This window comes from Glutamicibacter sp., from assembly GCF_035257265.1.
GTDB lineage: Bacteria > Actinomycetota > Actinomycetes > Actinomycetales > Micrococcaceae > Glutamicibacter.
On record NZ_DATEXC010000027.1, the window covers coordinates 1 to 57,671 of the forward strand.

Sequence of the window (57,671 nt, forward strand, 5' to 3'; positions counted from 1 at the left end):
AAACACTCGGAACAACACACGGGGGTGCATCATTCCAAGCAAATGTTATATATCCACCAAATTAAAAATAATTCGGTATCAACAAACTTGGCACACTATTGAGTTCTCAAACAACAAACACTCTCGACACCACAACCACCAAAACTCGGTGACTACTTCGCTCCGGAGCAACTTTACAAGCTTACCACCTTGTTGACTGTTGTCAACTCGATGTTTCCGACTTGTTCACGTCCCTTGAATTCGCATCCCTTGCGGGCAATCCGTTCAAGCGGCGCGAGAAGTAACTCTACACGTCTTGCGGGTGAACGCAAAATCGTCCATTACGCCAGTTATTCATCGCGAATTTCCCGTACTTCCGGGAAACTCTTGCGCATTACACCTTTGAGATTGCCTCAATCGGCAAAAAACAACCTTATGAACCAGCTCACGCTTAAAGTAGTTGGGCTGGTTTCTCCGCCAAATGACGGGGAAACCAGCCCAACGGTAATTTATGTGCCTACTTGCTTTCGGCGTTACGCAAACGAGAAACCTCGTAGAGCGAGATGCCCACAGCCATCGAAGCGTTCAATGACTCCATCGCAGAGTCGATAGGAATCGAAACGATCGCATCGCAGTTTTCGCGAACCAAACGGGACAGGCCCTTACCTTCGGAACCGACAACGATGCAAAGTGGACCGGTGGCTAGTTCCAGATTTGGCAGATCCATATTGCCGCCGGCGTCCAGGCCAATCACGAAGATTCCGGCAGACTTGATTTCTTTCAAGGCATTGGTCAGGTTGCTGCACTTAGCAACTGGTACTCGTACCGCTGCACCAGCACTGGTCTTCCAAGCAGAAGCAGTCATCCCGACACTGCGACGTTCTGGGATGATCACGCCATCAGCGCCGAAGGCCGAGGCGGAACGAATGATGGCGCCAAGGTTGCGTGGATCGGTAATTCCGTCCAGAGCAATGAACAGTGGCTGGGTGCGCTTGTAGCCGCGGGCATAATCCTTCACGGATTTCTGTGCCAGCTGTACAGCGTCCTTGTATTCATACGGCGGGATCTGCAGGGCGAGGCCCTGGTGGATTGCACCGTCGGTCATCCGCTCAAGTTCTACCTTGTTGGCTTCCATCAATGGGATACCAAGCTCGTTAGCAAGCTTCAATGACTCACGTACGCGGTCATCAACCTCGATACGAATTGCAACGTGCAGCGCCTTCGCCGGAATTCCAGCGCGCAGAGCTTCAACAACCGAGTTACGGCCGGTCACCATTTCCGCATTAACCTTGATGCGGTCGTTGCGCTTAGCTGCGGTGCGCTTGTTTGCAGCGCGTTCGGCCAGCTCCTTGGTGCGGTAAGCCTTGTGGTAAGGACGATCCTCGGCTTTCGGGGTGGGGCCCTTGCCCTCTAGGGAGCGGCGGCCTTTGCCGCCACTGCCCTTAGTTGGGCCCTTTTTGCCCTTGCGAACCGCTCCCGCGCGTTCTTGAGGAGTACTCATTTGATCTGTCCTTTGTTATGAATTCTTATTTTGGCCGCGGGTGCGGTTATTTGGTCAGGGTCCAGCGGGCACCGTCGGCTGAATCAGCCACGGTAATACCTGCGGAAGCTAGGGCGTCGCGGATAGCATCCGAACGCGCCCAGTCTTTCGCTGCACGCGCTTGGGTTCGCTCCGCTAGTTGCGCTTGAATCAAAGTGTCTAGTGCTTCCGCTTCCGCGCTGTGCTCAGCGTTTGAGCTGCTTCGTGCATCGTCGAGTCCTAGAACTTCAGTCATGGCCAGCACCTGGCCGAGGGATTCGAACACGATTGCGTCATCGTCCGCATCCAGCCCGGCATTTCCGCGACGGACCGCTTCATGCAATGCGGCCAGCGCCATCGGCACGTTGAGGTCATCATCCATGGCGGCACCGAAAGCTTCAGGCACCGTGGTTGCTTGCACCGCGCTACCGCTGTTTGCGGCCCGGTAGTTAGCGTTGGAAATGAACGTATCGATACGTTCTACCGCGGCGGCGGCCTCGGTCAGCGAATCTGGGCGGTAATCCAACTGTGAACGGTACTGAGCCTGGCCCAGGAAGTATCGAACGACTCGGGCTTCAGCCAACTGCAACATTTCTTCCGGAGAAATCGTGTTGCCAATGGACTTGCTCATCTTTTCTCCGGCATAGGTGACCATGCCGTTGTGCATCCAGTAGTTGGCAAACCCTTGGCCGGCGGCAGTTGACTGCGCCAACTCATTTTCGTGATGCGGGAAGCGTAGGTCTAGTCCCCCACCATGAATGTCGAAGTGCGTACCAAGATATTTAGCCGCCATGGCCGAGCATTCCAAGTGCCATCCGGGACGTCCTCGTCCCCATGGACTGGTCCATGATGCGGTGATGGGGTCGCTTTCCTTATGCCCCTTCCATAGGGCGAAGTCACGCGGGTCCCGCTTGCCACGCGGATCTGCGTCGGCGGCAGCCTGCATGTCATCGATCTTCTGTCGGGTCAATGAACCGTAGGCTTCGAAGGAACGCACGTCGAAGTACACATCTCCGGAGAGATCGGTCGCCGGGTAAGCATGCCCCCGGGAGATCAACGTTTCGATCAGCTCATGCATTTCCGTGATATGCCCGGTCGCACGTGGCTCGTAAGTTGGCCTGCGTACCCCAAGTGCCGCATAAGCGTTAGCAAATTCTTGTTCAAAGCGGTAGGCCAGCGCGTACCAAGCTTCGCTTGGCTGGTAATACTGGTCAGCGGTGAAACCTTCGGCAAAGGAGTTTGCCGATTTCTCCAGAATCTTGTCATCGATATCCGTCACGTTACGCACCGTGGTGACCTTATATCCACGGTATTCGAGCCAACGCACCAAGATGTCATAGGCAATAGCGCTACGCACGTGACCTACGTGCGGCATTCCCTGCACGGTTGCGCCACAGTAGTACAGCTTCACTTCGCCGTCGGTTAACGGCTTAAAGTCTCGTACGGACGCAGTCTTGGTGTCATAAAATCGCAGGCTCACATCTTTAAGGTTATCCGAAGAAACTCATGGTTGTGCAGGGATGCGATAAGGAACGCACCGACGTGTTGACTACTCGCCCTCTGAGAGCACCGGATAGACCAGTGCGGTGGCATATGCGGTGACCCCGATTCCTTCGCCTTCGTAACCCAATCCGTCGCTGGTTGTTGCCGTGACACTCACCGGAGCACCGAGCACGTCGGAAAGCAATTGGTTTGCTTCTTCGCGGCGGGCAGCGAAGCGTGGACGTCGGGCCACAAACTGTACTGCGACGTTCCCGATTTCGAATCCGGCCTCGCGAACTAGCCGGGCCGCTTCTGCAAGCAGGCTCACACCGCTGGCACCAGCAAATTCTGGTCGATCCACCCCGAAGTGAGTGCCTAGATCACCTATACCGCTGGCGGAGAACAAGGCGTCGCAGGCTGCGTGAGCTACCGCATCCCCATCGGAATGCCCGGATAACCCAATGTCATCAGGGAAGAAAAGCCCCGCAAGCCACATTTGTCGTGTCGGATCGCTGCTGACCGCGTGAACATCGATGCCATTGCCGATACGTGGGATGACCATATTTTGCTCCAGTTGATTCCGCGGTGCTGTCTCAAACAGCCGGTTGACCGCATCGAGATCCTCAGGGTGGGTGACCTTGAGTGAGCGGGCGTCGCCGGGAACGATATGTACTGCGATGTCACAATCCCGAACAATCGACGCATCGTCTGTGACTCGCTCTAAATCTTTAAGACTGTAGTGATCTAACCGTGAGTGAGCTTCCAGCAGCGTTCGCGCAGCGAACCCTTGCGGAGTTTGTACTGCACGCAGAGTACTGCGGTCCGGGGTCTGAACCAGGATCTGGCTGTCGGTCTCTGGGTCGCTGGCCACCACACTGATGGTGTCTGTCACCGCCAATGCAGGGATGACCGCTTGCACACCGGGCTTATCCAGTTCAGCAAGGATTGAGTCATATTGGGCCACGGGTGCGAAGGCCCGGGCTGCGTCATGCACCAGAATGTAGCTGACATCCGTGCTCACCTCGGCAAGCCCCTTACGCACCGACGCAGCACGACTGCTTCCACCGGTGACCGTGCGCACCACCTGCGGATAACCCGACAGCTTCTCGGTTAGCCGGGAATCGTCCGGGGGTACCACGACGATAATTTCTTTGATCCGTGGAACACGGAGCATGGTGTCCAAGGCGTGCTCGGCTAAAGATTTTCCGCGCACCTGGACTAACGCTTTAGGCATCCCGGCTCCTAGCCGGGTTCCCGTCCCTGCGGCCACGAGGATTACTGCTACGGGTTGTTCTTGTTGCTCGCTCACGAGGCTCAGCCTATCGCGCAACGCGGAACTGATTAAATGACTAAACCGTGGGTCGCTTTACGGCGTCCCACGGTTACTTGTCTTTTAGCTTCTGCTGCTACTGACTCCACAAAATTTAGGCGGAAGCCAAAACTTCGTCCAGTAGAACTTCTGCCTTGGTCTCATCCAGGTCCTTGGCCAGAGCCAATTCACTGATCAATACCTGACGGGCTTTGGAGAGCATACGCTTTTCGCCTGCGGACAGGCCACGGTCATTCTCTCGACGCCAAAGATCGCGAACGACCTCTGCCACCTTGATGACATCACCGGAGGCAAGCTTTTCCAAGTTTGCCTTGTAGCGGCGCGACCAGTTGGTCGGCTCTTCAGTAAATTCAGCACGAAGGACATCGAACACATGGTCCAAGCCTTCCTGACCTACCACGTCACGCACGCCAACCAGATCAACGTTCTCAGCTGGAACCTCAATGGTCAGGTCGCCCTGAGCCACCTTGAGCTTGAGATACATTTTCTCTTCGCCCTTGATCTTGCGCATTTTGATCTCTTCGATCATTGCCGCGCCGTGGTGCGGGTAGACAACAGTCTCGCCAACCTCAAAAACCATGTGAATAAACCCCTTTCCCACCTCCCAGTCTACCACGGGCAGGCTTGCGAAAATCTTCACTATGGCCCAAATAACCGCGAAAAGACGCGGAAGAACCTCTTCCACTTGCGGGAGAAACGTGGTATGAAGTTAACAGGTTGAGCGGACCACCCCTTTCCCACAAACCGCAACAACCTACTACAACTTGTCGAAATCAATGTGTTGCACGTCGCTAAATCACGTTCTAGAGCGAATTACGGTTAGGCTTAGTACCAGTCGTGGTCTTCGTGTTCCCCTGCGCCTTGGGCGCGGAACACCGAAAACGGCCGCGAATCCGCAACTCATTATTCTCACCGAGGAGTTAGTGCCGTGATCACCGCACGCATGACCGCTGGACGTCGTATTGCTACGTCCCTAGCCGTGGCTGCCCTGGCATTCGGTGTCACCAGCTGTGGCGCCATCAACCAGCAGTCGACTACTGACCAGTACAACGCATCCGACGGCATCCATGTTGATGTTGCCAATGCCGAGGTTCGCAACCTGATGTTCGTCGCAAACGCCGACGATTCCAAGGCCCGCCTCATCGGATCGGTAGTCAACGATTCAGATAGCGCAGTCAGCGTGCAGATCAAGGCCGGTTCGGCCGCCGCCGTGAGCATCGACGTTCCTGCCAAGCAGGTCGTCAAGCTGGAAGATGACAAGAACGAGAAGGTCATCTCCGCACTGGGCGTCAAACCAGGTGAGCACGCAGAGACTACCTTCACCGCAGCCGGCAAAAACGTTAACTTCAGCGTTCCAGTTGTCGATGGAACCCTCGCCGAATACCGCGACTTCGTTCCCGGCGGTTACGATTCAGCAACGACCGAGCACCTGAAGCCGGTCGAGCACGAGTCAACCTCGGGCCACTAAGCAACTCAAGCAATAAATAAAGGCTTCGGCCTTCGACGATTCCCTCCTGAGAGTGAATCGGTCGAGGACCGAAGCCTTTGCTGTTTCCCGGTGTTGCTCTAGCTGTTTAGGCTACGAACTTATAGCCGAGCCCACGCACGGTAACCAGGTGTTCCGGGATTGCCGGATCCGCCTCAATCTTCGAACGCAGTCGCTTCACATGCACGTCAAGAGTTTTAGTGTCTCCCACATAATCGCTGCCCCACACACGGTCGATGAGCTGACCACGGGTCAGCACCCGGCCGGCATTGCGCAGCAGCATTTCTAGCAGCTCAAACTCTTTCAAAGGCATAGCTACCTCGGTATTGCTCACCGAGACCACATGGCGTTCAACATCCATGCGTACCGGGCCGGCGGTGACCACATTGGTGATCAATTCTTCGGCCTCGCCTTGCCGGCGAAGCACCGCACGGATGCGAGCCAGAAGTTCACGTGAGGAGTACGGCTTGGTGACGTAGTCATCCGCGCCGAGCTCAAGTCCCACCACCTTGTCGATTTCCGAATCCTTAGCGGTGAGCATGATGACAGGGACCTGGCTGGTGGCGCGGATCTGCCGAATCACCTCGGTGCCCGGTTGTCCGGGAAGCATCAAGTCAAGCAGCACCAAATCGGCGCCGTGGCGCTCAAAATCGGTGACAGCCACAATACCGTCGTCGGCGATGCGCACCTCAAAACCTTCACGTTCCAACAGGTAGGAAAGTGGGTCCGAGAGCGACTCTTCGTCCTCGACGATCAAAATGCGGGTCATCGGCGTTCTCCTTCACGATCCGCCACACTCGTGGCGCTCGCTTTATCATTCGTCGTATCGGTGGCCAATTCCGAGGGCTCGGCCCCTTCTTCATCCACTATGGGAAGTCTGAGTGTGAACGTGGATCCCTGTCCGGGCTGCGACCACAACGACACTTCGCCGCCATGGTTTGCCAGGACGTGCTTGACGATGCTCAACCCTAGGCCGGTGCCGCCGGTTTGCCTCGAACGCGCACCATCCACCCGGTAGAAACGTTCAAAAACGCGTTCCTGCTCCTCGGCGGAGATCCCAGGGCCCTGGTCGGTAACCGAAATCTGTGCATATCCATCGCGCTGACGCAGCCCAACCCCGACGGTAGTATTTGGCGGCGAGTAACGGATCGCGTTATCGATCAGGTTACGCAGGGCAGTCATCAGCAGATCGCCGTCGCCGTGGATTGCCACGTCGAGCTTCCCGCCCACGGTAATGCTGATACCCTTTTCCTCGGCCAGTAGCTTATTGCGGTCAACTGCCTCGCTGATCACCGATTCGATCGCTACGTCTTCACCGTGCAGGATCGAATCACTGGACTGCAGCCGGGACAATTCGATAATGTCCTGGACCAAAGCTGCCAAGCGTTTTGATTCCTTTTGCATACGGGTAGAGAAACGGCGTACCGCAACCGGGTCATCCGCGCCGTCATTGATCGCCTCGGCCAGCAACGACATCGCACCGACCGGGGTTTTCAGCTCGTGGGATACGTTCGCTACAAAGTCGTTACGCATCGCCTCGGTGCGGGTGATATCGGTGCGGTCATCGGCCAGCAGCAGGATGTATTCCTCGCCTAGCGGGGCCACGCGTACATGCACGATTAGCTGTCCGGCGCCCAAGGTGGCACGTTGCAACTCATATTGACTTTCGGCAATGACCCCATCGGCGCGTACCTGACGCACTAACGTGGAAAGTTCCTCATGGACCAGTGTGTGCCCGCGTACCAGCCCATAAGCATAGGAAGCGGGGTTGGCACGAACCACGCCGTCCACGTCATCCAGGATCACAAACGCGCGGCCAATGACCGAGAGTACCGAGGCGGCACCTTCGGGCAGTATCGGTTCGTCAACATCGGGAAGTCCGGAGGCACGCCGCTGCGAAAAGCGGTAGGCGGCCAGCCCAACTAGTCCCAAGGCTAAACCGATCAGGCCGGCGAGCAGGGTCGAAATCACTTCGTTCACATTATTAGACTAGCTTCCATGACACGTGGTGAAGGTTCCAAATGACGCTAATTAGCGCTTTTCTGTAGGCTGTTCACCAAACGTTCACTTTCCGTGGGATATTCGTTAATAACCCGCTGGCAAGGTGGAAGCAGACCCTCCGCCATGCCCAAAAACAGGGGCATAGGATTCCGTAACTCGAAAGGACCTTCAATGCGTAAGGTATTTCAGGCAGATCTGCAGCAAATCGGCGAAGAGCTGATCGAAATGTCCCGGTTGGTGGCCATCGCCATGGACCGCGCTTGGGATTCACTGGCCAATGCCGACGTTGATCTGGCACAGGAAGTCATCGCAGCAGACGCGAAAATCGACTTCCTGCAGAATCAGCTCGACGAGCGCGCCATCGACACCCTCGCTTTGCAGGGGCCGGTGGCCTCGGACCTGCGCATGATTGTTGGCTCGTTGCGCATGAGCGCTTCACTGGAGCGCATGGGCGACCTCGCACGGCACTTAGCTCAGCTAACCCGACTGCGCTTCCCTAATCACGCAATCCCGGAGCGGATTTCTGAGACCTTCGCACAGATGGCGGAGGTAGATATTCAGATTGCCAAGGAAGTCGGGCGTCTGCTTGATACCCGCGATCTGGCGATCGCAAGGGAAATCATTGAATTGAACCACAAGCTGGACGGGTTGCACGCCAGCGTGTTCACCGTGATCGCTGACGAATCCTGGGATGCCACGGCGCCAACCACGGTAGATGTCTCGCTGACCAGCCGCTACCTTGAACGGTTCGGTGATCACGGGGTATCTGTAGCCCGCAAGGTGACCTACCTAGTAACCGGCGAATGGGATCCAGCCGAGTTTTAAACTCAATTCATTTGGTCCATAAAATTCAACGGCGGTGCATGCTTTCGGTTCATTCCGATAACCTGCACCGCCGTTTGTTTTGTCCGTTGCGCGCCGTAGGGAAAGTAGATTGCAAAAGATGACCATGGCTATCTTCAAGATATGCGCCCTTAAGGTCGTGTAGGTCCATTTCCCAGCCCGGCGCCCTATTAGCCACTCCGTTGCCCGCGCAGGGTCTACGCGTCGATGGCACGGCATTGAGTGCTGGAATGGTCAACGCCTAAGGCTGCGTCTTCTCAGCTGGCCGATTCAGCGGCTTAAAACATTAGGGGGTGGTGCACAGTAGATGCACCACCCCCTAACTGCTGCTGGGCCACAAGGAGTGGACCAGCATCAAGATTGGGTATTACCCTTCGCACTCAACGCAGAAACCTACGTTGCCCTCTTCACGAACTAGCTGTGAGCGGTGACGAATCAAGAAGCACGAGCCACAGATGAACTCGTCTTCCTTCTGCGGAACAACCGTAACGGTTAGTTCCTCGTTGGACAGGTCTGCACCTGGCAGGTCCATACCGTCGGTGTGATCGGCCTCGTCGAGCTCGCTCACGACGCTCTTGGCGTCTGGTGCGTTTGCGGACTTAACCGCGTCTAGAGAAGCCTTACGCGCCTCGGCAACGTCCGGGCGGACTTCATCGTAATCAGTTGCCACGAATTGCATTCCTAACGTGAGCCATTGAGCCTATTCGAAATAGGAGATTACAGCATACTAATACCAGAAACACAATCGTGTGGCGTTGTTTCGCTCACAGCCTGTCATTCATTTGGATTTTAGGCTTAAGAAACAACGAGGCGGACCGGCGCATTCAAGAAATATGAGAGCACCAGTCCGCCTCGGAAAAATTCACTAAGGACTACTTACGGCCCTGATTCGCTACGGCCTTGATCGCATCGGCAGCAGCATCTGGGTCCAGATAAGTTCCACCAGCGGTGATTGGCTGGAAGTTTTCATCCAATTCATAAACCAGTGGGATACCGGTAGGAATATTCACACCGGCGATGGCCTCGTCGCTGATTCCGTCCAGGTGCTTAACTAACGCGCGCAACGAGTTGCCGTGCGCCGTGACTAAGACGGTTTTCCCTGCGGACAGGTCAGACTTGATCTCGTTTTCCCAGTACGGAAGCATCCGCTCAAGTACGTCCTTGAGGCATTCGGTGCGTGGAGCGTTCTCGCCTAGTTCGGCGTAGCGCTCATCGTTTGCCTGGCTGAATTCCGAGGCATCGTCCAAGGCCGGTGGCGGAGTGTCGTAGCTACGACGCCACTGCATGAACTGCTCTTCGCCGAACTCGGCCAAAGTCTGCGCCTTATCCTTGCCCTGCAATGCACCGTAGTGACGTTCGTTCAGACGCCAGTCACGGTGTACTGGGATCCACCCGCGTCCGGCAGCCTCAAGCGCGAGGTTGGCGGTGGTGATCGCACGGGTCAGCAGCGAGGTATGCAGTACCTCAGGCTTGTAACCGGCCTCGGCCAGCAGTTCGCCGCCACGTGCGGCTTCGGCGCGACCCTTGGCAGTTAGGTTCACGTCGTACCATCCGGTGAACAGGTTCTTTTCGTTCCATTCGCTCTGCCCGTGGCGAAGCAAGATCAAAGTATGGGTCATAGTCTCCATCCTAGCCAATCGCACACTACTACCGCGCGAAAGTTAAGCCGTCGCGCAAAAAACAACACCCCGAACTTCATCTGGCGAAGTCCGGGGTGCTAAAAGTGTCATCTGCGCGGCTTAGCTTAGTTGTACCAGTTACCGCTCTGGCCACTCACCGCGGGCTTGACGTCAGCAAGGTACACGCAGGCGACACAGGCGGAGATCAGTTGAAGGAACCCCCCACTGCTAGCCGGGCCGGAGATCACGGTAAGTACCGAAATGATCGTGGCACCACCGGTCAATGCCATCCACCAGCCTTTGGTGCGCTTACCTTCTTGGGTGTAGCGCGCCGCCTGGTGACGTACACAATCAGCTAATGCCCAGATGGCGATTATGCCAACAACAATGCTGAGCGCATACATCATGTACGCCTCAATTAATAATGCTAAGCCCATATCTACACTCTACCTTTTGTGCAGGTAGACACGGCAACCACTATTGCGCGAGTCTTCAGATCAGTTCCAAGGCTTGGTGCAGATCCAGCCACAAGTCTTCGACCGCCTCGATGCCTACCGAGAGGCGAATCAAATTGTCAGGAACGCTGTCAGGCTCATTGGCATGGCGGGCTCTGCGCTCGGCAAGAGTTTCTACTCCGCCCAGTGAGGTAGCTCCGGTAATTAACGCAAGGGCATTGATGAGCTTGTCCGCATCTGCGGACGTTGTGCCTACAGTAAAGGAAATCACCGATCCGTAACCACTCATCTGCTCGGTAGCACGCTGATGTCCGGGGTCCGTGGGCAGCCCCGGATACCGCACGGAGGTCACCTTTGAATGCTCTGCGAGGCGCTCGGCCAAGATCTGGCTGTTTGCCTGAGACCGTTCGATTCGCACCGAGAGCGTGCGCACACCACGCAAGGCCAAGAAGACATCCATCGGCGAGGCAATAGCGCCGTGCAGGGTGCGGTGCCCATGGAGTTTGCTGCGCAATTGTTCATCGCAGGTGACCACCGCGCCGAGGATCAAATCCGAATGCCCCGAAAGATACTTAGTCACCGAATGGACTACTAGATCCGCGCCCAGGGTCAACGGCTGTTGCAGCAGGGGTGTAGCGAAGGTGTTATCCACAATGCTCAACACTCCTGCGGCCCTCGCTGCAGCCAACAGGGCAGGAAGATCCGCAACTTCCAGCATCGGGTTGGTGGGAGATTCCAACCAGAGCACGTCGGCACCGCTGATCGCGCGGAGCACCTCATCGGTATCAGCGACATCAACCGGACGGACGGTGAAACGGCCTGCGGCTTGCAGTTCGGCACTCAAGCCCAGTGATCCGTTATACGAATGTTTTGGTAATACAAGCACGCCGCCCTCGGGGACCAGGGTCAGCGCCGCGGAGATGGCCGCCATCCCAGAGGAAAAGACTAACGCCGGATAGTCTGCCTGCTCTAGCTGGCCTAATACTTCCTCGAAAGGATCCCAGCTGGGGTTCGAAAATCTTGCATAGACACGATCTCCCGCACCAGCCAAACCATGCGAGTGATAGGTCGAGGTGAAGGTAATCGGATGATTGACCGGACCATCGTTTGTGTGCGCAGGGCGTCCCCCGGCGACGATCAGTGTCTTGGGGTCCCATGATGGCGTTGGTGTGGAAAGATCTTGCTGTTGACTCATGAGCACCAGATTACGCCCGTCACCCACGGCATCGCACAAGCGTTAACGCGCGAAGCACAGGTTATGACTCGGCTTGTTCGTCACTCTTAGCTCGGTGGCCCCGCTAAAGTACCTTTTTACTCGGCCATGTTAGCTAGGGTAGAGGGGTGAGTATCGATTCGACTGCATCCCAGCGTGGCCTGTTCATCGTCTTTGAAGGCGGCGACGGTGCCGGCAAATCCACTCAAGTGGACATGACCCGCCAGTGGTTGGAAAATCGTGGCTCCCGCGTAGCCACCACCAGGGAGCCAGGTGGCACCCAAATCGGTGAGAAGTTACGTTCTTTAGTGCTTGAGCATGGTCACGGCGAGATTGATTCGCGGACCGAAGCACTGATGTATGCCGCTGCGCGCGCGGCCCACGTACAACAGCTCATAGAGCCAAAGCTAGAATCCGGGACTCACGTCATCTGTGATCGCTTTGTCGATTCCTCATTGGCTTATCAGGGAATGGGACGAGCGCTCGGCTTTGATGCCGTCGCCTCCATCAATGATTTTGCTACCTCAGGGCTGAAACCAGATGTCACGATTATCCTGGATATTTCCGCTGCTGATGGCCGAGCTCGGCGAATCGCAGCTACCGACGGAGTGGAGCAGGCCGATCGGCTGGAAGCCGAGCCGGATGAATTTCATGAGCGTATCCGCAACGCGTTCTTGGAACTGGCAGCGAAGGACTCGCAGCGCTACTTGATTATTGATGCCACCGGCGGAATTGCGCAGCTCCAAGAGCAAATAACTACGCACCTTGCAGGCTTGCTGTGAGCCGGCCGGTCTTTGCCGAGCTCGCCGGCCAACAGCGAGTGGCCGACTCACTGATAGCCGAAGTAGATCAGGGAAACCCGACTCATGCGTGGCTGGTGACCGGCCCGCCGGGTTCCGGACGAACCACCGCGGCGCGAGCGTTTGCTGCGGCGCTGCAGTGCACCCAGACTCCAGCTGGCTGCGGTCAGTGCGAAGCCTGCAAGCAGGTCATGGCCGGCAATCACCCTGACGTGTCCTTTGTGTCGACGAATAAGGTCGCCTACCAGATCGAAGATGTCCGTCATTTGATTACCCGTGCCCAAGAACGCGCGGGAAAAGGTAAGTGGCGCATCATCATCATTGAAGATGCTGACCGGATGACTGAGCGAACGACGAATGTTCTGCTGAAGGCGATTGAAGAGCCGCCAGCAATGATGATCTGGATTCTCTGCGCCCCCTCACCTGCTGACGTTCTGGTCACCATTCGTTCTCGCTGTCGAGCCGTTAATCTGTCGGTGCCCTCAGCCGCTGACGTAGCAGACCTCTTAGTTCGACGTGATGGTCTAGACCCGCAGATGGCACAGTTTGCGGCACGTGTTTCACAATCGCATATCGGCGTAGCGCGTCTGCTGGCTCGTGACGAAAATGCTCGTGAGCGCCGCGAAAAGGTTGTCACACTGCCACTGCGGCTTTCTACTCTTCCTCAAGCAATGGCTGCCGCCTCAGATATCTCGGCTCTGTCCAGTGAACAAGCCGAGGCAATGACCGGTTCCCAACTCAACGCTCAAATGGCAGAATTACGCCATGCAAATGGGTTGGGTGAAGACGAAAATATTCCGCCTGGATTACGTAGCCAGTTTAAATCTTTAGAAGAAAACGCCAAACGCTTCGCCAGGCGTGCCACTTTTGATGCGCTTGACCGGACGCTGATAGATTTGACCACTTTTTTCCGAGATGTACTCAGCTTGCAACTACATTCGGGGATTGAGTTAATCAACGAACATCTGCGAGACAAGCTAGAGCCTTATGCTGCTTCCCAACGCAGCGAAAAGACCCTGGCCCAGCTGGACGCCATTAACGAAACCCGACAACGACTGGCTGCCAACGTCAATCAACTTATTGCGCTAGAAGCCCTGATGGCCCGGTTGCTCCCTAAACCGGGACGCCGCTAGGCCTTCCACCACTCATTTCTCACATTCCTTCTACTCAGGAGACGCAACAGTGCCTGCACGCTCTTCATTGCTCCGCTCAGCGTCCGCCGGCGCAGTCCTGTCCCTCGCTTTGGTTTCCTGTGCCGGAGGCGAGCCGACTAACAGCACGTCCGAAACTTCTGTGTCTCAAAATCAACCTAGCGCTTCTCCACAAGACCAAGGCGCCTTAGCCACGTACTACGAGCAGGACATCCACTGGGAGCCCTGCGAAAACGGGGTCGAGTGCGCAACGATTCAGGTCCCTTTGGACTACGCCAACCCTGAGGATCAGAACATTGATCTGGCGCTCAACCGTCGCGTATCCGAGGGCGCAAAGCGAAATCTTCTGATCAACCCGGGTGGCCCAGGCATATCTGGAATGGAAATGCTCACCGAAACAGCACCCTACATTTTTAGCGATAAGGTTAAGCGCGAATTTAACACCGTCGGGTTCGACCCTCGTGGAGTGGGCGAAAGCTCCCCTGTTCAGTGCGAAACGAATGAGGAGAAAGACCAGAGCCGGCAAGAGAATTTGCGAGCGTGGGTCCCCGAAGACCGCGAAGAGCTAGTTGCGCAGAGTAAAGATTATGCCAAGGACTGCGCACAAGGTACTGGCGATCTCCTTGGACATGTTGATACCGTCTCCGCAGCCAAGGATTTAGATATCATTCGCGCAGTGCTGGGGAACGAAAAACTAGATTATCTCGGCTTTTCTTATGGCACATTCCTTGGTGCTACCTACGCAGATCTCTTTCCGCAACGTGTGGGTAGTTTAGTTCTAGACGGCGCGATGGATCCAACGATTACTACGGCAGAGCTAGATAAAGAACAAGCAATCGGCTTTGAAGGAGAAATCGATGCTTGGCTTCAAAGTTGTTTGGACGGCGAGCAGTGCCCCTTCGACGGAACGCTTGAAGAAGCCAAGATGCAGTTGCAGCTTTTCTTTACCCAGATTGAAAATGAGCCGCTAGTATCCAGCGATGGACGAACTGTTCCCATCATCGACTTCGTCAATGGGTTCATCATTCCGCTCTACGACAACTCCAGCTGGCCAACGCTGAGCACCGCCATGACCGAAGCTATGTCCGGCAATGTTGACCCGATCCTGTCTTTTTCAGATCTTTCCAGCAGCCGAGACCAAGATGGTGTGTACACCTCAAACGCTGATGAAGCCTTTGTTGCGATCAATTGCCTTGACCGGCCTATGGATTCGAATCCCGAGACCATGCAGGCACAGGCCACTGAACTTATGCGCGTCGCCCCAACACTTGGCAAATACTTTTCCTACTACGCCCTAAATTGCAAAGAATGGGAATACCCAGCAACTGGTAACCCTAAGAAGCTAGAGGCAAAGGGCTCAGATAAAATCCTTGTCGTCGGTACCACCGAGGATCCTGCCACCCCTTACAAGTGGTCAGAATCGCTGTCGAACCAGCTATCTAACGCCGCTTTGCTAACTTATGAAGGGCACGGACATACTGCCTACGGTCGCTCTAACGACTGTATCGATCAGGCAGTGGAGGACTATCTCGTCGAGGGCGAAGCCCCCAAGGACGGAACTCGATGCTGAGCATCAAAGCTTCACAGCCGTGACTCGTTTTGACGATCTCTGACGTACTCAGATAAAGTTACATGGTGCCTGTTTACAGGTATCGGCCTCCTTAGCTCAGGGGTAGAGCAGCTCCCTCGTAAAGAGCAGGTCGGCGGTTCAAATCCGCCAGGGGGCTCGGCTGATGAAAAACCCCGGAACCGTGTTAAACATGTGGTTCCGGGGTTTTTCGTTTTCCTCTTCGCTTAGCGGCTTCGCGCATGCACCAAATGGATCATCATTGCGATGACTTTATGCATTACAACGATTCCAAAAATGAAGGAAACTAAAAAACAACCGTACCCGGCGACTTCGAAGCCAGAAAGCGCCATAATATTGCTGCCGCCGTCTTGGTACGACCGCTGCATGCCAATGGCTTGCAATAGGAATCCGATCACGCTGAGCGCTATCATTAGCCAGAAAAAGATCAAAGTATCGTTGCCTGGTTTTTTATTTATCAACTTATATCTTTCGACTAAGTAGGTTTGGTTAGCTCAATCATAATCGATCTCTGTGCTATATTCTTTGAAATAGGTAGCGATCCAACATGAATGATGCGCAGTCTCTCTAAACTGATCCGTTACCCAGGTCGGGCGATGACTGCTCACTTGTTAATGTCGCCAGGTTGAATGCACCCCGGGTTAGATCTTGGAAGCGTCCGCGTCACCGTTAAACGAAAAAGCCAAGGCCTGAACTTCTGATCGAAGTTCAGGCCTTGGCTTAAGGTAGTACAGACTAGGAATTACTCGAAATCGGAGACCGCAGGGTCCGCAGCGATACGTCCCTCTGCACCGCGATCTAAACCATTGATCGCTGCAAGGTCTTCGTCATCAAGTTTCAGCTCAATCGCTTCGAAGTTCTCGATGATCCGTGAATCGGTGACCGACTTAGGAATCACTACGTTACCCACGGCGAGGTGCCAGGCGATTACTACCTGCGCTGCGCTGGCCTGATGCTTCTGGGCGATATCAACGATGACTGGGTCCGTTAGCAATTCCCCGCCGTGGCCGAGCGGAGACCATGACTCGTGCGCGATGCCATGTTTAGCTTCATATACACGAAGTTCGGTTTGCGGGAAGTACGGGTGGGTTTCCACCTGGTTTATCACCGGACGCACACCGGTCTGCTCGTAGAGTTCTTCTAACGCCTCAACGGTGAAGTTGCAGACACCGATGGAGGTAGCTTTTTCATCCTTCTGAAGCTGGATCAGAGCCTTCCAGGTATCCACGTAGGTGCCACGCTGTGGCTGTAACCAGTGAATCAGGTACAGATCAACATAATCCAGCCCCAACCGCTCTAGAGAAGCCTCGGCTGCGGCGATCGTTTTGTCGTAGCCCTGATCAGAGTTCCAGACTTTGGTAGTTACGAAGATTTCACTACGCGGGATGCCACTGCTGGCAACAGCCCGTCCGACGCCCTCTTCGTTTCCGTAGATACGTGCGGTGTCAATGTGTCGGTAACCGGCTTTTAGTGCCTTGCCTACGGCAACTTCAGCTTCAGCGTCTGCGACCTTCCAGACACCATAGCCGATCTGGTCGATGCAGTTACCATCATGGAAATTAGTTTGTGGAACAGTTTGGATCATGCAACTAATTTAGTGCATGAATCTGGATGGACGGGTGACCGGCACCACGATTCCCTCTTTTACTTGACGTCAGCAAGCAATTTAGCCGCCTGCGAAACATCATCTTTAACGATTTGGGCTCTGTGCTCAACAGGCTTCAAATTAGTTTCTTCGCCATCTTTAGTTTGCATGCGCATCATCGCAATCACCTGAGCCGTGGTTGCCAAGTCATTGGCTGACTTTGTCAGTGCCCGGTGTACTTGAGATGTCGTCTGCGGGATGTGCTCATCCTCGCTGGGAGTCAGCTTCTGCGCATCGATGCACAGCTGGCGCACCTGCGGGAGCAAGTCCGCTAGTTCGTTAGCGCGCACGACAACTTCGTTGTACAGGTTGTTGTCGTCGATTCCTTCTAGAACCTGAAAAACACGGTCCAAGGAGCGCACAAACCTGTCGTGGGCACGCCGCCAGACGCCTTGCCCAAGATCACGGCTGATTGCACGTTGATCGCGTAAACGCGAGAAAAAACCCATCACACTCTTTTTGCTAGGTTGCTACCAAATAAACTAGTACCAGACTACCGGCCACCGCCTAATCTTCCCGGTCGATGGCATGGAGTAACGCTGAAGGAGCCTTGGAATTCGAATTATTTCGAGTTCCAAGGCTCCTTCACTAAGGTGGCTTACCGGTTAGCAGCAACGCCCTTGCGGGTTGTGCTCCTGCCAGTTGGTGTAGTCAATCCAGAACTCACGTTCCGACATCGGCTCCGCGTCCGGATGGGTTTTGGCGAGATGCTCAAGATACTGCCGGTATTTGTCAGCACCCAGCACACCTTCCATAAAGCGCCCCATCTGGTCCAGCCTTACGCGAAGTCCGAGCATGCTAGTGCCCATCACGATTTACGTTCGGCTCTGGAGCAACATTTTTCCACTGTGCTTCAAGAGCTTTTTCAGCTTGCGAGGAAATGATTCCTTGTGGTGCGAAGATCTTTGAATCTACATATGGATCCTCGGTATTCACGCCACCGCCTCGTTGTTTGGCCTTAATGGTTTCAACAACGGCAGCGGCGATCACAATCACCGTGAGCACCAGGAAGATGACCGAAAGCCAGCCTTGGACGCCGGTGTTATACACGACGGCTTCCATGGCTTCGATGTTCTTAGCCGAGCCGAAAGAGGTCTCGCCATTAGCCAGGGCGTCCTTGAATGCGTTGTGGTTCGCGAAGTAGCCCACCTTGGTATCGGGGGAGAAAATCTTTTGCCACGAGGCAACAAAAGTAACCACGACGGTGAACACCAGTGGCAGCACAATGACCCAGAGGTGCTTGAAATTGCCACGCTTGGCAACGATCGTCATCACCACGGCCAAGGCGATTGCAGCGAGCAATTGGTTAGCGATACCGAACAGTGGGAAGAACGTATTGATGCCTCCCAGCGGGTCAGTCACTCCGAGGATGAGAATATATCCCCACCCGGCCACCATGATTAACGTACATAACCAGGCTCCGGGACGCCACGACGTGTCCTTGAACTTAGGAATGAAGTTACCAATAGTGTCTTGCAGCATGAAGCGAGCTACACGTGTGCCCGCATCTACAGCGGTCAAAATGAATAGCGCTTCAAACATGATGGCGAAGTGGTACCAGAAGCCCATCATGGCCACTCCACCGAACCACTGATTCATGATCACGGCAATGCCCACGGCGAGCGTTGGCGCGCCACCGGTGCGCGAAACCACCGATGGTTCACCCACATTTGCTGCGAGTTCGGTCAGCTGGCTTGGAATCAAGTCGACACCGGCCAGACCTAAGGAGTTCACGAACGCAACAGCGGTCTCTACGGTGCCACCAGTAGCAGCAGCCGAGGAATTCATGGCGAAGTAAATTCCGCGGTCAATTGAGATCGCGGCGACCAGCGCCATGATGGCCACCATAGATTCCATGAGCATTCCGCCGTAACCGAGGAAGCGCGTCTGACGCTCTTTTTCGACCAGCTTCGGGGTGGTTCCCGAAGCGATCAACGCGTGGAATCCGGAGAGCGCACCACAGGCAATAGTGACAAACAAGAACGGGAACAAGGAACCCGAGACGACCGGTCCATCCGAACGAGAAGCGTACTCGGAGAATGCTGGAACGCTGATCTCTGGGCGGACCACAATGATCGCCGCGGCCAACAGACCGATCACGCCGATCTTCATGAAGGTGGACAGGTAGTCGCGCGGTGCGAGCAACAGCCAGACTGGAAGAACCGCTGCGATGACACCGTAAATGATGATCGCCCAAGCGATGGTGGTTCGTTCGAGGTGGAAGAATTCAGCTCCCCATGCCGATTCGGCGATCCAACGGCCAGAGATGATGGCAAACATCAGCAAGGCAAAACCGATAAGCGAAATCTCTAGGATCTTGCCTGGCCGGATAAATCGTAGGTAGATGCCCATGAACAGTGCGATCGGGATAGTTAGACCCACCGAGTAGACACCCCAAGCTGATTCGCCCAATGCGTTCACCACCACCAGCGCCAAAATTGCCACGATGATGATCATGATCGCCAGCGTCGCAATGAGTGCAGCGGTACCACCGATCAGCCCCAGCTCTTCACGGGCCATCTGACCCAGCGAACGCCCGCCGCGACGCATGGAGAAGAACAAGACTAGGTAGTCCTGCACGGCGCCGGCAAGAATAACGCCCAAGATAATCCAGATGGTTCCTGGCAGGTAGCCCATCTGAGCAGCAAGGATCGGGCCGACCAAGGGCCCAGCTCCGGCGATCGCTGCGAAGTGGTGTCCAAAGAGCACTCGGCGGTCGGTCGGGACAAAGTCACGACCATTGTTCACATATTCGCCTGGTGTGGCTCGGAAGTCATCTGGCTTGGCAATTTTACGTTCGATGTACTTCGCGTAGAAACGGTAGGCAATCAGGTACGTTGCTACCGCCGCAAAGACGAACCAGATTGCATTGATGGTCTCGCCGCGGGAGAAAGCGAGCATGGACCAGGCCACGGCGCCAATCAAAGCGATAACAACCCAGATCGCGATGCGTAGCGGGGTCCAACGCTTATCCTCGCGCTCAACGACCTCTGGGTCCACACCTGCCGGCGGGAGTGCTTGCTGGGTACTCATAAAAGAGTAACCTCCTCGGTAAGTTTAAAGTGATGATGCTGACCCGCCCCTGTGGAGCGGGTCACGTGGTAATACCACAGAGTTACTTTACGCGAAGACGGTATTAGTAAATCAAGCTCTAACTACAATTTTCCCCACATGTTTTCCTGAATCAAAATATTCATGTGCAGAAACAACGTCTTGGAAATCGAATATTTTGGTGACATTCAAGCTCAGTTTTCCTGAGTCCAACAGTGGAGCGAGACGTTGCACGGTTTCGGCTACGATAGCGGTTTTTTCCGCTGCTGGCCGGGCACGAAGCGTGGTACCAATGACACGAGCACGCTTACCCATGAGGGCGCGCAGATCCAGTTCGGCTTTCGCCCCACCTTGCAAGCCAATGATCACCAGCCGTCCTCCGACGGCGAGCGCCTTAACATTCATAGCTAAGTATTTTGCTCCCACCACGTCAAGGATGAGGTCCACACCCCGCGAGTCTGTCAGCTCGAGCACGCGTTCGAGAACATCTTCCTCACGATAGTTGATGCCTTCGTCAGCTCCCAAGGCCTTGCAGTAGGCGATTTTCTCTTCCGAGGAGGCGGTAACTATTACCGTTGCCCCGGCAGCTTTAGCTAACTGAATAGCCATCGAGCCGATGCCTCCGGAACCACCGTGGATAAGTAGTGTCTGGGATTCTTTAAGCTCGCCTTCAAGGAAAATATTAGAAACTACGGTGCAGGCTACTTCTGGTAGTCCGCCAGCCTCGGTGAGATCTAATTGCTCCGGCACTGGCAGCACATGAGAGGCATCCACGCTCACGTACTGGGCATATCCTCCACTGGCCAACAGCGCCGCTACATGGTCGCCTTCTGCGAATCCGGTAACTTGCTTTCCGACCCCGGCGATAATGCCAGAAACTTCGAGTCCTGGAATATCGCTTTCTCCTGGCGGCGGTGGGTACACACCCTTGCGTTGTTGCACATCAGCACGGTTCAATCCGAACGCGGCCACCTTGATCAATACCTCGTGATCAGCGGTCTCTGGGATGGGGCGCGTTTGGCTTTCAAGCACCTCCGGACCACCTGCGCTGGCGTAAATATAGGACTTCATCGTGTTGCTCATCTGAGTCGATTCCTCTCTTGGCTTGTTCATAGCGTATAATTTTTCGGGTTGGATGGTTGTCCGAGCGGCCTAAGGAGCTGGTCTTGAAAACCAGTGTGCGGTAACCCCGTACCAAGAGTTCAAATCTCTTACCATCCGCGTAGCAGTCTGGGCTGGTAGATCAAATGATCTACCAGCCCAGACTTTCTTATTTAGCGCTTCCTGCCAAGAGCTCTTCCAAATTAACTCCGGCCATACGCGCGATTTCAATGACTATTTGTTCGGCATCGTGCAAGGTTTGCGCCGCAGGATCTGTGGTGTCTCCGGCCTGAGCCGCAATGGCGGTGCCCCACTGTGCCGATGATAGTTGCAACCCGAGAACAAATACTCCGCGGTGTGCCAAGCCCTGCGCGTTGACGAGCCGATAGGGCTCCCCAATAACATCAAATCCAGACCCCGTCATCTGCTCACCTTCGGCATTACGCCAGGTATGTGCACGTGCAACCTTTTCCGCTAGAAGTTGAGTAATCAGAGCGGTGTTGTTTTGTAATACCCGATTGGCTGGCATCATTGCTTCACATAACACTTTGGCCTCGTAAACGTCAGTGTCGACCCATGGCGAGGAGGCGGTGAATTTGCCACTCAGATCATCAAAACCAAATTCTGGCTCCGGCCCGATGAAGTGCACCAGGGAGGCGCGGGACAGCGCCAGCAGCTGTTCGATTCTTTCGAGGGGCGGGCCGGAGGACAACCCCTCGACCAGTGGTTCGAAGTGAGCCTGAACCTCTTCAATTCGCGACTGTTCGTCCAGGATCCCCTTAGTGACCAAATCCTTGATCAGCATGCGTCCTGCGTTCATCGTCATGATCGCCCGTGACAGTGGGTCTGCCAGTCCCCCGGTGCTATGCCGAGCGTTGCCAGCCAGATACTCTCGCACTGCATGCTGATACTCTTCGTGAGAGCCAAAACCAATCTGGTCAAATGGTCGAGCTAATGACGGAATATCTAGCCAGCGTAGCTGCGCGAATTGCTCAATATAGGTCCGTAATTCGCCAAGCCAAACTTGGTTTCCTTCGTGGTGCTCGGCTTCGAGGATACCTTCCAACCCAGCAAGGAATGCTGTGGCGTTCTCAATCGGGTTGGTGGCTTCGACACTCGCACATTGCGAGTAATACGCCCATAGGATATCGCGGTGCAGCTGCGGCCAGATATGTCGGGAGAAGCTCAAGGCGGCTTCAGGGTTGGAACGGCGCGCTTCCACGACCTTGCTAATCAGATCCTCGGCATGGAAAAAGCGCAGGCTGATTTCGGCTGGAATGAATTCGTCCACAACAGGTTTGCCCCAATACGGTGTTCCGCGACGCGACGCTGCAATAAGTTGTGGTTCTTGTCCCGAGGCAATGTATTCAAAGCGTTGCCCGGGCTCATCACTGACTACTTTGAAGATTCCGCCACGGCCCAGAGTCAGCTCGGCCATTCCGTCGAAGAAGTTAAGTCCCATGCCACGAAGGAGTGCAGGCTGCCCTGCTTGGAAATTCGAGTAGTCGACGTCAGCCGGCACGGCTGGGGCCAGATAGATAGCTTCTGCCTGTTCCGCAGCGCGTTGTAACTGCTTTTGCCAAGGGTTCAATTCAGAGCTTTGGTGACCTAGGGCCAGGACTACCGTATCTACTGTTATTTGTTCTGTACCGTGATTGGTAAGACCCGAGACCTCGTACTCGAGTTGGTATCCAATACCTTGCGGTCGAACCGCGGTAACTTCGGCACGAACGTAATTCACCACAATGTTTGGGTGTGCATCCAATACCTGAACACAGGAGTCATATACGTGCTCTAGGTAGCATCCGTAGATTGCTCGTGGAGGATAAGTGCCGCGGCGAGTGTTGCGTAAGGTTGCAGCTTCCCGTTCATCCAGTGGATGTCCGTCGCCATGGTTGTCAACGAACTGCTGGAAGCTCAGTCCAGGCTCGGTCAGGACTCGCTCTGGAGCCACCGTAGGGAATGAGGCGGGTGTATTCATCAGAAAGTGCGGAGACTGTTTAGGGCTCCATACGTGTCCTGAACCCGGACGGTACGGATCAAATACGGTCACGCGCATCATCGTTGCCAGTTCAGGCACCTTGAGGGCCAGTTTGGCAAGGCGTTCAATGACGCTGGTACCGCGCGGGCCGGCACCAATGATAGCGATGTTGTACTGCGGCTGGGTTTCTTCCGACAAGATGCTCACCTTCCAAGATTATTACCTCCTAGCAAATTCTTGTGCCTGCTCCGAGGCCATCTCTGTAGGATCGGCTCAGAACATTCCGCCGACAACGTGACCGGTTCACTTCCGCGGTCCAATGCATAGACTGTGTTTATGACTTCAATCTCCTCGGATTCTCTGGCAACGACAGATCAATACGCATGGCTCGAGGGCATCCATGATGCTGCCGCTTTGGCTTGGGTGCGTACCCAAACTCAGCGAACGGAGGCTGAACTTCACAATGAAGACTACGCCCAGAGTGTTGAGGCTATTCGTAAGGTTTTAGACTCGACAGATCGCATTGCGATGGTCACCAAACGTGGCGACTTCTACTACAATTTTTGGCGTGATGCCGAGCATCGGTTAGGGATCTGGCGTCGCACCACGTGGGACTCCTACCGCAGCGAGAACCCTGTTTGGGAGCTACTGCTCGATATGGATCAGTACGCCACTACCCAGGGTGCACAGTGGCATTTCGCTGGGTCTTCATTCCTGCGTCCCGCGTCTGGCGAACCCCACCGTAAAGCGTTGATTAGGCTGAGCCCCGATGGTGGAGATCAGGTGAGAATTCGTGAATTCGACCTCGAAAATCTACACTTCATCGAGGACGGTTTTGACCTTGCAGTAGCTAAAACCTCGGCCAGCTGGATCGACGAAGACACCTTACTTGTCACCTCGGCCACCGATGAATCCAATACGACACGCTCCACCTACGCTTCCACAGCTCGAGAGCTAACCCGCGGTACATCGCTAGCTGACGCCGACGTTGTTTTTGAAGTTGATCAGGAACATGTGGCGGCGTTTTGTTATTACGACTCAACTCCGGGTTTTGAACGTATTGTCACCACGGATGCCATCGACTTTTACAACTCCCACACCGGCATTATTGTCGACGGAACCCACCATAAAATTGATGTGCCCACCGATGTTCAGGTCAGTTTGCACCGCCAATGGGTACTCTTTGCTCCGCAGACCGATTGGACCCATCAGGGCCAGCTGATCCCGGCAGGTTCCCTAGCCCTGAGTCACCTTACTGATTTCTTAGACAATGGAAGCATCGGACAAGTGGTATTCACCCCAGATGCAAAGACTTCTTTACAAGGTCTGGACTTCACCGCTAACTTTTTACTCGTCTCGGTGCTCCATGATGTCGCCGCCCAGATTCTAGTCTTTGACCTGCACAAAAATTTTGCGCAGTCCACACTGCCGGTGGAGGACCCGATGCTCAGCGTATCGGTGAGCGCGGTGGACGATGAGGATACGGCAACGGCCGACGATTACTGGATGACTATTACTGGTTTCACCACCCCAGCCACGCTGCTGCGAGGTTCTATCGGCGAACCGGCTACTGTGCTGAAGCGTTCACCAGAACGATTTGACGCAAGTGGCTTCGCGGTGACCCAACATTTTGCGCATTCAAAGGATGGTACGCGTGTTCCATATTTCCAGATAGCCGATGCGCAGCTTCAACTCGACGGCGAAAATTCGGTATTGATGGACGGCTACGGAGGCTTCCAACACAGCATGACTCCGGGATACTCCCCTGCAATGGGAGTTGGCTGGTTGAGCAAACGCTCAGCCAACGGGCGGCGTCCAGTTTATGTCATGACAAATATTCGCGGCGGCGGGGAATATGGGCCCGGATGGCACCGGGCTGCGTTACGCGAAAAGCGACACCGTGCCTATGAGGACTTTGCTGCCATTGCCGAAGACTTAGTGACCCGCGGGGTGACCAAACGTGAACGCCTCGCGGCCACCGGCCGCTCCAATGGTGGTCTGTTGATGGGCAATATGATCACCGGCTACCCACAGCTGTTTGGTGCTATTTCCTGCGGGGTACCACTGCTTGATATGCGCCGTTACACCCAGCTCGCTGCCGGGCATTCGTGGATTGCTGAGTACGGAGACCCGGATATCGCCGAAGACTGGGAGTTTGTGCGAACCTTTTCCCCGCTACATCGATTGACTGATCAACCGCACCCCGTTGAGGACTACCCTGCATCGCTGATCTGGACTACCACCACCGATGACCGTGTGGGCCCTTCACAAGCGCGCAAAATGGCCGCAAAGATGATTGACCTAGGAATCTCCAATGTTCGCTACCATGAGCCAGAGACTGGCGGTCACGCCGGATCCACAGACAATGATTCCACTGCGAGGATGTTAGCTACTAGCTACGAATTCCTGTGGCGACAGGTACGTTAACACCCTCGTTTTGGAACACTCGGCTATGTTCAGGTAGGCTAGATTCTGCTGGAAACAGCGGATGGATACGTGCCAGAGCGGCCGAATGGGCTTCACTGCTAATGAAGTGTCGGGGTTAAACTCGACCGGGAGTTCGAATCTCCCCGTGTCCGCCAAAACCCCCTAGGAAACTAGGGGGTTTTATTTTTCCTATTGGCAGTTCACCCAAGATGGTTCCAAGAGGCGATTTAACTTATAAACCCCCAAACTTCGGCATTAATTGCCACCAGCTCAGGGGTTTTCAAATCTTATTTCAGACCGCGTTCCACATCATGAGCGACCTCTTTGATGCGTTCTTCCGCTTCGCGCAGTTTCCGCGCTACGTCAGCATTTTGTTGTTCATTCAGATGTTCATCATCACCGATGGGCGCTACAGTCTGGTCCGTATTCTTATTACTCGGTTCCATGGTCAGGTTCCTTTCGTGAGCGAAGACACAAGGCCGGTAGTCCCTTACGATAACCAACTGTCCCTACCGAAGCAACGTTCCAATACGAAACCTAGTCTTTGCGTTTCACGAAGGTGCGCAGCATATTTTGCACAATATCTTCAGGTAGTTGCGTGTGACGCACGATAATCTCTGACATCCGTTCCAGATCAGTATCTGCGATGGCATCAAAGAGTGCTTCACGTTCTTGTTCGGGAAGATCTGCTGCGTCGAAGTGCACAGGACCTTCCGGGCCTTGACCTTCAAAGCGGAAATCTGCAACGTTTCCATGCGAACTTTGTCCCGCCATCGGTGAGGTCGAGATCATTCGTTCGAGGTCTTCAACCGGTAGTCCGGTGTGTCCATGAAGGATTTGCGCGGCGCCGGAGAAGTTCTCGTCCCGCAGCATCGAAAAGAGTTGATCGTATTCGTTCGGCGGCAACTGTTCACTGGAGAACTCGTGCGACTCTCCCTCAACTTCAAATGCCATTTTAAAATGCGTGGCATTCTGCTCCTGCTCCGAGCCGAACTGGTTACTCCACTCTTCGGGCACCACCCAAAGATCATCAGATTTTTCCAGGTCAACGTCCGGCGCTACAGCACCAGAAGTCGCTACGCCTGAGTCGTCGTCAGAATCGGCGATCTGCGCTTCGAGTTTGTCACGAAGCGCCTGAATCTCCGCTTCGTCTACCGGCAGTTCCTTGGCCGGAGCAGTCTGCGGGTAGGCGTCAAGGCTACGCACGGCAATCACGCAGTTTTTGACGGTGTCACCGGTGACGGCACGGTAGTTCTGGACCGCACCCATGACGTCGCCTTTAGCGAGGTTACGGTAAATCGCCTTGCGAGAGGTGTCATCCAACTTCGCATTTGCTTCCTGCGCGGCCTCGCGGTTGATGGCTTGTGAAATCTGTGCCGTATTTTTCTTCCGGACAGACTGAAGCCAGAAGTATCCGAGGGCAACAACAGCAATAGCAACAACGAACCAGATGACGATCTCCATATCTCCAGACTACTTTGTTTAACTGTGCGATTATCCTGCTATGCCCAGAGTGAAAGGCAAAACACCCGGTGCCCCAGCAATCCGTATTGCCCGACCGGCCATTGCCAAGGACCAGCGCGAGTCAGCCAAATCGTCAACGAGCATCACCGGTCCCGGTGCTGTAGCCAGCATTTGATCGATTTGTGCAGGGATTTCAAATGCATCGGCCACCGCGGCGATACGGAATGCAGAGTTGCCACCAGGACCACCCTGTGGTGGAGCCCCACGGTACTCAAGCTGACCCAAATAGCGCAGCTGACCAATCTGTGCCAGTCCCTGCGCCAGCGAAGTAATCAGCTGTGGGCGTTTGGTTGAAGGCATAGCCAACACTGCTACCGGTCGTTGCTCCCAGTTCCATTCGGCCAGCACCTTGGTGCAGGCTTCAAGCATCGCCGGGTCAACTGGATTATCCACCGGGTCACCGAATAGCTGGCGCAGTCTATTGCCCCAGCCCAAGTCGGTCAGTCGCGCCAACGCACGGCCGGTGGATAATTGCTCATCTACAGGGATTTTCCCCTTGAGCGAATGTCCCAGGCGTTGTAGCCCTGATGGATAGAGTTTGCGAGGTTCAATTTGGACACCAGCCCGAACCAGAGCTGCTTGAGCGTTGTCTTTTGACTCGTCTGGAATGTGGTCATCGAACCACGTTCCAGCACAATTGTCGCAACGTCCGCAGGGTGCCGACTTTGGGTCATCCAAAGCTTTCGTAAGAAATTCCATGCGACAACCACGAGTATTCTCATAATCGATCATCAATGTCTGTTCGTGCACCCGACTCTGTGCCACACGCTTGTAGCGTTCTGCATCGTAGGCCCAAGGCATGTCGGTGCGCATCCAACCTCCGGCTACACGTTCCACCGCCCCATCGACGGCCAAGACCTTCAACAGCAGCTCTAACGGCGACCTACGCAGATTAACTGCACTTTCAAGTGCTGGAACACTCATTGCGCCGTCGGTTTGCCCCAGTGCCTCCAGTACTTGATTCGCGCGTTGCTGATCAGGCATGGAACTGGTGGCGAAGTACTCCCAGATTTCGGAATCATCTTGTCCTGGCAGCAGCAGAACGTCGGCATCGATACTTCCACGACCCGCACGGCCTACCTGCTGATAGTAGGCCACTGGTGAACTGGGCGCTCCGACATGGATAACAAATCCCAGGTCTGGCTTATCAAATCCCATCCCTAACGCACTAGTGGCAATCAAGGCTTTCACTTCATTGGCTTTCAGCGCTTGTTCTAGCTTCTCGCGTTCTTCTAGGTCGGTACGTCCGGTATAGGCGGCGACCGGATGACCGGCATCGCGGAGCAACCGTGCGATATCTTCCGCCGCCGAGACGGTCAAAGTGTAAATAATGCCTGAACCATGGAAATCATTGATGTGGCTGAGCAACCAAGCCAATTGCATACGTGGCGAGGGCAAACGCAGTACGCCTAACCGTAATGAATCTCGGGCAAGCGTGCCGCGTAAGGTGAAGACTTCCTGCGTTCCGCCGGAGAGCTGCTCCGCAACGTCTTGCACCACGCGTGTGTTCGCAGTTGCGGTGGTAGCGAGCACCGGAAGTCCCTGCGGCAAGCGATTTATCAAATCGCGGATGCGTCGGTAGTCGGGACGGAAATCGTGACCCCAATCGGAGATGCAATGCGCTTCATCGATCACCAGAAGCCCCAGACGTTGCATCAGCATTGGCAGCTGGTGCTCACGGAAAGAGGGATTGTTCAGTCGCTCTGGAGAGACCAGTAACACGTCAATTTCATCGCGTTCCAGCTTTGAAAGAATTTCGCGCCATTCAAGCACGTTGGCAGAGTTAATGGCAGCTGCCCGCACCCCGGCACGTTCGGCCGCGGCCACCTGATCACGCATCAGAGCTAGCAACGGAGACACAATGAGGGTCGGTCCATAACCTTGCTGGCGGAGCAACAACGAAGAAATGAAATACACCGCGGACTTGCCCCAGCCGGTACGTTGCACCACCAGCGCCCGACGGCGTTCTTGAACCAGCGCGCTAATTGCCTCAAACTGGCCGTCGTGAAACTGCGCCTCTGGGTGCTGAACCAGGGCACGCAACTTCTGCAGCGCGAGATTCTTCAGATCATTGTGCTCGTTGGCTTCCATGCTCATAGTATTTCAGCATCCGCCGACGTTTGGCTTGCGTCACGGCACGCATTGGGGACAACTGCGGGCAAGTGTAAGCCATTTCCCATGTACTAACTGGCCATTCGCCACCATCTCGCAGCAGCAAACCGGTAGTCTGAATGCTGTGAGTGAAGAAATTGACCTGAACCAGAGTTTCAAGGCCTATGACGTGCGTGGCGTAGTTGGCGAAAGCATCAACGCCGAAGCAGTCGAGGCCATTGGCGCCGCTTTTGTCGACGTGTTGTCCCTGGCCGGGAAGGACGTCCTGGTTGGTGGCGATATGCGCCCCACCAGCACAACCTTTGCCCAGGCGTTCGCCCGCGGCGCCACCTACCGTGGCGCGAATGTGGTGATGCTAGGACTAATTTCCACAGACGAACTTTATTTTGCTTCTGGCAAGCACAATGCAGCCGGGGTGGTGTTTACCGCCAGCCACAACCCGGCCCAGTACAACGGCATTAAGATATCTAAAGCCGGCGCCCGTCCGGTCTCTTCGGACACCGGACTATTTGATATTCGCGATTTGGCTCAGCAGTACCTCGATGAGGGGTTGCCGGTCTCTGGCGACGGTGAGCAAGGGCGCATCAGCGAGCGCGACGTCTTGGCAGACTATGCAGCCTACCTGCGTGAATTAGTTGACTTATCTACGATTCGTCCGCTGAAGCTTGTAGTGGATGCGGGCAACGGCATGGGCGGGCTAACCACTCCTGCGGTGCTTGGCGATACTGTACTCCCCGGATTACCGCTGGATATTGTCCCGTTGTATTTTGAGCTTGATGGTACCTTCCCGAATCACCCGGCGAATCCGCTGGAACCAGAAAATCTCAAAGATTTGCAGGCCGCTGTGCTGGCTCATGGGGCAGATCTGGGTCTGGCATTTGATGGGGACGCGGATCGTTGCTTCGTCATCGATGAGCGTGGTTTACCGTTGTCGCCAAGTGCGATTACCGCGTTGGTTGCGGTGCGTGAAATCGCTCGGGTACAGGCCGAGGGCGAGGAACATCCGGTGATCATCCACAACTTGATCACCTCCAAAGCGGTGCCTGAATTTGTTGAGAAGTCTGGTGGCGTGGCGGTGATGACCCGTGTGGGCCACTCATTTATCAAGGCTGAAATGGCTGTCCAGGGCGCGGTGTTCGGTGGTGAGCACTCGGCACACTATTATTTCCGTGATTTTTACAATGCGGATACCGGCATGCTTGCCGCGATGCATGTACTGGCTGCGCTGGGCGGTCAGGATCTTCCGCTGTCGGAATTGGGCCGGGAATTTGAGCCGTATGCTGCTACCGGTGAGATTAACTCCGAGGTTGAAGATAAGGCCGGGGCAACTGCACGGGTAGTGGAGTATTTTGCTGACAAGCCGGTGGATGTCACGACCTTGGATGGCACCACCTTTACTGCCAAGGATGGTAGCTGGTGGATCAACTTGCGTCCGTCAAATACCGAACCTTTCCTACGCTTTAACGGCGAAGGCGCCACGGCACAGATTATCGAACCAATTCGCGATACGGTTTTAGCAATCGTGCGTGAAGCAAACATCACCAGCTAAGGGGTTAACACCGTGAATCTCGAAGATCTCGACGAGTCCGTTAAGGACGCATTGAACAAAGTTTTGGGCACCGCACTAGGTGTGGCCCGCGAACAGCTTGAGGAACAGGGTGTTTTCCTGCCTTTTGCCATCGCTCTGGAACCTCAGGAAGCCGATGGCGAGCCTGAACTGCGTTTAATCGCTGTTCCACCCACGGACAATCCCGAAGATCCGGATGCTGACATTGATACCGAGGCGATGGCTGCGGATCTAGTACAGGTCCTGAACGAGCAAGGAACCCACTTCGAAGCGATTGCTATCGCCTCGGATGTTTTGCTCGAAGCCGATGACCGCGACGCCATCCATGTGGTCGCTGAGCACAAGGTCGGTGCCGCGCTAGCGATCGTCCAGCCGTACTCGATGCCAGCCGAGCCTGGTGGCGATTGGACCTTCGAAGAGCCTTCAGCAGAGTCCGCCGAATCTATCTGGGCCAACGCACAGCAGTAGACTGGGTTTATGAAACTCAGTGCTTTCGCCGACGTGTGCCTACGAACCGTGATGGTTCTAGGCGCACCCGGCGTCGGCCAATTAACCAGTCGTGAGATTTCCGAACTGGTCGGCGTCCCCTATAACCATGTGGCCAAGGCAGTCGTAGAGTTACGTACTTTGGGACTCCTGGAGGTCACTCGCGGTCGCCATGGTGGTGCGCAAATCACCGAACGTGGTTTAGCCTATTCAGTCGGTGCACTCTTGCGCTCGCTGGACTGGCGCGAAGATGTGGTCGACTGCACATCCCATGACGCGGTAGGTAATTGTCCGCTCTCGGCAGGGTGCCGCTTACGGTCGGCATTGAAGAGCGCCAGAGAAGCTTTTTACGCTTCACTAGACCCTCTATCAGTTACAGATATTTGTGAGAACTCTCCAGCAATCATGCTGCTGCCCTTCCCCACCGTGCGTCATAACGCTTAATCAAAGCGTAAAATCCCGATAACTGGGCCTTCGATTTGCAATCTTCTTCTACGGGGCGTAGAACTTAACTCATAATCTTGCATTTCAAATACAAGATACATTCACCTTCCAAGGAGACAAGATGCTTTCAACCCAGTCCCGCCCAGTCATCGAAGCGACTCTGCCGATCATTGGCGCTCGCATCTCCAGCATCACCCCCAACTTCTATGACCGCCTCTTTGCCGCTCACCCACAGTTGCTCGACGGAATCTTCTCCCGCTCGAACCAGAAAAACGGAACCCAGCAGCAAGCTCTGGCCGGCTCCATCGCGGTGTTCGCCACCCACCTGATCAATTCCCCAGAAACTCTGCCGGAAACGATGTTGGCACGCATTGCCCACAAGCACACCTCACTAGGTGTCGTCGAAGAGCAGTACCCCATCGTGTACGAGCACCTCTTCGCCGCCATCGCCGAAGACTTAGGCGACGCGCTGACCCAAGAGATCGCAGATGCCTGGAGCGAGGTCTACTGGCTGATGGCTCACGCACTAATCAAGATCGAAAAGGGCCTCTACTCACAGCAGTCAAACGATGTCGTTTACAGCCAGTGGAAGCTCGCTGAGCGCACCGAAGAGGCCAATAACTCGGCCACCTTCAGCTTCGAGCCAGCCGACGATATTGTCGCCTCCACCGCCAAGGCAGGACAGTTCGTTTCGGTGCGCATGCCGATGACCGATGGTCTGCGCCAGGTACGCCAGTACACCCTCAGTGGGGATGTTGAGAACACCGCACGCCGCACCGTCACAGTGAAGCTTGATGTGGATGGCGAGTTCACTCCGGTCATGCACAATTCGCTGAAGGTTGGCGACATCGTTGAACTTTCAAACCCCTACGGTGACCTGACCATTGATGAGTCCGGCGCACCACTGGTGATCGCTACTGCAGGTATCGGTTGCACCCCAAGTGCCGCAGCGCTGAGCACCATGGCAGCACATGGCTCCACCCGCAAGGTCACCGTATTACACGCCGACCAGGAATACGCTGCCTGGCCACTACGTGAGCAAATGATCGATTCGCTGAGCAAGCTGCCGCAGGCCAAGCTGAGCACCTGGTTCGAACGCGGCGAACTGCCAGACCACATCGAGGCCAAGTCCGGTTACATGGATCTCAGCGATAGCCTGACCGTCGACAGCCACGTCTACCTGTGTGGCCCACTGCCGTTCATGCACGCGGTACGCGGCCAGGCTCTAGCAGCCGGTGTCCCTGCCGAGCACATCCACTATGAGGTCTTCGGCCCAGATGTATGGCTAGCAGCCTAACCATAAACTAGCTAAGCGCGATGCAGATTCGAATTATGGGGGAATCTGCATCGCGCTTAGCTGCATTAATGGCTATTTACTTTTGTTTGGTTTCGGTAGTTCCGGCTTAGCTTGGGGATCCGCAGGTTGAGGATCCGCCTGACGCGGCCTAGCTTCAGCAGCGTCTGGTTCTGCCCCTGCTGGCTTCGCCGGCTTAGCTGGCTTCTCCGGTTTTGCCGCCTGCGGGTCTACCAAAATCTGATGAATGCTCGCATCGCTGATCCATCGCCGCACTACCGAATTGAACAGTAGCGGGTTTTCAATATTCCATTGGTGATGCATGCCCGGCACAACCCGAGTGACCGCCTGCGGAAGTCCATGGCGCAAAGCCTCGAAAGACTTCTGCACATGCTTAGGTTCCTTGCCACCGGCCAATGCCAGCACCGGCCCACGGTAGTTTGTCAGGTTGTCGGGAAGTCCGCCGGGATCCAGATCATCCATGATGGCACGTAAATTCTCTGACTTCAGCAGGACACCGTGTTCGGCGAACAACTCACGTTCGTCATCCACCATGCCATAGGCGCCTGCTTGGAAACGCCAGTACCATTCACTGCCAATCAGTTTCAGCGCCATCCGGTTCATTGCGCGTGCGGCTGCCGGCACGCCGGTGACCGGAGTACCTGTCAGCAGCAAGGATTCGACCAGTTCTGGATGTCGCGCAGCCACATGCAGGGCAATCACCCCGCCTAAGGAAATTCCTACCAGGTGCACCCCGCCTTCGGAGACCTCATCGGCGATAAGCGCTGCGACGTCATCGGCAGCCGAGTCTAATCCCTGCCAAGTCTCTTCGCTCCGCGCACCGAAAGCGGGAAGATGCAAGGTCAACACGTTGAAGTCGCCAAAGGCTAGAACTTGCGGATCCCAGCTCCAATTACCAACGTTTCCGCCATGCAGAAAAACCAGCGTTTGGGCGGGTTTATCTCTTCCGGAGGGACGACGTGCTGGATGTAGTTCGGGATAGTCGGTTGCGTCCCTGCTGAACTTCTTGGCGGTGGAACCGGTGTCTTTGCCTGATGTCATGGCAGATGCTCCATTACTGCGTCAAGCCATTCCAGCTCGGCGGCCTGCTGTCGAATTGCATGGTCCAGGGTGGAGGCCATGAGGAAGCTGCGGCGGTCCGCGGCTGCTCGCATGTCGATGCCTTCACGTTGGGAGAGATAGTCATCTAAAACTGCCTGCGTTTTGACTCTGCGTTCGGTCAGCAGCTGATCAATATCTTCGCGGGGTAGTTCGGCCGCGAAAAATACCTGTCCCATGAAGGGATCCCGCTCGGTGCCTTGAGCCGCACCGTCAGAGAGCCATCCAACCAGCGCCTGTCGACCGTCATCGGTGATGTGATGCTCTTGACGGTCAGGATAGTTTGATTGCGCCACAGTGGTCACCGTCGCGTAGCCCTTATCAACTAGCTGAGCCAACGTGCGGTAGATCTGCGCTTTGTCTGCGTTCCAGAAGTGATTAATGGAGGAGTCAAAATGTTTCTTGAGCTCATAACCAGTCATCGGTGCCAAACAGAGCAAGCCTAGGATCAATCGTGCCAAAACCATGAATTCATCTTTTCATATTTAGTTGATTTTGCACCCACTTACTTGGCCGTAGCCACGAACTGAACCCAGATTGTGACAATTTTCCGCCGTATTCTTGGCTAACTGACCTGCATACACTTCAATCAGAGAGTTCCGCCAACTCGAAAAGGACGCCACACGCCATGAATTCTCAGCCCGCACAACAGATTGCCACCCTCCCACCGGCAGGTGGGCGAGCAGCATTATTTGTACTGGTTGGTTCTCTCGGGGTGCAAAGCTCTTCGGCAATTTCGGCTTCCATGTTTGATTCTCTAGGCTCCCCCGCAGTCAGCTCGTTACGTCTGGTTTTAGCGGCTGCAGTCCTATGGCTTTTTTTGCGGCCAACCTTGCGCGGAAGGAACCGCGGAAATTGGTCCGCTATCATTTTTTACGGCGTCGTGATGGCCGCAATGAACCTGCTACTTTATAAGGCAATCGAATACCTACCGCTAGGGATTGCCGTGACGCTGGACTTTCTGGGTCCGGCGATAGTAGCTTTGGTGTTCTCTCGGCGCTTGCGTGAAGCCGCCTGGGCTTTGCTTGCCCTGGCCGGGGTGATTCTCATTGCCGGACCCGGGGGTCACTTTAATGCGGTGGGCTTTGCCTTTGGACTCGGTGCGGGTCTTTGCTTTGCGCTCTACACACTGCTGGCAGAAAAAGTAGGTAAAGCCGATGATTCCTCGGTCAGTTCTTTAGCATTGTCCGTGTCCATTGCCGCACTGGTTTCACTCCCTTTTGGTATCCCTAAGGTGGCGGAAGTTTCCGCACCTCAATGGGGCTTATTGGCACTGAGCGGCGTGATAGGTGTAGCAATCCCCTACCTGGTCGATACGCTGGCGGCCCGAATTTCCTCGGCTCGTGTGGTGGGCACCTTATTTGCCATCGATCCTGCCATGGGGACACTCATTGGGTGGCTATTCCTTGGCGAAGGGCTTGGTTGGTTGTCGTTGCTCGGCATTCTTTGCGTAGCGCTCGCCGGCGCCGGGGTGACCTGGTTTGCGGCGAAACCAGCGGGACCGTTACAAGAGGTACCCGCCGATAGTCAGTCGACTTCTCCTGAGAACTAAAACGCTGGTCAGACTCATAGACTAGTTTCATGCCTTCAGCACCAGAACGTTCGCGGCTCACTCCGCCACTCTTTGCGCTCCTGATCATTCTTGGCACCACGGGCCCGCTAGCCACGGATATGTATCTCCCGTCATTTCCAGAAATGACCGCTGAATTCTCCGCCTCTGCCTCCGCCATCCAGCTCACGCTGACATTCTTCTTAGTTGGCATGGGGATGGGCCAATTCTTATGGGGTGCACTCTCGGATCGTCTAGGTCGAGCTCGGCCCTTGCGATGGGGCACGATCTTATTTGTGCTTGCCTCGGTAGCAGCCGCGCTCGCTCCGACGCTGGAAACATTGAGTATTGCACGCGCGTTGCAGGGGTTCGGCGGAGCAGCCGGAGTGGTGATTTCCAAGGCGATCGTTGCCGATACGACCAAGGGGGTGCAGACCGCAAGAATTTTCAGCATCCTCATGACCATCGGAGCGGTGGCGCCAGCCGTGGCACCCCTTCTAGGGGCTAATTTGGGCGCATTGGGAGGATTCCGCCTGGTGTTGTGGGTGCTAGCCGCGGCAGCACTGCTGATGGTTGTCGGCGCACTGGTTGTCTATCGCGAAACACACGCTATCTCGGCGCGCTCCACCGGCAACTTTTTTGCACCATTAAAAGTAGCTCTGAGCCGCCGACGTTTTGTCGGTTATTTAGTCCAATTCGGTTTCGCATTTGGTGCCATGATGGCCTATGTTTCTGCATCACCGTTCCTTTATCAGACGGTGATGGGGTTGCGTGCTCAAGACTATGCGCTGTGTTTTGGCATCAACGCGGTGGGACTAATACTCTCCGGTCTGGTCTCCGCACGCTTGGTGGGCCGTGTTCCGCTGCGCCGGACCATTACGGTGGCTTTGAGCGTCATGCTCAGTTCCACGGTCCTGCTGTTGGTACTGGCGCTGTTCCAGGTGCGTAGCCTGCTTCTCGCTGCGGTAATTTTTGTGTTCGTCTCTGCCATTGGTTTCACCATGGGCAATACCACCGGGCTGGCGCTCAATGAGGTCCGCGAAGTTTCTGGCTCTGGCTCTGCTCTGCTAGGAGCCGCGCAGTTCCTCATTGGTGCTTTGGCCACGCCGTTAGTGGGTCTGTCCGGGGCCGATTCGGCGCTAGCCTTTGCACTGACCGCCTTGGTCAGCGCTTTGATCGCCTTTGGCGCACTGATGTACACCTCGGACCGGTTCCATCCCGGCAGCTCAGCATCTGCTTAGCGCTAAACGACAAAAAGATCCTTTGGGTACCGAAAGTGCGGTTCCCAAAGGATCTTTAGTGAGTCAGATTTAGGCGTTCAGGCGAGCCTTCAAACCATCAAGCTCTGCACGCAGCGAGGTTGGCAGCGCGTCACCGAACTTTGCGTACCATTCTTCGATACCCTCGACCTCGGTGGCCCATTCGTCCTTATTGACCGCTACTGCGGCTTCAACGTCTGCCGGGGTGAAGTTCTCCAGACCACTGATGTCCAGGGATTCACCGGTCGGCACGTTGCCAATGATGGTTTCCTTGGCATCTGCGGTGCCTTCGATACGCTCGATGGCCCACTTCAGTACGCGCGAGTTATCGCCGAACCCTGGCCACGCGAATCCGCCTTCAGCGTTACGGCGGAACCAGTTGACCAAGAAGATTTTTGGCATTTGCTCTGGGTTGAGCTTCGCCGAAATCTTATCCCAGTGGTTGAGGTAATCGCCAGCGTTGTAACCAATGAATGGCAGCATTGCCATTGGGTCTCGGCGGATCACACCGGTAGCACCGGAGGCGGCAGCGGTGGTCTCCGAGGACAAGGTTGAACCCATGAAGATACCGTTGGTCCAGCTGCGCGCCTCGGTGACCAATGGAATGGTGGTCTTACGACGTCCACCGAAGAGGATCGCATCGATCTTCACACCGTTAGGCGAGAAGTAATCTTCGGAGAGCATGTCGACCTGGTCGATTGGGGTGCAGAAGCGCGAGTTAGGGTGCGCTGCCGGACGGCCGGACTCAGGAGTCCAGTCATTGCCCAACCAGTCGGTGAGGTGTGCCGGAGTCTCATCGGTCATACCTTCCCACCACACGCCGCCTTCGTCGGTCAACGCAACGTTGGTGAAGATTGAGTTGCCCTTGGTGATCGCACGCATGGCGTTCGGGTTGGTGGACCAACCGGTTCCAGGTGCAACACCGAATAGGCCGTACTCCGGGTTCACACCGCGCAGCTCGCCGTCCTTGCCGATACGCATCCAGTTGATGTCATCGCCCAGAGTTTCGGTCTTCCAGCCTTCAATGGTTGGATCCAGCAGAGCCAGGTTGGTCTTGCCGCAAGCCGATGGGAAGGCCGCAGCAACATGGTAAGCCTTGTTCTGTGGGCTGATCAGCTTCAAAATGAGCATGTGCTCGGCAAGCCAGCCTTCGTCACGAGCCATCACAGAGGCGATGCGCAGCGAGTAGCACTTCTTACCCAGTAGTGCGTTGCCGCCGTAGCCCGAACCGTAGGACATGATGGCGCGCTCTTCAGGGAAGTGTACGATCCATTTGTCTTCGTTGCATGGCCAGGTAACATCTTCCTGTCCTGGCTCAAGCGGTGCACCGACCGAGTGCAATGCTGGAACGAAAAATGCTTCTTCGGCTTCCATCTTGCGCAGCACTTCGTTGCCGATCTTGGCCATGATGCGCATCGAAGCGACGACGTAAGCCGAGTCGCTGATTTCGACACCGTAGGCCGGCTCATCGGCGTTCAGTGGGCCCATGACGAATGGGATGACGTACATGGTGCGTCCGCGCATCGAACCGTCAAACAGTCCGTTGAGCATCGACTTCATCTTTTCTGGGTCTTCCCAGTTATTAGTGAAGCCTGCGTCTTCTTCCTTCTTCGAGCAGATGAAGGTGCGCTCTTCGACTCGGGCCACATCTTTGGGATCCGAGGCGCCAGCGTAAGAATTTGGGAAGTTCGGGTCGGTCAACTTGACCAGCGTGCCTGCCTCAACCAGTTCGGCGGTCAGACGGTCGTTCTCTTCAACGGACCCGTCTACCCAATAAACACGATCGGGCTTCGTCAGCGCGGCAACTTCTTCAACCCAGGCTGCCAACTTTGCGTGCGTGGTTGGTGCTGCGTTGATAACGTTCTGATCGGAGCTCGTGCTCATTATCCATTCCCTCCATTGGGCTGAATTTGTCAATAAATCAAGGCTAGGGGTTGAGAACCAATCAATTTGTGTGATCCAATCCTCAACAACGAGTAAATGTTAGAATCGGTAAGATAAATTTACCGAAATTTCGGGGGTTTTAGTATGAACAATACCCCCTGACTGTGACCAAGGACACGTATACCGGTACCCTTTTGAATTCTTCACATAACCTTCTGTTCACCTACCTTCGGTAGGTTCCGGTGTCGATTTGTCGGGATTGAAATTCCTCTGTATAGTTATTTGAGGTTCGTGAGAGCGAAACAAACTAACTAAATATGCGCCCATAGCTCAGCTGGATAGAGCGCCTGTCTACGGAACAGGAGGCCGGGGGTTCGAATCCCTCTGGGCGCACCAAAAAAATCAAAGGCTCCACTTCGGTGGAGCCTTTGCTCGTTAACTTTCTCACTCCAGGCCATACATTTGGCAGCCGGCGCCAATTCACTCATTGCTGGCTAACTGTTGACCAAAAGTCACCGCATCACATTTCTCCGTTTGCCGGTCAACCTCGGCTTATAGACCTAGCGGGGCGTTTTTGTGAATCATCGCACTTTGCTATCAAATGGTTTTTTCTGGCAGAAAATCTGGTGTAAAGTTACTGGAGTCGTCAAGGCGACAAGCAATTGAATATGCGCCCATAGCTCAGCTGGATAGAGCGCCTGTCTACGGAACAGGAGGCCGGGGGTTCGAATCCCTCTGGGCGCACCAAAAAAAAATTCCCACTCAATTGAGTGGGATTTTTTGTTTAAGTACGTGCACTTATTTAGACACCGTGGGATCCACGTAAAATAAGTTTCGTGGGCATAATGATTCGCTCGGGCACAGATTCCCCATTGATTCGCTGGACAACTATCTCTGCCATTTTCGCTCCCTGTTCCTCTGCATTCTGCGCCACGGTTGTCAGCGCAGGCGAAGCATTTCGCGCAAATGAGTCATCATCGATAGTCGCAATAGCAATGTCGCTCGGCACCATCAGTCCGGCATCAGCGATCACCTTCATCGCACCAAAGGCCATCTGCGCGCTGGCAGCGAATAGTGAATCGATTTTTGCTCCGCTTGCCAACAATTCGCGCATGGCACTTTCTCCACTATCGGGGGTGAAATCACCGACTGCTACTGAGCCAGCCGGCAAACCCGCGTCTTGTACCGCTTGTTCAAAACCTCGTTGGCGATCAATAGCGGCACCCATATTTTGTGGTCCGGAAATCGTTGCGGGATGTTTCCGCCCGGTTTTTAGCATCGCTTCGGTTGCTTTGCGGGCAGCTGCAGCATTATCCACGTCTACAACAAAGACGTTTCCGTTTTCGTTACTCATCGGACGGCCGCCGAAAACCAACGGCAATGAGCCGGCCAATTCGCTATAGGAACTATCGTCGGCATGATGCGAAAGTATTAATGCACCATCAACATTTCCGCCACGCAGATACCTGCTGGTTTTTGCCGGATCTGATTCCGTGGCAATGAGCAAAGAAAGTGTGAATTCTGTAGTGCTCAGATACATTGCAGCGCCTTGAATCACCGAGGCGAAATATGGGTCTGCGAAAAATTTGGCAGTGCTTTCCGGGATCACCAAAGCTATGGAATTAGTCCGGCCCTGCGCCAAAGAACGAGCCGCCCGGTTGGGAACGTAGTTTAATTCCGCGATGGCTTTCTCCACCGCGCGCACGACATCTGCTTTGACCTTGTCAGAACCGTTGACCACGCGTGAAACGGTTGCTCGCGAAACTCCTGCGCGCTCGGCTACGAGTTCCAGCGTTGGCTGTTGTTTACGTGGTTCGGGCATCGTGACTTCTTCGCGGTAGCTGGGTTATTCCTTATTACTAGTGTGTGGTGCGTGGCGCTTGACTAAACGCCACGCACCGATGCTATGCCATTGTACGGTTGGCTGCGATCAGTCCTGCGTAGGCCCGACCGCTGTCCTTAATAATGCGCTCCTGCGTTTCATAATCCACATAGATAATGCCGAATCTCTTCTGATAACCCCAAGCCCATTCGAAGTTATCCAACAATGACCATACGAAATATCCGCGGACGTTCACCCCATCCTCGATTGCACCAGCGACGGCATCCAGATGGTCAAAGATGTACTCACAGCGTTCCGTGTCTGCAACTGTTCCATCCGACGACAACTCATCGGTGTACGAAGCTCCGTTTTCGGTGATATACAGCGCTGGAAGATCCGCATACTCGGCATTCAACCGGTTCAGCAGCACCCGCAGACCCTGCGGGTTGACCTCCCACCCCATAGCGGTACGCGGTAAGTCCCGGCTCGGGAAGGTGACGTATTCGCTGCCAACAAAGGGCGAGGATTTAGGAGCGTCGGTGGGCATGACGGCCTCAGGACCATCGCCTGCCAACGGATGTCCGGAGACATTGTCGTCGTGATAGTGGTTCACACCCAAAAAGTCGATGGGCTGGTGGATGATTTCCAAGTCGCCTGGCTCAATAACTTCGGCCAGTCCCAGTCCGGCGACATCTTGTAAAAGATCCGCAGGATATGAACCGCGGAGCAACGGATCTAAGAACATCCGATTCCATAGCGCGTCAATCCGTCGTGCCGCTTCCAAATCCACGGGATCCGTGGGGTCGTTAGGCACCGCGTTGGTGAGGTTCAGGGTGATGCCAAGTTCTTGAGCACCAAGTTCACGCAATCGTTTTGTCGCTAGCCCATGGCCAAGATGCTGATGGTGCACCGCTGCCAAAGCCGCCGCCGGTTCTTGACGTCCAGGTGCGTGCTCGCCGGCGGCATATCCAATGAGCGAAGAGCATAACGGTTCATTAAACGTCGTCCAGTGATTCACCCGGTCACCGAGCTTTGCATAGACCGCTTCCGCATACTCGGCAAACTTATAGGCGGTATCTCGGTTGGTCCAGCCACCTTGTTCTTCAAGTGCTTGTGGCATATCCCAGTGGTAAAGAGTCAGCCACGGCAGAATCCCATTCTCCAACAGCTCGTCTACTAACCGTGAATAGAAATCGAGACCTTCGCTGTTAACACTTCGCCCTCCTGGAACGATGCGGGCCCAGCTGGTGGAGAATCGGTACGAATCTAGGCCGAGCTCGCGCATCAACCCCACGTCTTCCTGATACCGATGGTAATGATCCACTGCTACTTTGAGATCGTCCCCTCCTGCAATCACCCCTTCTTTTCGTGCGAATGCGTCCCAGACGGAGTCTTCTTTACCGTAGCTGTGGCTCGCTCCTTCGATTTGCGCGGCCGCGGTGGCCGAGCCCCAAAGAAATTCTTTAGGCCAAGCAAAGTTTTCAGATAGATGTTTCGTCATTAGCCCTTTACAGCTCCTGCCATAATTCCAGATACAAGTTGTTTGCCCGCCACTACGAATAGCAATAACAACGGGATGGTGGCCAGCAAGGCTCCGGACATCACAATCGTGTAGTCCACATATTTCGCGGATTGCAGTTGGCTCAGGGCCACCTGCAGGGTGGGGTTTTGTGGTGCTACAAGCATTGGCCAGAGATAGTCTGTCCATGCGGTCATGAAAGTGAAGAGAGCCAGAATAGCCATTGCCGGGCGCGCTGCCGGCACTCCTACATGCCAGAAGGTTCCGATCATGCTCGCCCCATCAATACGGGCGGCCTCTATCAATTCATCGGGCACTACATCCACCAAATATTGGCGCATGAAGAACACGCCGAAAGCGGTAACCAAGGTGGGGACCATGACCGCCCCTAGCGAACCAGTCCAACCGAATTCCTTCATGACCATGAACAGCGGAATAATACCCAGCTGCGTTGGGACGGCCAGAGTCGCGATCACGAAAACGAGTAGCCCCTGTCGCCCACGGAAACGTAGCTTAGCGAATGCGTATCCGGCCAAGGTGGAAAATGTGACTACCGAAAGGGTGATGACCGAGGAGACGAGGACGCTATTTGCTAGAGCTCCCCAAAAATCAATGGTGTTAAAAACCTCGGCAACATTTTTCCAGAACGCGCCGCCAGGTAACAGCGGTGGGTAAGTTGAGGCGAACACCGCTCCTGTATTTGAACCAATCAACAGCGAATACCACAACGGGTAGGTGCTGCCCAGGAAAAACGCGATCAATAATCCATAGGTCAGAAATCCAGGACGTCGGTCCATCGAGAAATTTTTACCTTTGGCACCAAACTTTTTAGCTGCCGTAGTTTTAGTTAACGTTGCGCTACTCATGGGATTCTCCGCCCTTTTCGCCAGCCGTTCCATTCGAGCCGGGCATACCGTTTGAAGCAATCTTTGACTGCGCCATTTGCACCGCGTGTTTGTGCGCTATGCGTTGCTGACGACGGTTTTTACGACTTCCCCCTTCGGCAGATGAAGCAATTGAACCCGACAGGAAGAAGTTAACCAATCCGATCAGGATGATGATCAAGAACAGCATCCATGCGACCGCAGAGGCGCGGCCAAAGTCGCCGCGGTTGAATGCCAGATCCCACAGGTAGAGCACTGTGGTCTGGTATTCGCGTTCGGGGCCGCCAGGCACCGAACTGCTGGGATTGAATAGTTTTGGTTCGGTAAAAATCTGTAGTCCACCGATAGTTGCGGTGATGACGACAAAGATCATTGTGGGTCTGATACTTGGCAAAGTAATTGCGAAGAACCTACGCAGTGAACCGGCCCCGTCAATTGCTGCCGATTCGTGCAGTTCGCGGGGAACTGCCTGCATGGCTGCCAAGAGAATCAGTGCATTATACCCGGTCCAACGCCAGTTCACCATGGTCGCGATGGCTAGATGGGAGGGAAGTACTTCGCTCTTCCAGGCCACCGGATCAAAATTAATGGTTTGAAGCAGGTTGTTGATTAGCCCGTATTTCTCATCAAAAGCCGAGGAGAAGATTAGCGTGACAGCTACAGGAGTGACCACGTAGGGAATCAGCACGCTCATCCGCCAGAACGTTTTCGCGCGGATATTCTGATCCAGAATGGCCGCGATGAACGTTGCTACGAGCAACTGCGGGATAGCCGAGAGTAGGAAGATGCTGAACGTGTTGAACAGCGAGTTCCAAAATAGCGGAGAGCTAATTTCGGCTATGTAGTTGTCTAGGCCCACCCATTCGCCGGCTCCTCCGAGCAGATCCCAGTCATTGATGGAAACCACGAAGGTGTAGATCAGTGGAAAGAGTCCGACCAGAGCGAACAGAATAAAGAACGGCGAGACATAAAGATACGGCGAGTATTTGAAATCAAACTGTCCCCAGCGGTGCCGGCGACGCATTTTCTTTTCCTGCACCGGATCGCCGGCGCGATGAACCTCGTCAGGGGTTGGCTCCCCCGGTGGCACAGCAGCTCCTGCGGCGTCCGAAGCATTGTTGGTCATGATGCTCATTATCGATTTCTCTTTCCCAATAGGCCGGCCGATGATTCAGCCGGCCCACCGGCGGTGATTACTTGATGTCCAAGTTCTTCATAGTCGACATAGCTTCATCCCATGCGGCTTGTCCATCCTTGCCACCATCCAAAGCGATCGTTGCTGGACCAAAAACCTGCTCTTGGATGACCGAATCATCGGCCCCCTTGAACTGTGCTTTCACACCCTCCGCGCGTTCGGCCAGTAGTTGACCGATCGGAGCATCATTGAAAAATTTGGTCAGTTCGTTGCTTCCGGTAACCTGCTCGGAGCTCTGGGCTTCAAGGTTGCTTGGGAACGTTCCGGCTGCTTCGAATGCTGCCGCCTGAGACTGTGCACTGGTCAGCCACGTAGCGAGTTTGGCTGCTTCGGCTGGATTCTTCGAGGTGGTAGGAACGGTGAGGAAGGTTCCTCCCCAGTTCGCTGGTCCGCCTGGGAAGACCCCTGCGAAGTCCCAACCCGAGGTTGCGTCGCCGCCTGCACCTTCAACCTGCCCCTTGACGTTGCCTAGCATCCAACCTGGGCATGGCATGGTGGCGAAGGAACCATCCAAGAAAGCTTGCCCTTTACCCCAGTCCCATTGGGTCTGTCCGGACGATAACCCTGCTTGGGTAGCATCCGCCAGCATCTTCCAGCGGTTACTAAGTTCGGCGTTACCGTCAATATTCAACGACCCGTCCTTTTTGTAATACCCTTCGGCGAGTTGGTTGACCATGGCGTTCCAGACAAACCCGGACTGATCAAACCAGGCCTTTCCGGTTTTTTCCTCGTATTTTTTACCAGCGGCAAAGTAGTCTTCCCAAGTGGAATCCTGTCCACCAATGAATTCAGCAAATTCGCTACGCTCGGATGGCATACCGGCTTTTTCAAGGAGTTTCGAGTTAAAGCAAATTCCTTCCGGGCCAATATCGGTGCCGTAGCCGATGATACGTCCGTCTTTGTCTGTTGCCTGCTCAACTTTCCAGTCGACCCACTGGGACTTGAGATCTTCTATTCCGTAGTCACGCAGATCGCTAAAGGAATCAGAGACGGCCATAACCTGTCCTAGCCAGCCCTCTTCGACTGCCTGGATGTCAGGAAGACCGGCGCCTGAAGCCTGCTTGGTTTTCCAATCGACCAGCGCATTGCCACCGGTGTCGATGTTGGTTGCTTCGATAGTGACGCCGGGGTTTTCCTTTTCATACTTTTCGTACAAGTCGTCCAGACCCATCGCGCCGAAAGTCGTGACCGTCAAGGTGACCGGGTTGTCTGTTGATGCCGCGTCCGCCTTCGGGGCATTGCCGGCGTTGCTACAACCTGTCGCTAGCAAGGCAAGAGTGCCTAACAGTGCGACGGATTGCGCGAGCTTTGTTTTGCTCGAGGTTTTCATGATGTCTCCAGGTGTGAGTGCGGGTATAAGAAGTCGAGAGGCTCTGTCACATCCAAAATGAGAGCGCTCTCAGAGTAGAACAGGTGTCCACCCTTTCGAGTTTCCACCGGGCCGTGAAGCATAAAAGCGCTTAAAGCAAACACCGTGTGAGCGCTCTCACAAATCATCTTTCCAATATTCTGCCCGATCACAAACCGTTGTCAAGACCGAACTCCCGATCACTGAGCAACCCTTTACCTTTTGGAAGTTCTTTATTTTCAGCCAGCGACTAAAAGAATATAGGTCAGAGCGTGCATTCGATCAACGTCTTCCCCAGCCGGCGGTGAAAATTTTTCTCCAAAGAAAATCCGGCGGATCAACTTTGATCCGCCGGATTCACCGCGTCTACTTCTTGTTCAGCTGAAGTCCAACAAGCACCGGATCATGATCCGAGGAGCGGAATTGGTCAGGGGAGAACAACTGAGCCACATTGTTGTTATAGCGGCTGTATTCGTAGGCGACGGACTCCGTCGCGTTGATATTCCAGATTGTTTCGCCGGTCACCGACGGTGCAATTTCTGCCGACCCGAGCACATGGTCCAGCGACCCAGTTCGACCTCCAAAGAGGTAGCTTTGGGTACTCGCCTTCGCACCCAAATCAACATAGCCGGCCCGAGTCATTACCTTGATAGGGTCCTCTGCCGAATAGGAATTGAAGTCACCGGCCAACAGCACCTTGCTGGTGTTTCGTTTCTTCTTCAGCCCTTCAGCGAATTCCACTAAGGCTTCGGCCTGTTCGACGCGCGCGGCGTTCCACGCTCCTGCGCCATCACCCTGATCTGCATTCTCGGAGCCATCCTTGGGGTCAGAACCTTTGGACTTGAAGTGATTCGCCACCACAAGGAACCGAGTCTTAGAGTTACCACCTACACGCTGGAACGCCTGCGCCAGCGGATCACGAGCATTATCAAAGGCAGCATCATCAAGCACTACCGATTCATCAATGAGCTTCACCGCATCACGCTGGTAAATCATGGCAGTGCGAATAACATCTTCGTCAGCCGGAAGTTCCGCCGGGCTAGGGGCGAAACTCCAGCGCTTTGCGCCGGCTGCCTCATTCAACGCGTCCACCAAGATCTGCAAGGCGGCGTCACGGTCTTGACCAAGACGAGCGGAATTTTCAATTTCTTCAAGAACTACTACGTCTGCATCAAATTTGTTCAATGCCGTAACGATCTTGGACTGCTGACGCGCTAGGTTTTCGGCGTCTGCAGCACCACGAGCATCACAACCGCTGCGTACCGAAATCGGGTTCCCCTCCCGATCGGTGTAGTAATTGCACCCCTGAAGCTGATCTCCGGTGGTGGTGAAGAAATTCAGTACGTTGAAGCTACCTACACTGACGTTTCCACCAACCTCAGCCGGGACTTCGTTCGCTACTTGCTCAAAACTCACCGGAATGTCGGAATCCTGAGCACCGACCACCTGCCCCTGCGGTTGCAGTCGCCACAGGTCGTAGCGGTAATCCATGATGACCGGAGCGGTGAAGGTCGCTCTTTTGCCTACTGTGACATGCTCAGTCGCCGAAATGTACGGCAGTTCAACGAGTTTGTTCGCCGCGGCACCCAAGAAATTCAAGGTAGCACCGTCATCTAGAATCAATGCGCGAGATTTATTTTCGGCTTCCAGGGCTTTGGCTTCATCGCTTCCGGGAGCGAAGACGTCGGTTGCCTGACGCAGGGTGCGCTCTCCGTCGAGTATCGAACTGGTGCCTTCGGCCAGGGTAATTTCTCCGTACTGATTCAGACTGTAATTATCAGCAACGGTCCATTGACCTTGTGGGTCAATCAGCATTCCTTCAAAGCGTTCACGTGCAGCATCAGTGTCAGGAATATCGATAGCCAGCGGCTTGATCGCTTCCGCAGGCTCGGTGAGCACTTCAACTCCCTGAGCCGTAGCGCTAATTTGAGTCATTCCGTAGTATTCAGCAACTTCACCGGAGACCTGGACATGATCACCTACCGCCACCTTCGCGGCACCAGCCGAATACACAAAAATCGCTGAGCTGCCAGTCGAAGAGATCTCACTTCCCGAACCAGCCGTCTGGACGTAGAAGCCTCGGATGCCGCCTTCTGAGTAGGCCCCGGTGACCACCCCTCGAACACTTACCTGCATGCCGGCCATTTCTGTGGTGCTTCCGGTGCCCTGAATTTCTTCGATCTCGGTCAATTCATTACCGGTTCCGGCCGCGGAGGCAGGCGCCATCATTCCAGCAACCAATGCGGCGCCTAGACAGGTAGCTGCAAAGGCTGTCGTGGTGCGTTTCTTCATGGATAGTCCTAGTTCGTTGTAAGTACCCCAGCGCGGTAGCGCTCGGTTGACCCGCAATCGATTCAATCAGTCGCTAATGAATTCAGGATGAATCATCGGATAGTTTCCGGTTGTTGGCCCATGAACCATCCAAGACCATGACGCGCGTCACGTCTACTGGTGAGTAAATAAACTTCCGCGCTAATTGAACTGACCGGTCAGTTCAATTACTATTAAACGGTGTTAATTGCTAATTCATTGAGCTTCAAAGGGCGCCACGGCCAGCTCGTCGACGAGACCTCCCTGGCAGTCGAGCGAGGTGCGCTATTGCTTGTGGTTGCCGATGCGCAACTTGAGCGCACCGCTCTCGCCCTGATGCTTTCTGGACGAATGAGCCCTAGTTCGGGGACTGTCCAGTGGTCTACGGCGCCTGGCATGAAAACGCTACGTGCACACAGTGCGCTCGTTGACTCTCCGCAAGTCAACGAGCCCGAGGCCCACCTAAAGGTCCGAGACGTAGTTAGCGAGGATCTAGCTCTAGTTCCCGGGCCATTCTGGCGCCGCCCGCAAAGTAAGAAGTGGTTAGCCAAACATGGTTTTGACCACCTCGCCGGAGACTGGATCGACACTATCGACCCGCTGATCCGTCTAGACCTGCTTACTCGGCTTGCCATAGAAAACCACAACACCGATTGCCTGGTTTTTGATTCTCCGGACCGCCACGGCATCGATGAACCGACATGGCTGGAATCGTTGGAAGAACTAACCCATACACGTCGTCAGCTCACCGTCATCGCCGTTGTTTCTAGAGTCCCTGATAGTTGGGAAGGGCCAGTCGTTTTCGCCGGATAAACAGCCACCATCGAAGACTCAGCACTGCGAACCGAGACCGTCCCACAGGTTGAAAATGATCCGGAGGCCCACGATGCCGATGCCGATGTCGAGAACGATCCGGCACCGGAACTGCCGACGGACGAACCCAAGGACACCGAGTACGTAGAAGCAACCAACTCAGCGGGGTCTATGGTGCTTGAGGATTCCCCAGCAACGGGTACCACCTCTGAAATAGTCAAAGAGTCCGAGCCGCCAAATACTCCCGGGCTCTTGGAATCGTCACCGCTTCACCGCGAAGCACCTGGAGCTCCCGAAGTACCTGAAACTCCTGCGCAAGACGAGGCCGAGCTTGCAGCAAAATCATCCACCCCAAAGGACTAACTCATGACGACTCTGGGACTTGCTCTCTCCGAGCTCAAGCGCATGACCCGTGGAACCTTGCCCAAATTGGCACTGATCGCGGTAACCTGCGTACCCTTGCTCTACGGGGCCCTGTACCTTTATGGCAACTGGGACCCGCAATCAAACCTCAGCGGCATCAAAACTGCATTGGTGAACCTCGATGAGGGGGCCGACCGAGACGGGAAAGCCACGAAGGTTGGTGATGAGGTAGTCGATTCTCTCTTGGAAGACTCCACCTTCGACTGGGAAGTAGTTGACTCACAGCAGGCTGCCGCTGATGGTGTTGCCCACGGCGACTATGCATTCGCGATGACCATCCCCCAAGACTTTTCTGCTTCCCTCACTTCCCCCGCCGAGATGAAAAAAGCCAATGCGGCAAACCTCGAGCTGACCACAAATGATGCCAATAACTTCATGGCCAGTAACTTCGCCAAAACCCTGGCCACCGAGGTACGGGATTCGGTGTCAAAAGAAGTTGGAACCGAAACCGCTGAAGGCATGATTGCTGGCTTTGTCGACATCCACAAATCAATGGGCGAAGCTGCCGATGGTGCCAAGAAACTCTATGACGGCACCATTACACTCTCGGATGGTGTGGTGACCGTACAAGATGGCACCGCGCAGTTAGTCACCGGCGGAGCCAAACTTGAAGACGGCGCACAGGCGCTCCATGATGGTACCGGCACCCTGTCCAGTGGCTTAGGCAAATTGACCGACGGCCAAGACAAGCTTGTCTCTGGTACCCATGAGCTCTCCAAGGGCAGCACCGAGCTAAATTCGGGAGCCCAGACACTGAGCAAGGGTCTAAATACCTTAGAATCAAAAACATCTACCCTGCCTAGCTCGGTCTCTAAGCTTAACGACGGAACCCAGAAGGCCGCCTCCTCGGCTGACCAATTAGCCACAGGTTCTCGGCAGGTGGCCGACGGCAACGCAAAACTCAGCGCCACCGCGGACGACGCTATGAGCGTGATCCAAGATTTGCAGACCGATGCCCAAACACGACTGAATCAAGTAGAAAAGAACACCACTGACTTCTTGAATGCTCAAGTCACCGCAGGCACTCTGACTCAAGAGCAAGCAGATCAGATCTCCGCGCAGCTGGAATCCACCGTAAAAAATTCTACGGTTACCCAGCAGCTCAATACCAAGGTCAAAGATGTCAACGCAAAACTTAGCTCTACGCAAAAAGACCTGAACCAGCTCGCGGAAGGTTCTGAAAAAGTAGCCGACGGCAATAAGCAGTTAGCCAGCGGATTACACACCCTCGCGCAGGGCACCAAAAAATTGGACGACTCAGTGCCCGCTCTTGTGGACGGAATCTCTTCCGCGGCAAATGGCGGTAGCCAGCTTGCCAATGGCTCTCAAAAACTGGCCGAGGGAACCTCCACCCTAGAAGAGGGGCAAAAATCTGCTCTGTCGGGAACCAAAGAAGCCGCACAAGGCAGCAAAAAACTTAATGCAGGTGCCCAGGAACTCGCTACGGGAACAGGCACGTTACATGACTCGTTGATCAGTCTTGATGAAGGTGTGGGCAAGCTCGGCGACGGCGCTCACGAACTTAAAGATGGTTCCGGCGACCTGTCCAAGGGCCTAGTCGATGGCGTAGATCAGGTACCAAATCCCGATTCGGCTGCTTCTGATCAATTAGCAAACGTGATCGGCGACCCGCTTCGAGTGAACTCGAATGCCCAAACTAAAGCAGGCGCATACGGCGCAGGGCTGGCACCGTTCTTCATGACTCTAGCCACCTGGATTGGTACATTCATCCTTACCCAGGTCATGCGCCCGGTCAATAATCGCGCGTTGGCTTCTAATGGTAGAAGCTGGAAGATCGCTCTCGGAGCGTGGCTTCCCTTTGCCTTCATCTCCGTTATTCAGTGCACCGCCTTGTATGCGGTAGTAGTTTTCGCCATCGGATTGGATCCGGTACACCCGTGGCTGACCTGGGCCCTACTACTCCTAGCTTCGCTTTGCTTCAGTGCATTGATTCAAGGCATCTGTGCCCTATTGGGTGCCGCAGGTAAATTTGTGGTGCTGCTGCTGATGGTTCTCCAGTTGGTGACTGCCGGAGGCACATTCCCATGGGAAACGCTTCCGGCCCCTTTGCAGTTCTTGCACCAGATCCTGCCGATGAGCAATGTGGTGGCCGCGCTGAGGCACGTGATCTACGGTGCTGATCTGAGTATGCTTGCTAGTACTATCCTCCCGGTGATCGGATACATGGTGCTGGGGCTATTGTTGAGTTTCTTGGCAGTGCGCAAGCACAAGACCTGGACGCTGAAGACGTTACAACCGGAGCTGACGGTATGACCGCATCACCTAACTCGCGCCCCCGTACCCGGGCTACTGCTTCCAAGGAGCGATTGTTCGCGGCATCAATGCAGCTCCTCGGGGCACGCGGACCCAACGCAGTTTCGGTAGACGAAATCGCACAAATTGCTGGAGTCTCCAAAGGAACCGTGTATTACAACTTTGGTTCCAAAGACAAGATGATTGGTCAAGTTTTGGAGTTCGGTGCTGACATGCTGGTTGCCCAGCTAGTCGAGGCATCCACACTCTCCGAACCTCGGGAAGCCCTACGCACTATGGCAACAATCGCCATTGATTTTGTCGAGAAATATCCTTCCTTCGCACAAATCTGGATCAGTGAACAGCTCCGCCCCGAAAGCGGCTGGGGAGAACAAATCACCCCCGTCTATACCCGGGTGACCTCAACAATTATTGAAGTCATAGACCGGATAGTTGTTTTGGGCCAAGAAGAAAAACAACCGGTGGCTACCGCGCTCTTTGGTGCGGCCTTATTCTCGGCGCGGCTACGCTCTGCCTCGGTGAACCCGGAGGACCGCGAAACAATCTTGAACTCCGTGCTGTTCATCGTTGACGGACTGTTAGCAACACACGAACCGGTCACGGATCACTAGCCAGCTCTTGAGTTGCTCGCGACCATCTTATTCTTCGTCAACCCGTGCCGGCTGCAATACCGCCACGTCCTGTAAAACCGTTGGTTCCCACGTGCGCGTGGCTTTGATTCCGGTCATTTCACCATGGAAAATTACCACGCCTGGGTAGTCGTTAAGCCGCGCAGCCAGGTTAGTTCGGGCTTCTTGCGGTAACCGGTTAATGATCGAATCAACAATGAGAACTGCCGGTTGTCGCAACAGGGCACGCGCCATGATCAACGAGGCTCGCTGAGCGGAGTCCAAAGGCTCTCCGCCACGACGCAACATGGTGCTTTCGCCCTCGGGAAGACTCGTCACTTCAAGACCGCACTCATTGGCTATACGTAGCGCGCGTTTGGCCGAGGAGCCGGGATGGCGATACGTCAGTGCACGAAGTACCGTGCCGCGTTCGAGGACCATCGTGTTCAAGGCCGCGCCTACCATTTTGCGCCGTTCTGTAGCCGGCAAATCCTCGCTTCGGCCTTCGGCGATCCACAGCCCGCCTAAACGCTGAGCATCTGTTCCGACGCGGCCGGTAGCTAACGCTTCAAGCAGGGTATGCGCTTGTGCTCCAGTGCCCAGAAGCTGTATTCGCGCTCCGCCTTGCGCCCGCAATGGGGGCCAGCCTTCTAGTCCTTCGGCCGTGGGGCGAATCCGCACCGCTAGCTCCTCAAGGTTCAAATCTTTGGCTACTCGGGTAGAGGTAAGTTGTTGTTCGGCTTCACGCCAAGATTTCTCCTGTTCAAGCAGCGGGGCAATGATCCGCCGGCCGGCTCGATAGTTTTGCCGATATTCAACTATTCGGCCCCATTCCCCCATGGTTCCAGCACAGATCCCCATCAGTGTTAGTGCGCTGGCTAATAATCCTGCGCCTAATCCTGCCCATGAGCCAGCTGCAACGACCAGCGCTGTGCCCACCAGCGGTACGCTCAATGCCCCGGCTCGCAGCGCTCCGGCATATTTTGCCCGGTGCACCGAGGCATGCACAACTTTTTGCGCACTCTGATCCACACGTTGCACCTCGCGGTGCACCCCACCGGCCGCGCTAATGGTGGTGGACGCTGACACCGTGTCGGCGATGCGCGCAGCAAGATTGCCCCGGTGCCGCCGTAGTACTCGCGCGGTGCGCAGGGCCCCTCGGGCCAAGCCGGCGAGCAGACTCACCTCCAACAGCACTGGAATCACTAGGGCTACAGCCAAAAGCGGATGCAAAAGCCCCAAACCGAAGGCACCAAATATAATCAGCGGGATTCCCGCAATCAACGGCACAATCCCCTGGGTGACCCAATTCCGGATGGAGGACAAATCATTGCTGGAGCGAGCTACGGTAATTCCAACCGATGGCCCCCGGCTCGCCTTAAGCGCGTGGGATATCAAGGACACCCGTAGCTGAGCCACGTAGTGCTGACCGAGTTTTTCGGCCAATACTCTCTCGGCAAATTTTCCGCCGAAGAACACCGCAGACAACACGATCACCCACAGCAGAGCTCCCAATGAGAAAGCTGCCGCGAGCTGCCCTACCTGCCATGCGATGATCACCGAGAGCACACCGACGGCCAAGGCCAGCACCAGCAGTGCCGCCAGCAGCATGCGCCGCCCGGGTGCATTCAGCGCTGGGAGCGCGGGGTCACGTTCCACTGGCTGTTCGGAATACATGCCGGACATGGATGCTCCTAACGAGTTGGCAGCAGTGCGCTAGCCACCTGGGGGTCACACAAATCGAAGGTATCGATGATTTCGCTCTCCATATGCGTACGAGCTTCCGCGGCGGCCAACGGGGATGCGGTGAGCACGCCGGAGACTGCGGCAAGGTCAAGGCCGGCGTCGAGAAGAATTCTCTCTCCGGCTTTGGCACCAAGCGCGTCTTGAGCGCTGAACAGCACCCGGTCAACGTGTTTCTTGAAGATTGGGTCGCCTAAGAGACGTGAGGTTTCACCCTGGAACAGTCCATCGGCGATCTCGATGATAACCGCGTCGGCACCGGTGGCAGTTTGCTCTTGGATCATGCAGACCAGCAGCTTACGCACCGTGTCATAGTCCAGACGGTAGGTGGTTGGGTAACCGAAGTCGGTGAAATCGCAGACGCTGAAGGCTCCGGCATCGGTGAATAGGTTGGGGTCGTTCCCGGCTCCGGTACCGGTGGCTTTACCGGCAGCAACGCGCAATCCCGCGTTATTCAAACCATTAACCAGGCAGCCTAGAGTCGTTGATTTTCCGGAGTTCATGGAGGTGCCGAGGACCGCGATCACCGGCACACGGCGTCCTTGGTCTTGTGCGCTGGCATTGACCGATGGGTTCTCGATGCTCAGCGGGGCAAAGTCCCGCAGGGTCACGGCTTTACCGCCGCGCATCAGCAGTCCAACTGGCTCCAGCTCGGTAGCCCGATCGATGGACGCGTGCTGCTGCTCGACCAGCGAGGCGACACCGCCGCCGGCCACCAACTGGCATGGCCCGAGATTTGCTGGAACGTGGGCGAGGAACTGGTCCGGAGCATATCGATCTCCGTACGCGACCATGACTTCTTGACCGACAAAGAGCTTTTGACGCCGCGAGTGTGGTGACTGCAACGCCGTGTGCTTGCCAATTTCGGTGACCTTCGCGATAACTACGTCACCGGCGCGGGGAACCATGGTTGAGCTGGCCACGATATGGAAGTCCTGGGGGTTGCGGTTTAGCTCGGCCGAAACAAAGCGAGTGGTGTAGGCCGCCTTGATGGTTGCTGCACGCACAGCGTCGAGCGTGAGCCGGGTATCGCCAATGGTGTAGCTCTCGGTGTTTTCATTCGAGATGATCTGTGTGTCAATGCCCATGGTCTTAGCCTTTCTGGCAACGGTCCCCCGAGAGGAAACCGTGATCTTCATTCGGCCCTGTGCCGCGATGAATCTCAGTCAAGCGAGTGAAGATGAACCAAAGATGAACCGTTCCTGAGCCAATGAGGAGAATTTGATGAGGAGACTCTCATCAGCAATTCATAAGACCAAACCATCATGGATTATCTGGATGACTTGGAACTTTGAAAATACTTGATGAGAATATTCTCATGCTTAGCGGGGGACATTAAAGTGGGTGACCCGCGCATCACGTGCGTCCAAATGCGAGTAAGAAAGTTCGGTTTCCAACACCGCAGTACCTAAGGTGGGGTAGTTCATGGCCAATTCATACACTGCTTCTTCATCGGATTGCACCGAGGCTAAACGCAGGGCAAGCTCTTGCAAAATTGGCTGATGCCCAATGACCAACAACGTCGAGACGGTATCTGGCACCTCGTTGATGATGGAGCATAGCGCCGAGGCTCCTGCACCATAAACTCGTGAGTCGACATATGGGGTAGGTCCCTTTTCGCCAAGCTCCGACAGCACCCAGGCGCAGGTCGAACGAGCGCGCAAGGCATCTGAACAAATAATGTAATCAGGTATCAGGTCATTTTCCACCAACCATGCTCCAGCCAACGGTGCTTCCCGGTGACCGCGAGCCGCCAGCGGTCGGTCATGATCGCTGATGCCCAAAGGGTAATCAGACTTTCCATGACGCATGAGTATCAGTCGACGCCGCTGCACAGTATTCATAGCTCAAGCTTAGACGTGTTGCGGTTAAACGACCGAGGCGAGCAAACCTTGCGGTTCACTCGCCTCGGCGGCAAAAGCTCTACTTAGATGGAGTATTCCGGGGCTGCCCAGACGACAACCTCTGGGTGCTCGTAGAAACGGTAACCCTGGCCGCGTACGGTGCGTACGGTGTTAGCCAAGCGGCCCAGCTTCGAACGCAGGCGACGGATGTGCACGTCGATGGTTCGCTCGTTGGGGATCTCCTCGGCATTGCGCCACAGGTTTTCCAGCAGCTCTTCACGTCCCACGGTGCGGGTTCCGTTTTCCACCAAGAAGTTCAGCAGTTCGAACTCCTTGAAGGTCAGGTTCAGCGTTTCACCGTCGAGGTAAACCTCGCGACGGGACAGGTCGATCAATACGCCGGATGGGCGAGGTGCGCTTGGGCGCGCTTCGGCACGGGGGCGGCGCGACAACGTCGGATCACCCAGTGCTTGACGAACTACGTCAATTGGCTCACCCTGTGCACTGGTCGGTGCCAATGCTACTGCAGCGTGGGTCTGGGCCTGTGGAGACAAGGTAGCTAAGAATGCGCGAACCTGAGTTGCGAGCTTGCCTAGTGAAGTCCCCTGCGCCTGAGCTGCAGCTTCGTCTAGTCCAACGTAAAGGACAAAGCCACGAGCGCTAGTGTCTACGCTTGGTGTACCCGCGGTCTGCACTGGCGCACTGGCGGCCTGATGCATCGGTTCACGTGTCTCATGAACGTTGTTGACCGCGCGCAGTGGACGGTAGCCCGCAGGGGCATAGCTTCCGCTGCCAGCGGCTGCGCGTTGCGCCGCCGCAGCTCGGTTCTGAGCGTTGCGAATTGAAACGTGTACGTATCCGGATCCAGCCGACATGATGACTTCCTTTTTGTGCGAAGGCCAAGTGATTTGGCGTTAATGCTTCGGGTTTTGCTTGCGCCGCCCATGACCTTCATTCACGAACAGCAGTTGGGTTTCCCGTCGATGACCCTGAGTTAGACAGCTTTTTTAATTAGCTTTCCCACTCAACTCCACCGACGCCGAGCATTCGACAACAGCACGCAAGCGTACCGTCAGGCCCTTGACCCTGACTGCTGTTGTTGATCTGCGCCGTACTCACACAACAAGTATTCCCCGTAACATTCGAAACTTGCAAGTAACAAAGGTCACCGCTGTTCAGCATGTGAGACGAATGTGTCCAAAAGTGACGGAGCACACTTTAGTCATTTCTCGGAAATCTAAGCGCTTAACTAAGCGTATTGATCAACTGAAACGCAGAAGTGTAGCAGTTTGACTATGCCATTCATGACTGTGAATAATCATTCAGCAGGTACGGCCGTCCACGGTTCAAACATTCGCAGAAGTTGCCCCTTGACCAAATTAACCGTTTACTGAATGGGTTTTTCCTGCATAAACTCGACTTGGAAGCATAGGATTTGCACAGCTAAAACATAAAGAAGCCCTATGGCAATAGGAGAAGCTGGTTAACATGAACGATTCGCGATTTTCTCCCGCCCAACTACCTCGACTCACTCACCCAGATGGCACTCCCATCAAAGTCCTCGTGGTGGATGATGAACCGTCATTGGCGGAATTAGTTGCCATGGGAACACGCATGCTCGGCTGGGAAGCCACAATGGCTCATGACGGCCCTGAAGCTGTGGCTACCGCGCGCTCGCTGTCCCCCGACGTGTTGGTCTTAGACTGGATGCTCCCGGGCTACGACGGGCCGGAGGTTCTGCGTAAGGTACGCACCTACCTCCCTGAGGTTCCGGTCTTATTCCTTACCGCCAAAGACGCTGTAGAAGATCGCATCGAAGGCCTCGGCGCCGGCGCCGACGACTACGTGGCTAAACCCTTCAGCCTCGAAGAAGTTCTCATCCGCCTGCACCGTCTGGTGGAACGCTCTGGTGCTTCAACCGCAGACTCTGCAGAGCTGGTAGTAGGAGATCTGGTGCTAAACCTTGATTCCCACGATGT

Annotated in this window: 49 protein-coding genes and 5 tRNA genes (1 of these 54 running past the window's edge); 21 read left to right on the forward strand and 33 right to left on the reverse strand. The window is 55.1% G+C overall.

Annotated elements, in window-relative coordinates:
• Positions 1-496 precede the first annotated feature (496 nt).
• The 4 genes from rlmB to VJ369_RS06030 all read right to left on the reverse strand — a co-directional run bounded on the left by rlmB (position 497) and on the right by VJ369_RS06030 (position 4,890).
• Positions 497-1,480 carry a 23S rRNA (guanosine(2251)-2'-O)-methyltransferase RlmB gene (rlmB, locus tag VJ369_RS06015; protein ID WP_096256191.1) on the reverse strand — a complete coding sequence of 328 codons (984 nt, stop codon included), beginning with the start codon at positions 1,478-1,480 and terminating at the stop codon, positions 497-499.
• Positions 1,481-1,526: 46 nt separating this feature from the next.
• Positions 1,527-2,978 carry a cysteine--tRNA ligase gene (gene cysS, locus VJ369_RS06020; RefSeq protein WP_324091199.1) on the reverse strand — a complete coding sequence of 484 codons (1,452 nt, stop codon included), beginning with the start codon at positions 2,976-2,978 and terminating at the stop codon, positions 1,527-1,529.
• 69 nt (positions 2,979-3,047) lie between these two features.
• Positions 3,048-4,289, reverse strand: a complete 1,242-nt coding sequence (gene ispD, locus VJ369_RS06025) for a 2-C-methyl-D-erythritol 4-phosphate cytidylyltransferase (protein ID WP_324091200.1) — start codon at positions 4,287-4,289, stop codon at positions 3,048-3,050.
• 115 nt (positions 4,290-4,404) lie between these two features.
• Entirely contained in the window at positions 4,405-4,890 is a 486-nt protein-coding gene (locus tag VJ369_RS06030) for a CarD family transcriptional regulator (RefSeq protein ID WP_096256216.1), read from the reverse strand.
• Between the two features lie 348 nt (positions 4,891-5,238).
• On the opposite strand from VJ369_RS06030, the gene VJ369_RS06035 reads away from it, so the two are divergent.
• Positions 5,239-5,778, forward strand: a complete 540-nt coding sequence (locus VJ369_RS06035; RefSeq protein ID WP_324091201.1) for a hypothetical protein — start codon at positions 5,239-5,241, stop codon at positions 5,776-5,778.
• 106 nt (positions 5,779-5,884) lie between these two features.
• On the opposite strand, the gene VJ369_RS06040 is transcribed toward VJ369_RS06035, so the two are convergent.
• Both VJ369_RS06040 and VJ369_RS06045 read right to left on the reverse strand, forming a co-directional pair.
• Positions 5,885-6,565 (reverse strand): response regulator transcription factor, encoded by a 681-nt coding sequence (locus VJ369_RS06040; protein WP_324091202.1) that lies wholly within the window; start codon positions 6,563-6,565, stop codon positions 5,885-5,887.
• Positions 6,562-7,776 carry a sensor histidine kinase gene (locus tag VJ369_RS06045; protein WP_324091203.1) on the reverse strand — a complete coding sequence of 405 codons (1,215 nt, stop codon included), beginning with the start codon at positions 7,774-7,776 and terminating at the stop codon, positions 6,562-6,564. The genes VJ369_RS06040 and VJ369_RS06045 overlap by 4 nt, the downstream gene beginning before the upstream one ends.
• Before the next feature lie 192 nt (positions 7,777-7,968).
• On the opposite strand from VJ369_RS06045, the gene phoU reads away from it, so the two are divergent.
• Positions 7,969-8,622 carry a phosphate signaling complex protein PhoU gene (phoU, locus tag VJ369_RS06050; RefSeq protein WP_105678018.1) on the forward strand — a complete coding sequence of 218 codons (654 nt, stop codon included), beginning with the start codon at positions 7,969-7,971 and terminating at the stop codon, positions 8,620-8,622.
• Positions 8,623-9,007: 385 nt separating this feature from the next.
• On the opposite strand, the gene VJ369_RS06055 is transcribed toward phoU, so the two are convergent.
• From VJ369_RS06055 to VJ369_RS06070, 4 genes are all read right to left on the reverse strand, one after another.
• On the reverse strand, positions 9,008-9,310 hold the full coding sequence (locus VJ369_RS06055; RefSeq protein ID WP_105678017.1) for a DUF4193 domain-containing protein: 303 nt from the start codon (positions 9,308-9,310) through the stop codon (positions 9,008-9,010).
• Between the two features lie 202 nt (positions 9,311-9,512).
• Positions 9,513-10,259 (reverse strand): phosphoglyceromutase, encoded by a 747-nt coding sequence (locus tag VJ369_RS06060; protein WP_324091204.1) that lies wholly within the window; start codon positions 10,257-10,259, stop codon positions 9,513-9,515.
• A gap of 125 nt (positions 10,260-10,384) precedes the next feature.
• Positions 10,385-10,696, reverse strand: coding sequence for a DUF2516 family protein (locus tag VJ369_RS06065; protein WP_105678015.1), 312 nt, complete (start codon positions 10,694-10,696; stop codon positions 10,385-10,387).
• Positions 10,697-10,751: 55 nt separating this feature from the next.
• Positions 10,752-11,909 (reverse strand): trans-sulfuration enzyme family protein, encoded by a 1,158-nt coding sequence (locus tag VJ369_RS06070; protein ID WP_324091205.1) that lies wholly within the window; start codon positions 11,907-11,909, stop codon positions 10,752-10,754.
• Between the two features lie 146 nt (positions 11,910-12,055).
• On the opposite strand from VJ369_RS06070, the gene tmk reads away from it, so the two are divergent.
• From tmk to VJ369_RS06090, 4 genes are all read left to right on the forward strand, one after another.
• Positions 12,056-12,709, forward strand: a complete 654-nt coding sequence (tmk, locus tag VJ369_RS06075) for a dTMP kinase (RefSeq protein ID WP_324091206.1) — start codon at positions 12,056-12,058, stop codon at positions 12,707-12,709.
• Complete coding sequence (locus VJ369_RS06080) at positions 12,706-13,860, forward strand: DNA polymerase III subunit delta' (protein WP_324091207.1); 1,155 nt, start codon at positions 12,706-12,708, stop codon at positions 13,858-13,860. Before tmk ends, VJ369_RS06080 begins: the two co-directional genes overlap by 4 nt.
• A gap of 160 nt (positions 13,861-14,020) precedes the next feature.
• Positions 14,021-15,448, forward strand: a complete 1,428-nt coding sequence (locus tag VJ369_RS06085) for an alpha/beta hydrolase (RefSeq protein ID WP_324091208.1) — start codon at positions 14,021-14,023, stop codon at positions 15,446-15,448.
• 85 nt (positions 15,449-15,533) lie between these two features.
• A tRNA-Thr gene (locus VJ369_RS06090) sits at positions 15,534-15,605 on the forward strand.
• 67 nt (positions 15,606-15,672) lie between these two features.
• Here VJ369_RS06090 and VJ369_RS06095 read toward each other — a convergent pair.
• From VJ369_RS06095 to VJ369_RS06120, 6 genes are all read right to left on the reverse strand, one after another.
• Positions 15,673-15,927: a hypothetical protein gene (locus VJ369_RS06095; RefSeq protein ID WP_324091209.1), complete on the reverse strand. Its 255-nt coding sequence runs from the start codon at positions 15,925-15,927 to the stop codon at positions 15,673-15,675.
• Between the two features lie 281 nt (positions 15,928-16,208).
• The gene (locus tag VJ369_RS06100; protein ID WP_324091210.1) at positions 16,209-17,051 is read right to left on the reverse strand and encodes an aldo/keto reductase; all 843 of its coding nucleotides are present in this window, start codon (positions 17,049-17,051) and stop codon (positions 16,209-16,211) included.
• Between the two features lie 59 nt (positions 17,052-17,110).
• Positions 17,111-17,560 carry a hypothetical protein gene (locus tag VJ369_RS06105; RefSeq protein WP_324091211.1) on the reverse strand — a complete coding sequence of 150 codons (450 nt, stop codon included), beginning with the start codon at positions 17,558-17,560 and terminating at the stop codon, positions 17,111-17,113.
• A gap of 156 nt (positions 17,561-17,716) precedes the next feature.
• The gene (locus tag VJ369_RS06110; RefSeq protein WP_324091212.1) at positions 17,717-17,920 is read right to left on the reverse strand and encodes a YbdD/YjiX family protein; all 204 of its coding nucleotides are present in this window, start codon (positions 17,918-17,920) and stop codon (positions 17,717-17,719) included.
• Entirely contained in the window at positions 17,910-20,144 is a 2,235-nt protein-coding gene (locus VJ369_RS06115) for a carbon starvation CstA family protein (RefSeq protein WP_324091213.1), read from the reverse strand. The genes VJ369_RS06110 and VJ369_RS06115 overlap by 11 nt, the downstream gene beginning before the upstream one ends.
• Positions 20,145-20,255: 111 nt before the next feature.
• Complete coding sequence (locus VJ369_RS06120; RefSeq protein ID WP_324091355.1) at positions 20,256-21,233, reverse strand: NAD(P)H-quinone oxidoreductase; 978 nt, start codon at positions 21,231-21,233, stop codon at positions 20,256-20,258.
• 62 nt (positions 21,234-21,295) lie between these two features.
• Here VJ369_RS06120 and VJ369_RS06125 point away from each other — a divergent pair.
• Positions 21,296-21,383: transfer RNA gene (locus VJ369_RS06125), tRNA-Ser, on the forward strand.
• Between the two features lie 49 nt (positions 21,384-21,432).
• On the opposite strand, the gene VJ369_RS06130 is transcribed toward VJ369_RS06125, so the two are convergent.
• The gene (locus VJ369_RS06130) at positions 21,433-23,442 is read right to left on the reverse strand and encodes an FAD/NAD(P)-binding protein (protein WP_324091214.1); all 2,010 of its coding nucleotides are present in this window, start codon (positions 23,440-23,442) and stop codon (positions 21,433-21,435) included.
• A gap of 138 nt (positions 23,443-23,580) precedes the next feature.
• On the opposite strand from VJ369_RS06130, the gene VJ369_RS06135 reads away from it, so the two are divergent.
• Together VJ369_RS06135 and VJ369_RS06140 are read left to right on the forward strand one after the other, a co-directional pair.
• Positions 23,581-25,671, forward strand: a complete 2,091-nt coding sequence (locus VJ369_RS06135; protein ID WP_324091215.1) for a prolyl oligopeptidase family serine peptidase — start codon at positions 23,581-23,583, stop codon at positions 25,669-25,671.
• A 63-nt stretch (positions 25,672-25,734) separates the two neighbouring features.
• A tRNA-Ser gene (locus tag VJ369_RS06140) sits at positions 25,735-25,826 on the forward strand.
• 132 nt (positions 25,827-25,958) lie between these two features.
• Here VJ369_RS06140 and VJ369_RS06145 read toward each other — a convergent pair.
• The 3 genes from VJ369_RS06145 to VJ369_RS06155 all read right to left on the reverse strand — a co-directional run bounded on the left by VJ369_RS06145 (position 25,959) and on the right by VJ369_RS06155 (position 29,286).
• Complete coding sequence (locus tag VJ369_RS06145) at positions 25,959-26,117, reverse strand: hypothetical protein (RefSeq protein WP_324091216.1); 159 nt, start codon at positions 26,115-26,117, stop codon at positions 25,959-25,961.
• A gap of 91 nt (positions 26,118-26,208) precedes the next feature.
• A complete protein-coding gene (locus tag VJ369_RS06150; RefSeq protein WP_324091217.1) occupies positions 26,209-27,135 on the reverse strand; it encodes a hypothetical protein in 927 nt (308 codons plus the stop codon).
• A gap of 30 nt (positions 27,136-27,165) precedes the next feature.
• Positions 27,166-29,286, reverse strand: a complete 2,121-nt coding sequence (locus VJ369_RS06155) for a RecQ family ATP-dependent DNA helicase (protein ID WP_324091356.1) — start codon at positions 29,284-29,286, stop codon at positions 27,166-27,168.
• Positions 29,287-29,431: 145 nt separating this feature from the next.
• On the opposite strand from VJ369_RS06155, the gene VJ369_RS06160 reads away from it, so the two are divergent.
• The 4 genes from VJ369_RS06160 to VJ369_RS06175 all read left to right on the forward strand — a co-directional run bounded on the left by VJ369_RS06160 (position 29,432) and on the right by VJ369_RS06175 (position 33,101).
• Complete coding sequence (locus VJ369_RS06160; RefSeq protein WP_324091218.1) at positions 29,432-30,856, forward strand: phosphomannomutase/phosphoglucomutase; 1,425 nt, start codon at positions 29,432-29,434, stop codon at positions 30,854-30,856.
• Positions 30,857-30,868: 12 nt separating this feature from the next.
• Entirely contained in the window at positions 30,869-31,342 is a 474-nt protein-coding gene (locus VJ369_RS06165; RefSeq protein ID WP_324091219.1) for a hypothetical protein, read from the forward strand.
• A gap of 9 nt (positions 31,343-31,351) precedes the next feature.
• The gene (locus VJ369_RS06170) at positions 31,352-31,804 is read left to right on the forward strand and encodes an Rrf2 family transcriptional regulator (protein WP_324091220.1); all 453 of its coding nucleotides are present in this window, start codon (positions 31,352-31,354) and stop codon (positions 31,802-31,804) included.
• 121 nt (positions 31,805-31,925) lie between these two features.
• Positions 31,926-33,101 carry a globin domain-containing protein gene (locus VJ369_RS06175; RefSeq protein WP_324091221.1) on the forward strand — a complete coding sequence of 392 codons (1,176 nt, stop codon included), beginning with the start codon at positions 31,926-31,928 and terminating at the stop codon, positions 33,099-33,101.
• A 72-nt stretch (positions 33,102-33,173) separates the two neighbouring features.
• Here the strand turns inward: VJ369_RS06175 and VJ369_RS06180 are convergent, their stop codons facing one another.
• Positions 33,174-34,160, reverse strand: coding sequence for an alpha/beta hydrolase (locus VJ369_RS06180; protein ID WP_324091222.1), 987 nt, complete (start codon positions 34,158-34,160; stop codon positions 33,174-33,176).
• The gene (locus tag VJ369_RS06185) at positions 34,157-34,684 is read right to left on the reverse strand and encodes a PadR family transcriptional regulator (RefSeq protein ID WP_324091223.1); all 528 of its coding nucleotides are present in this window, start codon (positions 34,682-34,684) and stop codon (positions 34,157-34,159) included. The genes VJ369_RS06180 and VJ369_RS06185 overlap by 4 nt, the downstream gene beginning before the upstream one ends.
• Before the next feature lie 161 nt (positions 34,685-34,845).
• Here VJ369_RS06185 and VJ369_RS06190 point away from each other — a divergent pair, with 161 nt between their 5' ends.
• Both VJ369_RS06190 and VJ369_RS06195 read left to right on the forward strand, forming a co-directional pair.
• Positions 34,846-35,769, forward strand: coding sequence for an EamA family transporter (locus VJ369_RS06190; protein ID WP_324091224.1), 924 nt, complete (start codon positions 34,846-34,848; stop codon positions 35,767-35,769).
• Positions 35,770-35,798: 29 nt separating this feature from the next.
• Positions 35,799-37,007: a multidrug effflux MFS transporter gene (locus VJ369_RS06195; RefSeq protein WP_324091225.1), complete on the forward strand. Its 1,209-nt coding sequence runs from the start codon at positions 35,799-35,801 to the stop codon at positions 37,005-37,007.
• Between the two features lie 69 nt (positions 37,008-37,076).
• Here the strand turns inward: VJ369_RS06195 and VJ369_RS06200 are convergent, their stop codons facing one another.
• Entirely contained in the window at positions 37,077-38,909 is a 1,833-nt protein-coding gene (locus VJ369_RS06200) for a phosphoenolpyruvate carboxykinase (GTP) (RefSeq protein WP_324091226.1), read from the reverse strand.
• Between the two features lie 319 nt (positions 38,910-39,228).
• Here VJ369_RS06200 and VJ369_RS06205 point away from each other — a divergent pair.
• Together VJ369_RS06205 and VJ369_RS06210 are read left to right on the forward strand one after the other, a co-directional pair.
• Positions 39,229-39,305: transfer RNA gene (locus tag VJ369_RS06205), tRNA-Arg, on the forward strand.
• A gap of 274 nt (positions 39,306-39,579) precedes the next feature.
• A tRNA-Arg gene (locus VJ369_RS06210) sits at positions 39,580-39,656 on the forward strand.
• Positions 39,657-39,711: 55 nt separating this feature from the next.
• Here VJ369_RS06210 and VJ369_RS06215 read toward each other — a convergent pair.
• The 6 genes from VJ369_RS06215 to VJ369_RS06240 form a co-directional block, all read right to left on the reverse strand.
• Complete coding sequence (locus tag VJ369_RS06215) at positions 39,712-40,731, reverse strand: LacI family DNA-binding transcriptional regulator (protein ID WP_324091227.1); 1,020 nt, start codon at positions 40,729-40,731, stop codon at positions 39,712-39,714.
• A gap of 82 nt (positions 40,732-40,813) precedes the next feature.
• Complete coding sequence (locus tag VJ369_RS06220) at positions 40,814-42,232, reverse strand: GH1 family beta-glucosidase (protein WP_324091228.1); 1,419 nt, start codon at positions 42,230-42,232, stop codon at positions 40,814-40,816.
• On the reverse strand, positions 42,232-43,047 hold the full coding sequence (locus tag VJ369_RS06225; protein ID WP_324091357.1) for a carbohydrate ABC transporter permease: 816 nt from the start codon (positions 43,045-43,047) through the stop codon (positions 42,232-42,234). The genes VJ369_RS06220 and VJ369_RS06225 overlap by 1 nt, the downstream gene beginning before the upstream one ends.
• 61 nt (positions 43,048-43,108) lie before the next feature.
• Entirely contained in the window at positions 43,109-44,158 is a 1,050-nt protein-coding gene (locus VJ369_RS06230; RefSeq protein WP_324091358.1) for a sugar ABC transporter permease, read from the reverse strand.
• A 169-nt stretch (positions 44,159-44,327) separates the two neighbouring features.
• Positions 44,328-45,659: an extracellular solute-binding protein gene (locus VJ369_RS06235; protein ID WP_324091229.1), complete on the reverse strand. Its 1,332-nt coding sequence runs from the start codon at positions 45,657-45,659 to the stop codon at positions 44,328-44,330.
• Positions 45,660-46,043: 384 nt separating this feature from the next.
• Entirely contained in the window at positions 46,044-47,969 is a 1,926-nt protein-coding gene (locus tag VJ369_RS06240) for an ExeM/NucH family extracellular endonuclease (protein ID WP_324091230.1), read from the reverse strand.
• 237 nt (positions 47,970-48,206) lie between these two features.
• Between VJ369_RS06240 and VJ369_RS06245 the strand changes: the two genes are divergently transcribed.
• The 3 genes from VJ369_RS06245 to VJ369_RS06255 all read left to right on the forward strand — a co-directional run bounded on the left by VJ369_RS06245 (position 48,207) and on the right by VJ369_RS06255 (position 52,108).
• Positions 48,207-48,800, forward strand: a complete 594-nt coding sequence (locus tag VJ369_RS06245) for an ABC transporter ATP-binding protein (protein ID WP_324091231.1) — start codon at positions 48,207-48,209, stop codon at positions 48,798-48,800.
• Positions 48,801-49,166: 366 nt separating this feature from the next.
• Complete coding sequence (locus VJ369_RS06250; RefSeq protein WP_324091232.1) at positions 49,167-51,497, forward strand: YhgE/Pip domain-containing protein; 2,331 nt, start codon at positions 49,167-49,169, stop codon at positions 51,495-51,497.
• The gene (locus VJ369_RS06255) at positions 51,494-52,108 is read left to right on the forward strand and encodes a TetR/AcrR family transcriptional regulator (RefSeq protein ID WP_324091233.1); all 615 of its coding nucleotides are present in this window, start codon (positions 51,494-51,496) and stop codon (positions 52,106-52,108) included. The genes VJ369_RS06250 and VJ369_RS06255 overlap by 4 nt, the downstream gene beginning before the upstream one ends.
• A gap of 27 nt (positions 52,109-52,135) precedes the next feature.
• Here VJ369_RS06255 and VJ369_RS06260 read toward each other — a convergent pair whose 3' ends face one another.
• From VJ369_RS06260 to VJ369_RS06275, 4 genes are all read right to left on the reverse strand, one after another.
• On the reverse strand, positions 52,136-53,791 hold the full coding sequence (locus VJ369_RS06260; protein ID WP_324091234.1) for an ABC transporter transmembrane domain-containing protein: 1,656 nt from the start codon (positions 53,789-53,791) through the stop codon (positions 52,136-52,138).
• 8 nt (positions 53,792-53,799) lie between these two features.
• Positions 53,800-54,936: a DUF1611 domain-containing protein gene (locus tag VJ369_RS06265; protein ID WP_324091235.1), complete on the reverse strand. Its 1,137-nt coding sequence runs from the start codon at positions 54,934-54,936 to the stop codon at positions 53,800-53,802.
• Between the two features lie 234 nt (positions 54,937-55,170).
• Positions 55,171-55,692: a histidine phosphatase family protein gene (locus VJ369_RS06270; protein ID WP_324091236.1), complete on the reverse strand. Its 522-nt coding sequence runs from the start codon at positions 55,690-55,692 to the stop codon at positions 55,171-55,173.
• An 83-nt stretch (positions 55,693-55,775) separates the two neighbouring features.
• On the reverse strand, positions 55,776-56,567 hold the full coding sequence (locus tag VJ369_RS06275; protein ID WP_105677935.1) for a winged helix-turn-helix domain-containing protein: 792 nt from the start codon (positions 56,565-56,567) through the stop codon (positions 55,776-55,778).
• A gap of 613 nt (positions 56,568-57,180) precedes the next feature.
• On the opposite strand from VJ369_RS06275, the gene VJ369_RS06280 reads away from it, so the two are divergent.
• On the forward strand, positions 57,181-57,671 hold the 5' portion of the coding sequence (locus VJ369_RS06280; protein WP_096254153.1) for a response regulator transcription factor. 250 nt of this gene lie beyond the right edge of the window; 491 of the gene's 741 nt are visible here — the first part of the coding sequence; the start codon lies at positions 57,181-57,183; its stop codon lies off the right edge, out of view.

Bases quoted from the DNA above. Each gene is read 5' to 3' on its own strand.
- VJ369_RS06115 (WP_324091213.1), bottom strand. From the start codon at position 20,144: ATGAGTACCCAGCAAGCACTCCCGCCGGCAGGTGTGGACCCAGAGGTC.
- phoU (WP_105678018.1), top strand. From the start codon at position 7,969: ATGCGTAAGGTATTTCAGGCAGATCTGCAGCAAATCGGCGAAGAGCTG.
- VJ369_RS06065 (WP_105678015.1), bottom strand. From the start codon at position 10,696: ATGGGCTTAGCATTATTAATTGAGGCGTACATGATGTATGCGCTCAGC.
- VJ369_RS06225 (WP_324091357.1), bottom strand. From the start codon at position 43,047: ATGGACCGACGTCCTGGATTTCTGACCTATGGATTATTGATCGCGTTT.
- VJ369_RS06185 (WP_324091223.1), bottom strand. From the start codon at position 34,684: ATGGTTTTGGCACGATTGATCCTAGGCTTGCTCTGTTTGGCACCGATG.
- VJ369_RS06060 (WP_324091204.1), bottom strand. From the start codon at position 10,259: ATGACCCATACTTTGATCTTGCTTCGCCACGGGCAGAGCGAATGGAAC.
- VJ369_RS06250 (WP_324091232.1), top strand. From the start codon at position 49,167: ATGACGACTCTGGGACTTGCTCTCTCCGAGCTCAAGCGCATGACCCGT.
- VJ369_RS06270 (WP_324091236.1), bottom strand. From the start codon at position 55,692: ATGAATACTGTGCAGCGGCGTCGACTGATACTCATGCGTCATGGAAAG.
- VJ369_RS06175 (WP_324091221.1), top strand. From the start codon at position 31,926: ATGCTTTCAACCCAGTCCCGCCCAGTCATCGAAGCGACTCTGCCGATC.
- VJ369_RS06240 (WP_324091230.1), bottom strand. From the start codon at position 47,969: ATGAAGAAACGCACCACGACAGCCTTTGCAGCTACCTGTCTAGGCGCC.
- VJ369_RS06200 (WP_324091226.1), bottom strand. From the start codon at position 38,909: ATGAGCACGAGCTCCGATCAGAACGTTATCAACGCAGCACCAACCACG.
- VJ369_RS06180 (WP_324091222.1), bottom strand. From the start codon at position 34,160: ATGACATCAGGCAAAGACACCGGTTCCACCGCCAAGAAGTTCAGCAGG.
- VJ369_RS06070 (WP_324091205.1), bottom strand. From the start codon at position 11,909: ATGAGTCAACAGCAAGATCTTTCCACACCAACGCCATCATGGGACCCC.
- VJ369_RS06170 (WP_324091220.1), top strand. From the start codon at position 31,352: ATGAAACTCAGTGCTTTCGCCGACGTGTGCCTACGAACCGTGATGGTT.
- VJ369_RS06145 (WP_324091216.1), bottom strand. From the start codon at position 26,117: ATGGAACCGAGTAATAAGAATACGGACCAGACTGTAGCGCCCATCGGT.
- VJ369_RS06105 (WP_324091211.1), bottom strand. From the start codon at position 17,560: ATGGGTTTTTTCTCGCGTTTACGCGATCAACGTGCAATCAGCCGTGAT.
- VJ369_RS06220 (WP_324091228.1), bottom strand. From the start codon at position 42,232: ATGACGAAACATCTATCTGAAAACTTTGCTTGGCCTAAAGAATTTCTT.
- VJ369_RS06110 (WP_324091212.1), bottom strand. From the start codon at position 17,920: ATGGGCACTAGCATGCTCGGACTTCGCGTAAGGCTGGACCAGATGGGG.
- VJ369_RS06150 (WP_324091217.1), bottom strand. From the start codon at position 27,135: ATGGAGATCGTCATCTGGTTCGTTGTTGCTATTGCTGTTGTTGCCCTC.
- VJ369_RS06235 (WP_324091229.1), bottom strand. From the start codon at position 45,659: ATGAAAACCTCGAGCAAAACAAAGCTCGCGCAATCCGTCGCACTGTTA.
- VJ369_RS06040 (WP_324091202.1), bottom strand. From the start codon at position 6,565: ATGACCCGCATTTTGATCGTCGAGGACGAAGAGTCGCTCTCGGACCCA.
- VJ369_RS06195 (WP_324091225.1), top strand. From the start codon at position 35,799: ATGCCTTCAGCACCAGAACGTTCGCGGCTCACTCCGCCACTCTTTGCG.
- VJ369_RS06215 (WP_324091227.1), bottom strand. From the start codon at position 40,731: ATGCCCGAACCACGTAAACAACAGCCAACGCTGGAACTCGTAGCCGAG.
- rlmB (WP_096256191.1), bottom strand. From the start codon at position 1,480: ATGAGTACTCCTCAAGAACGCGCGGGAGCGGTTCGCAAGGGCAAAAAG.
- VJ369_RS06260 (WP_324091234.1), bottom strand. From the start codon at position 53,791: ATGTCCGGCATGTATTCCGAACAGCCAGTGGAACGTGACCCCGCGCTC.
- VJ369_RS06135 (WP_324091215.1), top strand. From the start codon at position 23,581: ATGACTTCAATCTCCTCGGATTCTCTGGCAACGACAGATCAATACGCA.
- VJ369_RS06265 (WP_324091235.1), bottom strand. From the start codon at position 54,936: ATGGGCATTGACACACAGATCATCTCGAATGAAAACACCGAGAGCTAC.
- VJ369_RS06230 (WP_324091358.1), bottom strand. From the start codon at position 44,158: ATGCGTCGCCGGCACCGCTGGGGACAGTTTGATTTCAAATACTCGCCG.
- VJ369_RS06275 (WP_105677935.1), bottom strand. From the start codon at position 56,567: ATGTCGGCTGGATCCGGATACGTACACGTTTCAATTCGCAACGCTCAG.
- VJ369_RS06255 (WP_324091233.1), top strand. From the start codon at position 51,494: ATGACCGCATCACCTAACTCGCGCCCCCGTACCCGGGCTACTGCTTCC.
- VJ369_RS06190 (WP_324091224.1), top strand. From the start codon at position 34,846: ATGAATTCTCAGCCCGCACAACAGATTGCCACCCTCCCACCGGCAGGT.
- VJ369_RS06155 (WP_324091356.1), bottom strand. From the start codon at position 29,286: ATGGAAGCCAACGAGCACAATGATCTGAAGAATCTCGCGCTGCAGAAG.
- VJ369_RS06100 (WP_324091210.1), bottom strand. From the start codon at position 17,051: ATGATCCAAACTGTTCCACAAACTAATTTCCATGATGGTAACTGCATC.
- VJ369_RS06030 (WP_096256216.1), bottom strand. From the start codon at position 4,890: ATGGTTTTTGAGGTTGGCGAGACTGTTGTCTACCCGCACCACGGCGCG.
- VJ369_RS06120 (WP_324091355.1), bottom strand. From the start codon at position 21,233: ATGAAGTCCTATATTTACGCCAGCGCAGGTGGTCCGGAGGTGCTTGAA.